Origin of the sequence: Shewanella sp. 10N.286.51.B8, from assembly GCF_041469325.1 — a bacterium.
Classification (GTDB): domain Bacteria; phylum Pseudomonadota; class Gammaproteobacteria; order Enterobacterales; family Shewanellaceae; genus Shewanella.
This window is the reverse complement of the sequence record NZ_JBFRKG010000036.1, coordinates 17,053-70,031: the sequence shown is the minus strand read 5'-3', so window position 1 is coordinate 70,031 and position 52,979 is coordinate 17,053. Positions and strand designations below refer to the sequence as shown.

The following is a 52,979-nucleotide window of genomic DNA, read 5'->3' as shown; positions in this document are numbered from 1 at the left end:
GAAGTATTTAGTCCTTTGGCCATCAGTAAATGAATTTTGGTGTTGGCAACTCACGAAGGCGTTATGTTATAAATTTAGAGTAATGGGTGGCTTTATATTTTTGGGAGACACAAAATTTAGAGAATGGCTAGTTGATAAAAGGTCAGAATAATGTTTATTCTGACCTTTTATCTGTTCAAATTAAATAGCTTTATATGTGTCTTGTTGATGAAAGAATTTAGTAAGCACCAAGGATTGAAATAAACTCGTCACGCTAGATGTAGCCCAATATAAACCGATAGCGGATGGAAAGCTTATTAAGGTAACAACACAAATAATAGCGGGGATTATAAGCAACAAAGTACTGGTCTGCTCCGCGCTACCTGGCATCATAGTCATAGAAAAGTATGTAATAACGCCAACAAGCAATGCCAGTGCAACATCAGGTTTTGCAATGTTAGCAATCCAAGCAAATTTACTATTAAACACTATCTGTTGAAGGGCTTGGAACATGCATAACCCAAAAGCACCCTGACTGACAATATTAACTGCACTGCTTTTATCCAGAATTTTAATATTGTGTTTTTTATATAGTGCCATTGTACATTTAGCTATTTCATTTGGTTTGTCTTTATATATTGTTTTTATTTCTTCTAACTCTGGTTTTATTGCAGATATCGCTTTTTTATTTCTATACATATTCGCCATAGCTAAAACGTTAATAGGCATTAAAGCTAAGCGGCCAATTAGAGTAAACAATATTATTGCTACGGCCTCAGTCACACCAACTTCGTTAGTAAAAAAACCAATAGTTTGTACAATAAAACTGGTGAAAAAATTCCAAATATCCATTTACACTTCCTTGTTTGACATATTATGTCTAAGTTAGCTTTTGAGACATATTATGTCAATTGTTTTTTATTTGACCATTTAGTGAATGAAATATGCAGGAACTAAGAAAGCCTTCAATTTTTACAGAGATGACTTAACAACTTATTGGGCTGGATTTAGACTAAGAAAAAGGTAAAAGGCTCTGATCTCGACGTGATTTACGTTAAGCGCATTGGTTAAGTTATGGGAAACACATAGCTTCAATTTAACTTATTGCCTGCCGCAGGCCTATGTGCATATACAACTGCGAGACGCTGCAAGTACATCCTTGTAAGCTCTGCCAAAACGTCCCTGTTTTGGAAGCTCGCTGCTGCATCTACACCGGAATTTTCATATCTTCGATTTAACTTTATATATTGCGTTTAGTAACAGCGAAAAAAGTTGAATATCTATTTGTCTCTGGCTCAACTTTAATTGAGGCATCGAGAAAAGGCCGTGAGCTTGGCATGGATGCCAAGCTAGCTTTCGTTGGGCCAGGGAAGGCCCATCGGAAGCGTTAGGTTTTTTCGACAATGACCGAAGCCATCTACAAACGAAGTCAAAAGCTGGATTAATCCCCATCGAAAATCATGCGTTTTTCAGCATTTTTCGTCTGGGGCGCTGAGGGATTGTTAAGGGGGACAAGCGCTTTTCCCCTTGGCTCTGGTGTGGGCGAAGCACCACGACTTTGATCTAATCATTAATCTAAACGAAGTTTAGAAATAAACAGACCCATCTTAACCTTCCTAAATTAGCGCTTAAGCAACCGTTGATGAAACACCATTTGTGTCACCGATAAATGTTGGTATTGAAGCGTAATAAAATGTTCACTAAAAGTCTGAAAGTTACCAGTCAACCCTCATTAGATTTACTTCATTATTTAATAAGCGTTATTCCACACTTTGGCACTAATGCCAAAATGCTACCGCTGTCACTTTAAACACAATTATGGAACCAAGATTTAACTTACTGATTACAGTTTTGGTGTTTTTTGTAAACCCTATAGCAACCCTCGTTTTGGAATTGGTTCCAGTTTTATGATCACATCATTGATTACACATAGTTTCTCGGCGAGGTGTCTTCTTTAAAACCCCAATTATTAGAGAAGGTTTTTTTAACAATAAAAATAATGGTGATGTGATGAAAAAACGTTTATTCGGAATCAATAACAACTCAGTAAAGAGTCAATTTAATAATACTAAAATAGGATTGAGTTTAATTGGAGTATTGGTCGCTAGTGCGCTTTCAGTGACAGGTGCAAACGCGTCAGTTATTGAAAATACCGATGTACACTTTGGTGGTTACATTAAAGTCGACACTATGTTTAGTGATTATAGTAATGGTGCTCCTGGTTCTGGGTCGATTTCTAGACAGTTTTATGTACCTGGGACAATATATGGCGTAGAGGGTAACGGTAATCAGGTGGTTGATTTTCAGGCGAGAGAAACGCGATTTAACTTTAAAACGATTACCGATATTGATGACCATAAGTTAACCGGCTTTATCGAACTGGATTTTATGACTCATGCTGACGGTAACGAACGTGTGTCAAACAGCTATTCGCCACGTATTCGTCATGCATTTGTGAGTTTTGATAATTGGACTGTTGGTCAATCATGGACCACTTTTCAAAATCCAGCCGCTTTACCTGAGAACCTCGATTTTGTTGGCGCTGCAGAAGGCACCCCATTTGTACGTCAAACTCAAATACGCTATACCAATGGCGGCTTTCAATTATCTGTAGAAAACCCTGAAGCCACCTTAAATGGTTACCAAAGCCCTAGCCGAATTCTGAGCGGTAGTGGCATGGTACCTGATGTTGTTGCACGCTATAACTTCAAAACAGAGGCTGGTGCTAAATTGTCTGTTGCTGGTATTGCAAGGCAACTCAATATTGAAACTCGCATTAGCGATACTCAATTTGATGCAACGGCTTTGGGTTACGGCGTTAGTTTTAGCGGTATTTTACCCGTAGGTGCAGATGATATTAAATTTACTGCGACTTATGGTGAAGGTCTTGGCCGATATATGGCGCTCAATTATGTCAATGCGGGAGTTATCGATGCCGATGGCGATATTGAGGCGATTACCTCTTATGGTGGTTTTATTGCTTATCGCCATTGGTGGAATGACCAATGGCGTACCAGTGTGACAGCGTCAGCGTTTAGCGCGGATAATGATGTCAGCTTGATGGGCGAAAATGTTAATAAAGACTCATATTCTGGCTATGTGAATTTACTTTATTCACCAGTGAAACCATTAACTGTGGGTGTTGAATATATGTACGCTAAAAACAGTAAAGAAAACGGTATTGAAGGCGAACTTAATCGGGTGATGTTTTCTGCTAAATACGTGCTTTAGTTTACTTATAATTAGTGAGAATAGATATATAGCGAGAACAGAGACATAGCATGAGCCTGACAGCAGTCAGGCTCGATTTTAAGTACGTTTACAGGCCGATAGTAAGTGCTAGCCTTGTTATATACTATGTTAAAAATAATCAAATGGCCTTTGATTACCACATTAATTCATTAAATTCCTTTTCAGCTTACTAAAATAGCGTTTAAACAACCTTTGGTGCAAAACAACTTGTTTAGCGCTCAAAGGTTGATATTGCAAGGCTATAAAGTGTTCAGTCATTTTGTCAAAATTAGCCACCAGTTGTGGTTGCTGCTCACTAAATGCTTGCTGAATAAACTGGGCATAAGCTTGTGGTGGCATCGCATCACGTTGAAATCCTTTATTCGCAAGCTTTGCGCAAATAAGGTTATAGCGTTTGATGCAAGGATCTTGTTTGGGCTGCAGTTTAAACACGCCAGCAAAATAGGCAATGATAAGGGCAATGATGATAAAGCAGATGATCATCATAATAGCCACTTTACTGCTGCTGACATTGCCAAGGAGTTTGGCTAATACTTGTTGCTGGCGTTGCTCATCAAAACCCAGTACCCACACACTCCAGTAAAAATCGATGCTCGCCAGTTGCAGGCGAATATTGTTTAACCACGGAATATTTTTGACCTGTAAACTGGTAAATAGGCTGTCTTGTAAGTAACTGTCTTGGCCTGTAAACGTGGCATCAAAGCCGTCTAATACTCGCTCTGGGGCAATCATGGCGGTGGGGTCAAACCTTACCCAGCCTTGGCCTTCAAGCCAAACTTCAGTCCATGCATGGGCCATGTATTGATAGATGCTGTAATAACCGGCTTTGGGGTTATATTCGCCGCCTTGGTAACCGGTGACCATTCTGGCAGGTATGCCACTTGAACGGGCGAGAAATACTAGCGCTGAAGCGTAGTGGGAGCAAAAGCCTGCTTGGTTAGTAAATAAAAAGTCATCTACTTGCTGTTGGCCAAGCTTTGGCGGGCTTAAGGTGTAGTAAAAAGCCTGCTCAGCAAAGTAACCCATCATGGCATTGATGCGGGCTGCTGGCTGTGGGTAATCCTTAGCAAATTGGGCTGCCAACTGGCGAGTTTGTGGATTGCTATTATTAGGAATGGCCAAATTTATCTTGCTGATGTCTGGCGCGAGTTTGGCATCAAGAGCGCTACTTGGATAAGAGCTCACTTGGTAACTTAAGCGTTGATCAATGTTGCGCAGTGAGAATAGCCTAAAGTCGGATAACTCGACAATGTGCTCAGATTGACTAAAAGCCTGATCTAAACCAAACAACCATTTTTGATAGGTCGGCTCGGTGATCACTTGATAAATTAATGGCGCAGTAAGACCTGCTGAATTGGGCTTAGCGCGCTTAGGTTTATTGCCATAGGCGCTACGTTGTTCATTTTTACGATAAGGCGACTGACTCCAGCGTTGACCATCGTAGTTTTCCATGACCAGTGTGCGCCAGTACAGTTGCTCATTGCTAATGAGTTGCTGCTTATCGGTGTTATTGAGTTCATTTTCAAAACCGACTCTAAATGCCAAATTCGGCGAGCGGGTTAACTTACTAATATCCCCTAATGCAATTTCATCTGACAGGCCGGTAGTAGCATTTTTCATGCTGGGGGCTAACCACAATGGTGGCAGCCTTGGAAACACCACAAAAAGCAGTATGGCTAAGGGTAGGCTTTGGGCAAATAATTTCACCCCGAAGCGAAAGTTTACCTTGCGACTTGAATGCTGATAAATGCTGATCAGCACACAGTTATTAATGATGGCGACAAAGCTCAGTTGTAGAGTGTCGAGTATGGATTGGCGATCTAATAACGCAAAGCCTATTAAGAAAAAGCCCACCAAGACCACGACTTTAACATCGCGCACTTGGCGCATTTCGATGTATTTAAGGGCATAGCCTAGCAGGAGCAAATTGACTAATGCGTTAAGTAAACCAATTTCCTGTGACACTAAAGCCAAGGTGACAGCGGCGCCAATGGCTAGCCCTGTGACTAATACTTTAGGCGGCGCCGCTACCTTGCCAAGGTAAATTCCCACACGCCACACAAAGCAAATGGCGCAAATGCCGATGCTCCATAAGGTGGCATGCTGGTATAACGGTGATAGCACCAATACATTGGTAATTAATAACCAAAATAGGGTATTACGACCAATGTTCTCATTAAATGGATCATTTAACTGATGTTTTAACGCCTCTGAGCCTTGGGTCATTTTCTGTTCCCCACTGGGTGTTTATCAGTAAATGCTGACGTTGACTCAGGTGTAACTCTTGGTTCTGTTGTAATTGCTGGCTTAGCTACTGAACCATAAAGCGCAATCATTTGCTGACATTGTTTTCTGTGTGACTCGCCACTGTCTTGTTCGATAATTTGTTGGTTTAATGCCAAGCCAAAAACTTGCTGCGATTGAGATAAGGCGTTGACTTGCCACGCCAGCTTACTGAGTTTTTGTTCAAGACTATCACCGAGGGTGTCGTCTAAACTTAGCCACACCGGTTTGCCTTCAGGTTGGGCAAATTCTTTTGTTAGCATTCCGCGCCCTTGTGCCCATTGCTTCCACGCCACTTGTTTAAGTGACTCACCTTCAACGAAGGTTTTAAGGCCTTTATAGTCATCAACCCCTGGTTGTAATTTACCGTGTTCAAATTCGGTTTGATTGTCATTATCTAAACTGGTTAACGATACATGGGTGGCCAGCGGCGCGGCATAAATAATATGCTGGATATTTAAATCCACATAGGACCAAGTGTTAAATAACCCCAGTGGGAAACTGGATGAGACGCGAATTCTACCGGGGTTAACTAGGCCTCTGGATTGCGCGGTACAGCTGACGCTGGTATCGACGCCTTCAGCGACATCGGTAATGCGGCTATGGCGCTCATTAGGTAGATTCAAGCAAATTTGCTGGTGGCTGGTTTGGCTGTTGTCTTTGTTGATTTTACTGGATAATACAATCGGAAAGGCCAAGTTTTGGTTGGCATAAGTCTCAGGCGGGGTTAATGCTGTTAAGGTTAAACCTGCAAGATTTTTATAGCTGTAAATAATGCAACTATGGAACACACTGGCCAGCAATAAACTTAAGCCGATCACCAAATTGTTTTGATAGTTGGTGCCAAATAAATACAGCACCACTATCAGCACAAACCAAGCGACGCCAAAGCCACTGGGTAAAATAAAAATACTTTTATGGCTTAAGGTAATTTGTTTGTTCGCCGGTATTCGCTTATCTAGCCACTTTGACCAGCGCTGCTTAATCGCGGCGGGGATCAAGCGTGAATACCATTTTTTTGCTGCCTTGGAATTATTCATCTGCAATTAATTTCTGCTTAGCTTATTGGGTTAACGCGTGCGAGAATTTGATCTGACAGCGCTTGCCCCTGCAGTTGGCTATTGGTTCTTATGCGGTGCTCTGCTACGCAATGAAATACGGCCTGAATATCTTCTGGTACCACATAATTACGATGATTTAATAGCGCCCAGGCTTTAGCTGCGTCTAGCAGTGCAATACTGGCCCGAGGCGATAGCCCATTGCCATCGATTTGCTGACGAGAGTATTGGGCAAGATTGATCAAATACTTAAGCACAGCATCAGAGGCACTGACTTTTTGTACTTGTTGTTGCAAGCTCATTAGCTCGGTTGGGCTTAAGCATTGTGTGAGCGGCGGGGCATCGCTGCGCTGATGTAGTCCTTTTAGCATGGCTAACTCAGCATGTTCATCTGGGTAGCCAATAGAAATGCGCATCATAAAGCGGTCAAGTTGCGATTCAGGCAGCGGGAACGTCCCTGATTGCTCAATGGGGTTTTGGGTAGCGATAACAAAAAAAGGCTGTGGCAATGTGTGTGTTTCACCATCAATGGTGATTTGTCTTTCTGCCATGGCTTCAAGTAAGGCACTTTGGGTTTTAGGGCTGGCGCGGTTGATTTCATCGGCTAATAACATTTGATTAAAAATCGGCCCTGGGTGAAATTCAAACAGTTGATTTTGTTGCTGGTAAATGGATACCCCTAGAATATCAGCGGGTAACATGTCACTGGTAAATTGAATACGTTGATAGCTCATGCCCATTGAGGTGGCTAAGGCCTGAGAAAGACTGGTTTTACCCATGCCAGGTAAATCTTCAATCAGTAAATGACCTTTAGCGAGAATGCAGGCTAGCGCCAGTTTGATTTGCTCAGGCTTACCTAATAATACCGTTTCTAATTGGCTTAACAGCGATTGTAGTTTTGTTGCTGACACTAAACACTCCGTTAGTTAACAAAAAGGGCCTAATTAAGCTATTTTGCTAACAAGTACATCGAATGGCTTACGTTAACCTGCCAAAGATAATAAAGGAAGATATTCAGTGATAAAAAATGATAGCTAAACTCTGTGATGAGTTTAACTATCGTGGCAGTGAGTTATCGGTTTCGAACACTACTCACGACAGCCTTAGTAAGTCTTAAGCGGCGTTAAAGTGGCTAAGCTATTAAGCTAAGGCTAATGGCTATTGGTTAATGACAAAGTGACCAATAAACACATTGCCGCCGTCAAATCTATCAGTAAGCAAACTTGCGTTCGGCTTCGCTGAACATAGAGGCATCGCGACCCTCTTGTTGCTGATAGATCATTCTATAGCTCAGTACGGCTTGCACATATTCCCGGGTTTCCTTAAAGGGAATGGTTTCGATAAAGCTCATGACATCCAGTTTTCCGTCAGACTCTTTTAACCAACGGGTGACCCTGTGGGGGCCGGCATTATAGGCTGCTGTGGCGAGCACGCGATTTTGATCAAACTGTTTGAGCAATTGGCCGTAATAAGCGCTACCAAGTTGAACATTATAATTTACCTTATATAGGTCATTTTTATTGTTAAATTTGAGCTTATTTTTTCGGGCGGTTTCTTTTGCTGTTGCGGGCATGAGTTGCATTAATCCGCGCGCACCCACACCCGAGGTGGCATAAGGGTAAAACGCACTTTCGCGGCGGGCGATTGCGCGTATTTCATCTATCTCAACCTGATATTTTTTACTGGCTTGTTCAAATTCGTTTTGGGCGGCGTTAGGAAAGCGCAATTGCAAACTATTCCATTGTCTGGCTTGTATGCTGGCTTCGACGCTATAATCAAACCAGCCATTTTTAAGGGCGAGTAGGCCATATTCAGCCTTCATCGCGGTATCATGGCGGCGCAGCAAATGAACCCATTCACTGCGAGCATCGCGGGTTTTATCGATGGCAATCAATTCGATAATTCTGGCAAGCCCTGGGTCATCATGAAGTTTTTTGGCAAGCAGTGGCGATGACTGTAACTTGTCATTATTTAACGCCAGCGGGGCCTTTATGGATTGGGCGGCGTAAAAACCATAAAAATTACGTGCTTGGCTAAGTTGCTTCGTTATCTTGTCTGCTTGGGTTTTATCTGTGGTTTTATTTATGCGTGCGCTCCAATACTGCCAGCGAGAGTCATCAATGACATCATCACTGAGTAAGGTTAGATAGTGTTTGATTGCTTTTGTATCTTGCGCTGCGATTGCCCAGCGCAAACGAATTTGAAATAAGTCATCAGAGTCTAAAATCGGTAAGCTTGCATCAATGTGTTCCAGTAAATCAGCTTCTTTTCTGATTAATGCTCGGCGGACAATATAACGATTAAGTTGTTGGCCTTTGATGGCATTAAAACGGTTAGCTTTATCATATTTCTTATATAATTTTACCGCTTGTTTTAAGTCTTTTCTGGCAAGTCTTCTGAGCCCAACATTAACAATATCCGCCACAATGGGCGTTTTAGAAGAAAACTTTTTGGTATTACGTAGGCTGTTGGGATCGCGATAAACTGAAATTAGTAAATCGGCCTCAGCTTTATTTTTGGTGATTTTTCTGGATAGGTATTGGGTTAAGCCATATTGGTTTTCATTAAAACTAAGTAACATTCTTGACCAAATTAATGCTTGGGTTCTTTTACCGGCCTTGGTCCATTGACTAAATAACACATCACAAGCCTTGGGGCGTGAGCGACCATAAAGCCACAGTTTTTCAGCGCCGTCATAAGCGATGTTGTTATTGCCTTGAGATAATTGAGCGCGGTAATAGTAACACTGCAAGGTGACATCATTAGGGGCGTTAGGTGAGATGGCTAAAAAGTTTTGCCACTGCTTTTTCTCGCCAGCATTTTTCAAATAGCGATAACGTAAGCCGTTATAAAGCGGAGTGGTATTAAACTGCTCGATGGCTTTATGGACCTGAGTTCCACTCATTTTTATAATGTCGGCTACTTGCTCATGGTAATCAAGGTAGACAGTTAATGGGTAATCACCCAACTGCTTACGTAGCTTTTGGTATTGGTTGAGCTGTTGTTTATCTAGCGCTTTGCGGGCATCAAGATACAATTGTTGCTGGGGGCTTAAACTTGATTCTTCAGCATGGGCGAGATTAACGCTAGCTGACAGCCACAATAACCCTTGAAAAAATACAAAACTAACCAATATGTTGCGCATAATAATGAGAATCTCCGCCTCAGTATGACATCTTTTGCGAACCAAACTGTTTGAATCTAATTAATAAATAGTATCTATTAAGCTGCATTATCAATATTAGCCAAGTGTCTATTTTTGCTTAAGGTGTTGCCACCTCAAGCCAAAGAATAGTGCAATTAGCTATAATTGCTCATAAAAATTGCTCATAAAAACTGAATTAAAACCGCTTATGACTCTTTAGAGTCATCTAAGGCTTTATTTATTAATTGAGGATCAAGGTTTTTACTGGTTTCAACGCCCAACTTTTGCATAACATGGGCTTGCCTTATTAAATTACCTTTACCTTGGGACAGTTTATTCATTGCTTGCTGGTAGGCTTTATCGGCAGTGTCTAAAGCGCGGCCAAGTTTATCCATGTCGTCAACATAGCTGCATAATTTATCGTAAATTTTACCTGCTTGGGCTGCGATACTTTGGGCATTTTGGTTTTGGTACTCATAGCGCCAAATATTGTTAATGGTCCGCAGTGCTACTAATAAGTTGGTTGGACTGACTAACATAATATTATGATCGAGGGCGAAGTTCACTAAGCTAGGATCTGACTCCAGAGCCAGTAAAAATGCAGGTTCTATTGGAATAAACATTAATACATAGTCGAGACTTTTTAGGCCGTGTAGCTTGTGATAGTCCTTATGGCTTAGGCCTTTAATGTGTTGACGAATAGATAAAGCCAGCTCTTTTATCGCTTGTTGCTGTACTAGCTCGTCTTCACTATTAAAGAAGCGCTCGTAGGCAATTAATGACATTTTGGCATCAATCACCACATCTTTTTGTTCAGGAAGGTGAACGATGACATCAGGTTTAAAGCGCTTACCTTGATCGTCTTTTAAATCTTGCTGAGTATGGTATTCATGGCCTTCACGTAGACCACTTTCTTGTAGGACCCGCTCAAGGATGACTTCACCCCAATTACCTTGCTGCTTGTTATCGCCTTTGAGCGCCTTAGTAAGATTGACTGCATCTTGACTCATTTGCAAATTAAGTTCTTTGAGTGCATCAAGTTGATGTTTAAGGGCGCTGCGTTCAGTTTGCTCCTGGTTATAGGATTCTCTAACTTGTTGTCTAAAGCCTTCTAGCTGCTGTTTTAATGGCCCAAGCACGCCATCCATTTGGCTGACATTTTGCTTTTTAAAGTTTTCTGACTTCTCCTCGAAAATACGATTCGCCAGATTTTCAAATTGCAGTTTTAGTCTTTCTTCGGCTGATTCTAGTAAGGCGATTTTGTCATTTAAAGCGGTTTTTTCGATATTAGCCTGCGCTTGAATGCTTTGTTGAATCGCATTAGATTTAGACAGTGCTAGCTGGGTTTCCATGAATTTACGCTGGCCATCGTTTAACTGTTGTTCTAGTAATGGCACTCTTTCGGCAAAGGCTTCCATTTTAGCTAATTGACCAATCAATGACTCGAGCTTATTTTGAGTGAGCATTAACGCATCTTGTTTGTCATCAATTTGCTCTGTAAGTGATTGCTGTTTAATTTCAAATTCAGCAGTTAATTGGCTCATTTCTTCAGCAATGCGTTGTCTGTGTTGCTCCCAGCGCTGACGGGTTAATCGCTGATTAAGTAGTGCGCCAATTAGAAGAGATAAAAAAGCGACGGCGGCTAAAACGATAATTTCGGGGATAGTTAAACTTGTAGGAAATGTCATGCAAAAAACCTGCAAAAAATGATGCTTAAGATTCTCATGCAGGGCAGTACACTGCAAGGCTCAAAAGGACTAATTAATACTTAAGCGCTTAATTATTAAACTCAAAACATCAAAATAGTAAACTTTTTGAAATTTTAACGCGTATTAGACTGTCTACTATTTATATCAAATGATAATAATTGAATGAGGTGAGCTATGGTGTCAAAGAAAGGTTTTTTCAAAGGCATTGCCAACCCACCATCATGGGCATTAAAAGAAAATCAAGTCACTCCAGAAACGGTGTTTCGGGATCGACGCAATATCGTTAAAGCCTTGGGGCTAGGCTCGCTCGGGGCTAGCTTGCCGGGGCAAGTGCAGGCGGGTTTGTTCGATTTATTTGGCAGCGACGATAAACCTGCGTTTGCGGTGCAAGGTATTGATTATACAAAGCCTAGCCGCTTTCAAATCAATGATAAATTAACCCCAGAAGATAAAATTACCCGTCACAATAATTTCTATGAATTTGGCACTAATAAACAAGACCCGTTTGAAAATGCGCAATCATTTCAAGTTAATCCCTGGGAGCTTAAAATTGAAGGCTTAGTGGATAAACCGTTAACCTTAGATTTGAACGACTTAACCAGTAAATTCGCCCTTGAAGAACGTATTTACCGCTTAAGATGTGTAGAGGCGTGGTCAATGGTGGTGCCTTGGGTAGGGTTTTCACTGGCTGAGTTATTGAAAATGGCAGGGGTATCTAATAAGGCAACTCATGTGGCCTTTGAGACCTTGTTTGACCCTGACCAAATGCCAGGGCAGCGAAATCGTTTAATGGGCGGCGGGATACATTACCCTTATGTAGAAGGGGTAACCATTGCTGAAGCCATGAATGAATTGCCATTTCTTGCCGTAGGCTTATATGGTAAAACCTTGCCGCCGCAAAATGGTGCGCCAGTGAGGTTAGTTTTACCTTGGAAGTATGGCTTTAAGAGTATTAAGTCCATCGTTAAAATTCGCGTTACCGATAAACAGCCACCTACCAGTTGGAATCAATTAGCGCCAAGCGAATATGGTTTTTATGCCAATGTGAATCCGCAGGTTGATCATCCTCGTTGGTCGCAGGCCTCTGAGCGCAGTATTGGTGAAGGCGGTTTGTTTTCAGCCAAACGAATTCCAACACAAATGTTTAATGGTTATGGTGAGTCTGTGGCTGGTTTATATAACAATCTTGATTTGAGGAAGTATTATTAATGCGCTTAACCCCGGGTGGTTTATTGTGGTTAAAAGGGCTTTTACACCTGAGTTTTATCTTACCGGTTGTTTATTTAATTATGCTGGTATTGACCGATAATGCTGGTGGCGATCCGGTGCAATATATTATTCATTTTACCGGTATGGGCGCGATAAATGCTTTGGTGGTGACCTTAATGATATCACCACTGGCTAAGCTGACTAAACAAGGCTTGTTATTGCAAATAAGGCGGCTAGTGGGTTTATATGTATTTGCCTATGCTTGTCTACATATTAGCGCCTTTATCAGTTTAGATTTGCTGTTTGCGTGGGGATTTTTAGTTGAAGAAGTCATTAAACGGCCTTACATTTTAGTCGGATTTAGCGGTTTTATTATTGCACTATTGCTAGCGGTGACCTCTTTTAAAGCATTAAGGCGCAATATGGGCAGGCGCTGGCAATCATTACATAATTGGATTTATGTGTTAGCGATATTGGCGCCGATTCATTTTTACTGGTCGGTCAAATCTGAGATTATTGAACCGAGTATTTATATTGCTGTGATAGCGTGTTTGTTATGGCTAAGAAGACGCCAAATTAGTCACTGGTTAATGCCGAAATCAAAATTGAGACCGAAAATTAATACGAATGCTAAAAGCCAAACCTGAATATTTAAGGTTTTTGAGTAGTTGAATTTTGAACGCTTAAGCTTAAAGGCTATAAGCTTGAAGATTTAGCTGATGACATAAAAATACCGGCAAAGTGTCGGTATTTTTATGGCTAGCATTTATTGAAAATCATTTATCTAAATAAGCTTTGTTTGCTTCTAGCTTGTTTTACTAAGCCATTGACCGAGTAACTGGCAAATAGACTAAATAACATTACCCCAGTCATAATCGCAGCAAGGCGCAGCCAAGGTTGCTCCATGGCTATTCGTAGATCAATATATTGAACAGTGCTTACGCCCCATACCCCGATAGTGCCTAATACCAAGCCGATTTGGATTATTCGGTTTAAAAAGTTGTTTTTAAAAGCCAAAAGTAATGGCATCACTGCACAAATTATTGCTAATGGCATTTGAGCGTAACGCAAAAAGTGTGCGCCAAGTAACATGTACGCTAAGGTGATTAATAGTACGCGCCACCGCATAGGGATTCTCCGAAAAGCTGACAATTGCTTAATGAGCTTCTTAAGCAAGGGTGTTGAAAGATGACGCAATATAACCGATTTGCTAATGCAAATTTCTAATCTCTATCACATATTCAATAGAGAATAGTTCTTTAGGTGACAAAACTTGCTGAAAGCGCTGAAAGTGAGATTTAAGGATTAAATCTAGGCTTGGGATTATGTGGTGATATTGTCATTGTATGGCAAGCACAGATGAAGTTATTAAGGTAATTTAAGCCTCTGAGCTTAATAATGAGTATTGATTTTATGTGTTATTTAGGCAAACGAGAAACTTAAAGAAGGGGTAACGCTAAAGCAGAAGAATTGGTCGGGATAACAGGATTTGAACCTGTGATCTCTTGTCCCCCAGACAAGCGCCTTACCGGACTAGGCCATATCCCGAACGTCATTCTTTAGCTAGATTACCTAGAAGGTATTTGCGCCGCAACAATAAAATGCAAAATTGAATTTAAATGATTAATAAACAGGCATTTGCTTTGTGGCTTTTACATCTTTAGTTATCTTTTGCTTGGAAAATAGGCAATATTTTCTGACGATTAAACCGAGATTGAGTTAAATAGCATCAACCACGGTTCAATGGTTATTTATTGTAAAGCCTTCGACCTTCGCGCATGACCTGAATTAGCTCAGGAGCACTGAGTTTTCGCTTAAGACGTTTTTTGTAGTCGATATCATAAATTCGATATTTTCCATGTCTGCCTAGAACCGTAATCTCATCTTGTTGGTATATTGCAAAGGTGCTGCTATCACCGATATAGACCCAGCTCTTCTCACTGGGTTGTAATAGGTTGTATCCAGAGCTGTAATCGGTGATCGGGTTATTACAATGCAGTGCTTGCCCCATGATTGTCGGTACTACGCCATAGTGGCTAGTACGATAATTTACGGTATCAGAGGTTGTTTTAGGCCAATGCATGACAAAGGGCACTTTGACATTAGCAGGTGAAAGATCCTGATTAACTTCACGAGGATTACTACTGAAAATTTGCCCATGGGTACCGGTGACAATGACTAAGGTTTGATCATCAAGGTTAGTAAGCAGTTGTTGTATTTGCTGATCGATAAAGAATAGCGACTGCCTGTATTGGTTATATAGCACTTTTTCAGCAGGTTTTAAGCTTAGATGGGGCTTAACAGTTTCAATGCCTAAAAAGCCAATTGGGGTGTCATAGTGCTTAGTGGCAGATAAGTTTACCAATGAAAACCACGGTGAGGCTTGCTGAGCTTGCCATTGAATAAATAGCTCAGTATTTTTGATGTCGGTTTGCGCGCTGCCAATATCGCTATGGCTTAGGTGCATATCCATACCGTCAAAAATGGCATGGTTGGCTAATTCGTCGGCATTGTCTTGGGGCATAAATACCGCTTGATGATAGCCTTGTTCTGACAATACTTGGGTTAATACTGGCGCAGTATGCTCGAACGCTTTTTTATCACTATAGCTCCCTTGTAAGCCATAAAGTAAGGCAAACATACCGGTATTAAATTGGTTGCCACCACTAAAGTGTTCAGTGAATTGCTTATTTTGCAGCTGATACTGGCTGAAAAACGGCATTGTTGCCGAGTTCACCATATCAGCTCTTAAACCGTCAACCGAGACGATTAGGATATTTTGTTGTTTTTGCGCTTTGCATTGCAGCGCAGCTATTGGGTAATTCAGTTGTTTTGATTTTGTTTGATAGGTCTTATCTGGCGCAGTGGTGCCTTCAATACCATGACTTTCCATAAATGAACGTGCCGTTGCCGGATAAGACAATGGCATGGTGTCATCAAAACGGGTAATTTGAGTGACATCATTAGCATCTGCCCAAATATGGATAACATGACTACTGACAAAACAAATACCGATAAAGGCTATGACTTTATTACCTAACTGCTTTTTCTCTATTTTTTCAATTCGTTTCCACAGAAAATTCGCGGCTGTGAGCTCAATTAAAATAATGCCGATAGGAGTAGCAATATAAGAGGTGTTACCTAATAGGGCATTGAGATCTGACCAGGCTAAGTCAAAAGCGAATGGACTTAAGTGAATACCATAATCATCAAATATTACGGTGTCATAAAGTAAAATACATAAGCCGAGGGTTGCGATTAAGGCAGCATAACCCCGTAGGATTTTTGAATAAGGTAGTAATAATGTGGCAGGAAAAAGAAAAACGACGTAAACAATAAAAGCCAAAAAGCTAAAATGACCAATACTGCTAATGGCTAAGTAACCCCAACCTATGAGGGTTTCAGGGTAACCCACACTACTGAGGTATCGCGTTCCCACAATAATGGCTAACAAGCCATTAAAGAAGGCAAACCAGTGGCCCCAGTTAACAAGACGTGACACTTTGTCACGGGTCATTTGTTTTTTGCGCTCAACCATGCGGTATCGTTTTCCTAATTCGTATTAATCAAAAATAACAGGATAATTGATTAATTTAAATGCCTTTTAATGATACTTAACTGGTTTTTACAGATTGAGCCAAGGCTTTAGCGAATTGCTCTGCTACTGCTTGACGAGATTCACTGGGTACCTTGTTTTCCAATAAGTGAGAAACGCAGTTACCTAGCACCATCAAGCTTAAATCTGTAGGCGCTTGATGCTTATTCAGCACTGCTAATAGCTCAGAAATTAATGCTTCAACTTGGGTGTTGGTGTATTTAGATTGGATAGCCATATTCGAAATCGTTCAAAAAGTAATGAATTAGCACGTGATTATATCGGATTTAAAGCTGATACGCTGCAAGTTTCTGTTGCTGGGTGTTAGTGATTATGGGGTTTATAGCTGGTGTTTTCTAAAGCGGACAGAACATCAGTTTAACCCTTGGATCTCAGGAGATGCATTTGACGTAATTTGACGGTTTTATTTTTAGATTTTTGAACACGGTCTGTTATGATATCTACCGCTATTTCGCTTCCATCACAAAGATCAGTTAGGGCTTATGAGCATTAATATCGAACAAGCAATTATCCATGAAATTTCTCAAGATAGTCAGGGGCAACTAAGTTGTCGTTTAAGACCTCAGCCACTATTAAATAGCAGCGCCGTAGAAGCGATGTTAGAAGAATTACACCAAACCTATACCGGTAAAGCGGGTAAAGGTTTTGGCTTTTTTGGAACCCACGGCGAAGATGGCGAAGCAAACCCCGCTTTTTCTGATGCATTAAGTGAATACCGCAGTGGTGAATTAGGCTTTGTTGAGTTTAGCAGTGCTGCCAGTAAGCTTTTACAAGAAGAACTCGCTAAATATGATTTTAGCCAAGGCGGTTTTTTATTAATGTCTTGCTATACCAACATGACTAGCGATTATTTGTTTGTCGCCTTGCTTAATGCCAAGCCTTCAATGACGGTACTTGATGATATGGAGTTGTCGCAAAATAATCATCTTGATTTAACTAATGTCCAACTTGCCGCCAGAATTGATTTAACCGAATGGCAAGCAGACAAAGCTTCACGTAAATATATTTCATTTGTCAGAGGCCGCGCGGGCCGAAAAGTGGCAGACTTCTTCCTTGATTTTATGGGCTGTGTTGAAGGGGTAAATACGAAAGCGCAAAATAAAACCCTTATGCATGCAGTTGAAGATTTCGTAGCTAGCAGCGAATTAACCAAAGATGAACGTCAACAGTGCCGCGACAAGGTATTCGAGTATTGTTCAGAAAGAGCTGATGAAGGCGCTGATATTGAAGTCAAAGATTTAGCGGATGAACTTGCCGACTCTGGTATGGATTCGTTTTATGACTTTGCCTGCGGTGGATCTTATGAACTTGATGAAGAGTTTCCAGCAGATAAGGCCAGTTTACGTACCTTGAAGAAGTTTTCAGGTACCGGTGGCGGGGTAACATTAAGTTTTGATGGCGGCCATTTAGGTGAGCGAGTTATCTATGATCCTATTTCGGACACGATTTTGATTAAAGGCGTGCCTGCAAATTTAAAAGATCAATTAGACCGTCGCCTAAAAGGTGAATAAAGCAACGATTTACAATTAAAGTGTCCAAATGGGCACTTTTTTTTGCACTTAATTTAAAGATTTAACGATTTCAGCACATTATTTAGGGGATTTGGCTATTTTTACATTTTTATCATGGCAATGTGTGTTCTTTTTAGTACACTAGCCAGCAAACTTAACCTATTGTCAGTGGACGAGAAATCGACCACATTGGGGGATACATGATTACTGCCTATGTTTATGAAAATCGCAAGTTAACTGTTCACGAATTAAATGTTCTAGACAGTATTCCCGATCGAACATTGTGGTTAGATATGTTTAAACCCAATGATGATGAAAGGGAATGGCTAAGTCGGTTTTCGGTAGAAGAAGTACCCGAAGAAGAAGACATCAATGAGATTGAAGCATCAGCTCGTTTTTTCCAAAGTAAAGATGGCTTACACATCAATTCATTATTCCCCCAACGTGTAGGATCAGACGTTAGAGGCATTAACGTTTCTTTCAATTTACGTAAGGATTTTTTGCTGACGATACGTGAAGAGGATATCGGTTTAATTCGCTTGCTGCGTAACTACTTACGCTTAGGTCGCTTAGATGTCAGCTCTCCTCAGGGGTTAATGCTGGAGCTTTTCACCCTTAAAGTCGATTACCTGTCTGATTTAATTGAAGATGTATATTCAGTGCTTGAAAGTGTCGGCGAGCAAGTGTTCGAAGACCAAGAATTAGATGATGTGTTTAAACTCATTACCTTACAAGAAGATTCAAATGGTAAAATTCGCTTAAGTTTGCTCGATACTCAGCGGTCTTTACGTTATATCCAACGTTATTATCGCGAACATTTATCTGAAGAAAATATTAAAGATTTGCGTGAAATGCTATCTGATATTGAGTCATTGATGCCCCACAGCCAATTTATTTTTGATAAGTTAAACTTTTTGCTGGATGCGGCGATGGGCTTTAGTGGTATACAACAGACTAAAATTATTAAGATATTTTCGGTTGCAGCAGTAGTGTTTTTACCGCCAACGGTTATTGCCAGTAGTTATGGAATGAACTTTACCAATATGCCTGAACTAGATTGGCGTTTTGGTTATCCCATGGCCATAGGAATGATGCTCGCGAGCGCCGCAGGTACGTATTTCTTCTTTAAACGTAAAGGCTGGCTATAGCGCTTTTATAAAGCTGATGACTTTAAAGCCATTAACGCAACCGTTAATGGCTTTTTTTGTTGGGTCGATGCTGATGTTAAAACGCAAACTTAGCTATTCGATTATGCATTGCCAATGGCATAACTTATGTTTTCTCTTGGGCTTAGGTACTTGAAGATTTTTTCGGGTAATGCAGAAGCTGGCAAACAGCGCACAATGCTGATGTCTTCTTTTTCTAAATCAATAATTGGTGCTTGCTCTTTTGGTACGATAGGGTCGTAGAGCATAATTTGCGGAAATAATATCTTGTTTAAATTTACTGACATTACCATGCCAAATTGACCACTTGAAAGCTCGATGAGGCTGCCCGGTGGATAAACACCGATAGTTTTGATGAGCTTACCAACGTACTCAGGGTTAAGTTTACTTTTATAATTTTTGTAAAGTAGCCCCAAAGAAGCATAAGGGGTTTTAGGTTTTGATAACTTAGTACCGTTACACAAGTTATCGTACTCATTAATAACACTTATTAGTTGCGAGTATTTGTCTAACTGATCGCCTTTTAGGCCTTTGGGGTAGCCAGAGCCGTCAAGGTACTCATGATGATTAGTAATCATGGGTTTAGCCTGTTCAGGAAAGCTGTCAGCTAATTTTAAAAAGTTGAGGCTCATCAAAGAATGCTGTTTTAATAAGTTCTTTTCCGGCGTCGTTAGCGGCAATTGTTTGCTCAAAATATTACTGGGGATTTTTAGTTTCCCCAGATCATGAAATAACGCACCAAGGCCTATAAGTTCAATTTCATCACGAGGCCAGTTTAAGTTTTTAGCCAGCATCATACACATTGTCGACACATTGAGTGAATGATGGAAAATGACATCATTGGGCTTTGCATCAGTCATTAAATGCAGCACCAAATCATCAGAACTCAATAGCATATTGGTCATGTCTGTGATCATTTCTTTTGCATCACTGACCGAATTTAAAGGGCGACTGCCAAGCTTTGATACGCTTGAGCGCATCATGGCGATAGAACGCTCAAATTGCTGTTCGGTTTTTTTCAAATTGCGGCGTAACTTTTTTTGGGCATCGATTTGAATCTGTTTGTAAGATTCCATTTTAGCTTTAATCTGTTTTAGCTCCTCAGGATCAACCACTGTACTAGCGTTTTTATTCGCTGAGGGTTTTAAGTCAATTAACCCTAAATCACTGCGCTCGGCGTCATAATAAATATCGTTAATATTGAGGCTTTTAAGTAATTCAATTTGTGACTGGGATTTTAGTTTGAAATTACTAAATAAAAATGGGTGATCTTTCCATGAAATAGGTAGTCGAATGAAATGACCTACCTGAAGCTGATTAATTGAAATTTTTATGTTTTTGTTCATAGATTAAAAGAGTATCACCTGATTTATTGTTTTATTTATAGCGGTTATGTGGATGCACTTTGCAGTGCAAAACATTCCGTGGCAGCATGATATCATTACAATATTAAAAAGTGCCTATAGATTATGGATTTTATTGACGTTATACCCAATGCTATTAGTGATGATTTGTGCGACAGGTTACGAAATGCTTTTGATAATCACTCTGGAGTGACTGAAGGAAAGACAGGACAGGGTGTCGATAGGGATAAAAAACGCAGTTTAGATTTAACCTTAGACTTGCACAATAACTTAACCCAGCTTAAAAATGAGTTATTACAGTTAACATTAACCCATGCGGCAAACTACTTCAGCCAGTACCCTATGGCACTCATGGGCGCGGTATCTGTCACCATCGCCAATGATAAAGGTGAAGCTGTTACGCTAAATCCTGATAATTTTTCTGACCTAGGGGCGAATAAAGCCAAAGCGATAACGCAATATTTATACCGCAGTGGTACGGTTAATGTGCAAAAATATCAGCAAAGTTTAGGTGGTTACCCTCATTGGCATTCAGAACACTTTCCGCAGTCTGGTTCCCATGAAGCCTTGCATAGAGTATTACTTTATATGTATTACCTTAATGATGTTGAGCAAGGCGGTGAAACTGAGTTTTATTATCAAAATAAAGCCATTAAGCCTACAAAAGGTACTATGGTGATTGCCCCCGCAGGCTTTACCCACACCCATAGGGGCAATATCCCTATCAGTGATGATAAATATATTGCCACCTCATGGATAATGTTCAATCGCGCTGAGCAACTTTATACCGCGCAAGCGAAGTGATGCTCATTGATTGGGGATCTTAATAGTGAATTTTGCCCCTTGTAACTGACTTTCTGTAATTGATAAGGTGCCGTGATAACTGCTGACAATTTCATGACACACAGCAAGTCCAATGCCTTGACCGGGGGATTGGGTGTCAGCGCGCACACCACGCTGAATGATGCGCGTTTTGAGTGCATCTTCAACGCCAGGGCCATCATCTTCTACGATTAACACAGTGCAGCCATCGTCATCAATAAAGGCTGTAACCTTGACCTGACTGATACACAATCTAAAGGCATTTTCCATTAAATTACCGCACAGTTCCATCAAATCACCTTTATTGACTGGAAAGCTAATATCAGAATTAATATCACTACTAAACTGCACTGACTTTTCATGATAAATCTTGAATAACATTTGTGATAACTGCTCAACCATGGGTAACACGGGCGTTTGCTCCTGTATTAGTCCTTGTCGGCCCACTAAGGCTCTTTTGAGTTGATATTTTACGAGTTGATCCATTTGTCCTACTTGCTGCATGATTTTTTCGCTCGCATCAGCCTTACTTAACTGCTGGTCGTCAGTAATGGCGTGAACCGCAGCTAAGCGGGTTTTTAGACTGTGGGCTAAATCATTCATGGCATTTTGATAGCGAGTTTGCTGTTCGCTAGATTGGACTAATAATTGATTTAACGCTTGAGTAACGCCTTTTAATTCTTGTGGGTAATCACTTGATAGTGTTTGTTTTTTTCCCTTAGTGATTGCTTGTAGTTCTTGTTTAAGGGTTATCATTGGGTGCATGCCCCAATAGGCTGCACTGATCAGTAGTATGAAGGCTAAACCTAGTACAACGGCCAGTCGCAGATAAGTTAAACGTTTAAAGCGTTTGAAGTCTCTTTCAACGGTTTTTGCATCTTTGAGCACTATCATGTTGTATTGCTGTTGATTCAATTCAACCGGTAATTGATAGGCAAAATAAGACTTATTATTTGCCGTGGTCAGATAATAGGGCGGGGATGTATCGGCAATGGTTTTAAATCGGCTACAAATGTCATTGATGCCGTTTTCTTTTGCCAGTGTAGAGGTCCAAATTTGGCGATAATTATCCCCACAACTGGCCATAATATAGCGTTTCTGCCTATTATTTTCTTGCAGCCAATTGTTATTTTTCGGAATTAAGTCGTGCTCTCTTAATTCGGCTGCAATTTGAGGCATTTCAGCGATTAGTTGCGAAGTTTCGACATTGTAGCTATTTTGGGCGTGTAAAATGGTCAATGACCAAGCTAGGCCAAAGCCAACAAGTGCAATAATCGCTAAGGATGTGATTAACATCCTCGTGAGCAGACGCTTTTTGGGTTTAAATCTTAGCTGCATGGTAAGTTAAATTTATATCCTTGACCGCGTATTGTTGCGATGGGGTTTTCAATAGCGCCTTTAGTCAATTTTTTTCTGATACGGCTTACCATTACCTCGATAGTATTAGGGTCACCTTCTTTATCACCATAAATCACATCAAGTAAGCGTTGCTTGGCAACGACTTCATGGCAATGACGCATTAAATATTCCAAAATTAAATATTCAAAGGCGGTGACTTCCATTGGCTCATCATTTAATGAGACTTGTTTAGCGGCTAAATCAAGCTGCAGAGCACCTGAGCTGATGGTCGATTTAACAAAGCCTGCACTACGGCGCACAAGAGCGTCGAGGCGAGCGACTAACTCTTCTTTTTGAAATGGTTTTACCAGGTAGTCATCTGCACCGGCATTAAGGCCTTCTACTTTATCTTGCCAGTTAACTCTCGCGGTTAAGATGAGAATAGGAGCTTTGACGCCTGCATTTCGAATTTCAGAAATCAATGTCATGCCATCTTTATCGGGCAGGCCAAGGTCAACGATGGCAATATCAATAGGGTAGTTAGTTGCTTGATAAAAGCCTTCTTTAGCCGTCAAAGCCACTTGGACTTGATTGCCTAATTCAGATAACTGCACATTTAGATGGTGCGATAAAATCGGATCGTCTTCGATTACCAAAATTCTCATAGGAAATACTCTTACATTGTTAATCGTTAGATATTATCAGCCTAATACTTAACTGTAGCTGACACAGAGGCATTTTATTTTGAATTGTTAACCTCTAGTTCAACAGGTGCGTGGATATTAATGACATTGCAATGGTAATAGCGACGCCAAGGAAAATAATACCGGTAATGATATTAATTATATTATTGCCTTTAGCCATTTTGTGTTGAATGTTGGGGTTGGTTAATATGATGGCGAGAAAGCAAAACCAAATGATAGATAAGCCAAATAATAAGCTAGCTGACGCAAATTTCGTTTCTATAGTGACCTGTGGTGTCACCAGTACGGTAAAAATGGTGGTAAAGAATATTAACGCTTTAGGGTTAAGCAAATTAGTATAAAGGCCAATTTGAAAGCCTTTTAAAGCAGACATAGTGCCTTGGTGAGGGAGACGGCCATTGATTTCAGTTTCATCAGATGATGCTTGAGTTTGTGTATATGCCCGATATGAGGCCGCTAAAGCGCCATAACCCATCCATGCCAAGTAACTCACCCCAATAATTTGCACCACTATGTAAGCCATTGCAGATTGCTGGATCATGATGCTTATCCCTAAAAGTGATAGCAAACTGTGCACCAATATCGCGGCACTTATTCCTACCGCGCACATGATTGCAGTGCTGCGAGTTTGTTGTGTGGCTGTTTTTACAATAATAGCGAAATCAGGCCCTGGGCTAATTAATGCTAAAGAGTGAATAACGGCAAGGGTTGAAAGCAGGGTAAAATCCATTTTAATCTCATGAGTTAAGCATCTGATTAGTTAGGTTATAACACAAATAAAAAAGGCGCCATAACATGGCGCCTAAATATTTAATGCTAATGTATTTTACGCTTTGACGTTTTTAACTTGATCTTCAAAGCTCGCACTTACTTTACCCGCTTGTGAATCATTGAATACAGCTTCATTGAACTCACCTTCAGATTTGGCAATGACGATAGTTGCGACTGAGTCACCCGTTACGTTAACCGCGGTACGGATCATATCAAGTAGACGATCAACACCGATAATCAATGCAATACCTTCTACAGGAAGGCCGACTTGGTTGAGCACCATGGCGAGCATGATTAAGCCAACGCCAGGAACGCCAGCAGTACCAATGGATGCCAATGTCGCAGTAACAACCACTGTTACATAATCCATTAGGCTCAGTTCAATACCAAATACTTGGGCAATAAATACCGTTGCCACACCTTGCATAATAGCGGTGCCATCCATATTGATGGTAGCGCCTAGGGGTAAGGTGAATGAAGCGACTTTATTATCAGCACCTAAACGGTGTTCACACGTCTCGATGGTAACAGGTAAGGTTGCATTTGAACTTGCAGTACTGAAAGCAAATAATTGCACATCACGGATTTTACGTAAGAACATTAATGGGCTTAAACCTGAGAATGCCTTGAGTAACGTAGGGTAAACAACCAGTGCTTGCAGAAGTAATACAAAAATTACTAAGAAGAAGTATTGAACTACGCTACCGAATGTTTCTAAACCTAGGGTTAAGCTTAGTTTTGCCATCAGCGCAAATACACCATAAGGCGCAAGTTGCATGATTAAAGTAACCACGCGCATGATGACTTCATTTAAATCATTAAATAATGCCGATACACGTGCGCCGCGCTCGCCAATGTGTGAAATTGCAAAACCAAAGATGACTGCAAAAATAATGATTTGCAGCATGTTGCCTTGGCTCATGGCTTCAATTGGGTTTGTTGGTACGATATTAATCACGACTTCAGCAAGGCTAGGGGCATCTTTAGCGCTGAACTCCATCGCAGAGGTTGCCAGTGATGCGTTACCAGGGTGAACGAGAATGGCCATTGAAATTGCGACCGTTAAAGCAATCGCGGTGGTGAACATGTAAAACGCAATGGTTTTACCACCAAGTCGGCCTAATTTGGACGGGTCACTCAATGAACAGGTACCACAAACCAGTGATACGAACACTAGCGGAACCACTAACATTTTTAAACTTGAAATGAAGATGGTTCCAACAACGTGCAAGATACCTTCAGTAATATAATCTTTTACGAATAAACTATCGGGGAACACATTTCTTAGAATTAATCCAAGAATAATACCCGCTGCCATACCTATTAGTATTTTGCTTGTTAAACCAAGCTTACTTTTATTAATCAAAACTACATCCTTCCCATCATTTTTATAAGTATATTTTTTACATTTTTAAGCCTATCAGGAAACGAAATCTTATGAAACGGGGTAAAAGTTAAAGTTTTTGAGGATAAATGTGGAAAAAAACAGTAGAGTAAAGAGAAAGTTGCAATATTTTTGTTTGATATCGCTTACTAAGTAACTATTATAATTCATAAGTACGAGTTTAATGTAACAGGGAGACTGACAATGAGGTCAGCACAAAGACTATTTTTAGCGCTTTTAAGTTCAATATTTCTATTTGCTTGTAGTGGTGGTGGAAGCATTTCCGATGATGGTAGCGGAGGAACGGATCCTGATCCTTCTGTAATTTCTATTACCCTGGATATATCGACTACTGATATATCTTTCGACTCACCAGCTTTGATCACTGCAACAGTAACAGACTCTATTGCAGGAGCTTTAGCGAACCAAGTCGTGGCTTTTACACTTGACGATCCTGAAGCTGGTATCTTTGACCCAGTATCAGCAAGCGTTAAAACTAACTCGGAAGGTGTAGCTTCAATAACTTTAAGCACATCCAGTCAAGAAGTTGCGACATTATTGACTGCCAGTTTAGTGACTGGTGAGTCAGATAACGTAGGTGTGAGTTTTTCTGGCGATGGCGCGATACCTGGCGGAAATTCTATTGAAGTCTCACTAATTGATAATACTCAAACTGTAATAACTCATATTAGTCATGGCGTTCCAGGTTATTTAGAAGTTACTTATAAAAGCCCTGAAGGTAATGCTTTGGCTAATGAGTTAGTTGTTTTTAGTCTTAATGATTCAGCGTTAGCCATTTTTGACCCTTTAGACGGCACCGTATTAACTAATGCACAGGGTAAAGCGACGATTAAAGTTGCGACTCAATTTAAAGAAGGTGCAGGAACAGTAAACGTTGTCATCGGTGAGAATACATCAAGTGTAAACTTTAGCTCACAAGGTGATGCACCTAGAGCAGACCAAAAAGTGTTATCAGCAAGCCTCAAAGATTCATCAGGGAGTGCAATTACCAGTATTAGTGCATCGTCGCCAGGATATGTTCATGTTAACTATTCTGATACAGCAGGTGTAGCGCAAGCGAATCAAGTGATTAGCTTTAGCCTGAATGATACCGCGTTAGGTGCACTCGACCCTGTTGACGGAACCGTGTTAACTGATTCACAAGGTGATGCAACCATTAAGCTAGTGACGTTAAATAAAGAAGGGGCTGGCTCCATCTCTATTAGTGCTGGCACTGATGCAACGCTGGTTAACTTTAGCTCTGTTGGTGATGGGGTACTCCCTGGGAATAATATTATCAGTGTTGCGATGCAAGATGTTGCGGGTAATACGATTTCAAACATTAGTAATGCCGTTCCGGGTTATATCAACGTTTCTTATACTGATGCCTCTGGTACGCCAGTTGCCAATAAAGTGGTGAGTTTTACACTTAATGATTCAGAACTTGCGAGCTTTGTTCCTGGTAGTGGAACAGCGTTGACAGATGCATCGGGTGTAGCAAGTATTAAGGTTGTTGCGGCGAATAAAGAAGGTGCAGGTAATGTCACGATAACGATAGGAGATGAAGTCCCATCAAGTATCAGCTTTTATTCGAAAGGCGATGGTGGCGTTGCTGATATTGCAAGTCTTACTGCTGTAATACTGGATTCTTCGGGAAATTCAACTACTGAAATTTCTGACACTGAACCGGGGCTTGTTGAAGTTACTTATTTAGATGTAAATGGTAATCCAGTACCAAGTGCGGTAGTTAATTTTTCATTGAATGATACCTCAATTGGTATATTTGATCCTACCAGCGCTACAGCTTTAACTGACGCAAATGGTAAGGCTTCTATAATTCTTAGAACTGCTGACGTCGAAGCTGCTGGTACTGTTAATGTATCTGTTGCAGAAGGGTTAACTACATCTATAAGCTTTAAAGCTTTAGGTGACGGGCCCGCTGTTGGAACTAATCGATTATCTATCAAATTATTTGATGTAAATGGAACAGAAATTAACCAAATTAGTAATGCTGTTGCAGGTATTGTACAGGCAACTTATTTGGATCTTGAAGGCAACCCGCTCACTGATAAAGTCGCAACCTTTAAAACCAGCTTAGGTAATATAACGCCGAGTTTAGGCACTGCAATTACTGATACCAATGGTGTAGCTTCTATTAAGCTCACTGCTGGTGAAGAGGCTGGCGCTGGTGAAGTTCAAGTGGTTATAGGAAACGCTACTGCAAGCTTAGGATTTGAGTCATTAGGCGATGAAGTTGTCATAAAACCAATTGATGAGTACCAAATAGAGCTAACGGTCGTTGATTCTTCTGATAATATTATACGTAATATAAGCGAAAGTTCACCTGGTTCAGTTAAGGCAACTTTATTAAAACAAGGTGTTGCAGTTGCTTATGAAAGAGTAGACTTTTCGATTATCGGAGAAGGTAAAATAAACCCTTCTTCAGGTAGCGCTTTAACTGATGTTAATGGTATCGCAAGGGCCACCTTGTTAACAGATACCGTTGAAGGTGCGGGTACTCTGGAAGTTGTATTTATTCTTGAAGGAGAGCAAATTTTTGCAGATTTCAATTTCAGCGTAGCTGGTGACGCATTTGATGGCAACGGTGAGGTTAATAATCTTGATATTGCCTTAGTAGATGTTTCTGGTAACCAAACATCAACAGTAAGCCAAGCTGAACCTGCAAAAGTACAAGTATTTGTAACTGATAGAACTGGTAATCCTGTTGTCAATCAAGTGATAAGTTTCGCGAGTACTTTAGGCGATTTTTTACCTGTATCAGCAACAGCATTAAGCGATAATTCAGGTAAAGCCGAAATATTGCTAACCGCAGGTTCAATCGAAGGCGCTGCGAGTATAACGGCTTCTTTAGGTGCAAATGAAGTCTCAATTGGTTTTGAAACTGCTGGCGATGATATTGATATTGTAGCTGCAGATCCTAGTATCAGTTTTGAAATCTATGATTGTAATGATGTTGCAGCTTTTGATAAGGCTCTTAAGAATTTCGAGGTATGTAGTGTAACTGATAATATTACCAATGAACGCCCGGGTATTCTTGGTGCTATCGTTACTTTAGAAGGTTCTAGTCAACCGCTTAGACAAGTTCTAATATCTGCAGGTACGACTCTTGGTGCTGTAAGCCCTGCGTCTGCAACTGCAATAACTAATGAAGATGGTAAAGCTATTCTTGACCTATATTCAGATGGTGCAGTTGGTGCTGGTGAAGTTTCTTTAAAAGTGAAACAAGTAACTTCTACCAAAGCTTTTGAAATTGGCCGAGTCGATATTGATTTAGATGTGTCCACTTATATCGGTACAGGCACAATACCGGCTGGTGGGTCTACGGTTATTGAAGTTACGGTTCTAGACTCTGTAGGGGCTATAGAAACAAGTCAACCTTTCACATTAGAGTTTTCTTCTCAATGTATGTCAGCGGGAAATGCTGTTATTGATTCTCCTGTAGTAACAAATGCTGGTAAAGGTTTTGCTACCTATAGAAGTATCAATTGTCAGGGTACAGATACAATAACGGTTTCTGCTATTACTGGTGCTTCAACAGTCACCGCAACAACCGATGTGATGATAGATGCTATAACCGTTGGTGCAATCCAATTTATTAGTGCGTCACCAACTAAACTTGCTATTAAAGGTTCTGGTGGTTTATCTGATGCTGGTGAACGCTCTGAAACATCGCAAGTTTCATTCAAGTTGTTAAATGAAGTTGGTCAAGCCGCAGCAGCTAAACGGGTGTGTTTCGAGCTAAGCACTGAAGTTGGCGGGATGACATTGTCACCAGCGCCAATCGCTGATGATTTTGTTTATTGTCCAAATATGCCTAAAGTCGGCGATCCTGAGTACCCAACAGATTTAGTCGCAGCAAATAAATATGCCGTTGCTTATACTGATTCAGAAGGTAATGCGTCAGTTACTGTACGTTCAGGATATGTTGCTACACCTGTTAAGGTGTTCGCTGTTTGGCAAGATGAGAGTGACCCATCAAGTTTACCTGTTTCAAATGTATCTGATAGCCTAACGGTTACAACAGGTTTAGCTGATTACAATAGCTTCTCGTTATCAGCTTCAGTGTTAAATGTTGAAGGCTGGGATCGTGATGGTGAAACCAGTGCTGTGACTATCCGTTCAGCCGATCATTTCAATAACCCTGTACCTACTGGAACGGTAATCCATTTTAGAACTGAAGGTGGTAATGTCGGTCAAGGGGATTTAGATGGTAGCTGTACTACTGTATCTAACACAGGTACTTGTTCTGTCATTTGGACTAGTTCAAATCCCCGACCTTTTGACGATAGAGTAGTTGAGTGTCCGACTCCTTTCATTGATAGAGATGGCACAATACATGTATCTCCTCCATGTACTGGTAATGTTTTGGATAGTTATAAAGACGGCGATAATTCTATCATCCCTGAACCAAGACCTGGTCGCTCAACGGTCACAGCCTATGCTATAGGTGAAGAGAGTTTTGTTGATCTAAATGGTAATGGATTATTTGATGCTGTGGAGACATGGACTGATATAACGGAAGCTTTCTTTGATGAAAACGAAGATGGCAGTTATCGTGGCGACCCGGTTCCTGCCGGTGCAATTAAAGAAGAGTATATTGACTATAATAGTAATGGTGTTTTTGATGCGGCTGATGGTTTTTATACAGGCTTACTTTGCGCTTCAGGTTCAGAAGCAAGCTGTAGTCAAACAGGTATAAATAATACTCAATCACAATTAAACGTGTTTAGAAATATGACCATCGTTATGTCTGGTTCCACTCCATATGGTCGTTTAGTTGATATTAATGATGTTGGTGATATTACAGATGTTGCAACAATTGATATTAGTTCTGTATTTTTAGATGATGATAATGATCCTTCAACACCAGATGTTGATGTTGGTTTATCAAGTAAAACAGTTTACTTGTTCTTGTCCGATGTAAACAACAATACATTAGCGAGTGGGACAACTATTACAGCTTCTACTGAAAATGGTGAATTATCATCTGCGACTAGTTCATATACTATTGGCAACAATACATCTAATAAGCCATTGTTGTTCACTTTCACTATTGGGCGAGAAAGTTCTTCAAATGATAAAACGGATGGTAATTTAACTATTACAGTGAAAACTTTATATGGTGACCCTGTAACGTATACAGTGAACGTCCATGATAATGGTTAATTGATTAGTATAAGCATTAACAAAAACCGCTCATAGAGCGGTTTTTTTATCTTTGAAAGTGGATGTCACTTCAATAAAAAAGCGCCTAGTTAGGCGCTTTTGGTTATTTTAAGTTTATGATTTATTTCTGAAATTGATAAACACTGCCAAGCTTTAATATCTGAGTTAACTCATCCAATGCAGTGCGCGATTCTATAATTAACTGCGGATCGGCTAAATCAGCCACAACTAAGCTGTCACGGTAATGCTTGTCTACCCATAGATTTAAGCGGCTAAATAAAGCGTCATTCATCAAGGTGTTTTGATTGACTGCGGAGATTTCTAATTCACTCATGGCAACACGTAAACGCAAACAAGCAGGGCCGCCGCCATTTTGCATACTTTGTTTTACATCAAAATATTTAACGTGTTTTATCGGCGTTCCTAAAGTCACAAGCTCATTTAAATAAGCATGGACTGCCGGGTTTTCTTGGCAATTTGTTGGGGCGATTATCGCCATTTCACCGTTAGGTAATGTGATAATTTGCGTGTTAAATAAATAGCTTTTAACGGCGTCATTAATTGATACTTGTGATGTCGCGACTTTAATAAAGTGAACATCAGTGTTCATTTTACGGCGTATTTCATCAAACTTTTCTGCGGTATTTAAAAATGCTTGTTCATGATAGAACAACACATTTTGGTTACCGACAGAAATAACATCATTATGGAAAACCCCCTGGTCAATCACATCAGGGTTTTGCTGTATGAAAACGCAGCTTTCGTCATCGATTTGATGTAACCGCGCTACCGCTTGCGATGCCTCTAATGTTTGCCTTGCTGGATATTTAGTCGGTTTAACTGCATTTGGGTTAGTCGCTTCTTGACCGTAGACAAATAACTCAACCCCAGCATGACCATAATCACCACACAAACGGGTGTGATTAGCTGCGCCTTCATCGCCAAAGCTTGCATGTTCTGGTAAATGTTGATGATGTTTAAAAAAACGTTCGTCTTTAAATGTGGCCTTTAAAATATTCGCCGTAGTTATCGGTTCTATACTACGGTGTAACTTATCTACCAAATTTGCTGGCGTAAAATGAACCTTGCCATCTCGACTGTCAGCACTGGGTGACACAGTTGCAGCATTAGCGGTCCACATAGATGAAGCACTACAGCAGGCATTGAGTAATGCAGGAGCTTGCTTGGCGGCTTGTGTTAACACTTCAGCGTCAGAGCCAGCAAAACCCATACGGCGCAGTGAATAAAGGTCTGGACGCTCTTGAGGGGCTAATACACCTTGAATCATGCCAAGATCGGCGAGTGACTTTGCTTTTTGAAGTCCTTGCTTGGCAGCAGCCTTGGGGTTGGATGCTTGAGCTGCGTTACTGTATGAAGCAACGTTTCCAAAAGAGAGCCCTGCATAGTTGTGCGTTGGCCCGACTAGACCATCGAAGTTCGCTTCAAAGTGCTTCATTTATTTTCCTTAATAGTCATTCTTATTGTTATTTAAATAGGTTTTTTACGATTTAATTTTGTGAAATTACCGTCAGTATACTGATGATATAAGGGTTAACAAGCGGTGACTCGGGTCGCAAATATTGAAAAAGTGACTAAACATGCACAAGTTTTACTTGCTAGACCCTAAATAATGAAATATTACTTTTTATTAACGCAATATTATTTTTTCTCCTTTTTTATAATTGATTAAAAAATGGCTCGCTGGACACATATTAGAGGTATTTACTTGAAACATTCGTCTCAACACTCTATATATGGAACCAATTTATATCTGTTAGAGACTTTTTGGCGCAAATTAAACTATGGGTAAATCACTAGTTATTGTCGAATCGCCGGCCAAAGCCAAGACTATTAATAAGTACCTTGGTAAAGAATTCATCGTTAAATCGAGTGTAGGTCACATCCGTGATTTGCCTACATCATCATCGCCAGACAGCACGGTAGCGACTAAAACGCCGGCTGAAGTTAGAAAAATGGCGCCTGAAGAAAAAGCTAAATACAAACTCGCGCGGGATAAACGTGCTTTAGTTGCCCGTATGGGGATTAACCCAGAAAAAGGCTGGGCGGCTAAGTATCAAATCCTACCAGGTAAAGAAAAAGTCGTTAAAGAGCTGCAAGCATTAGCTGAAACTGCTGACCACATCTATCTCGCAACCGATTTGGATAGAGAGGGTGAGGCAATTGCATGGCATTTGCAGGAAATTATTGGTGGTGACGAATCTCGTTATCAGCGCGTTGTGTTCAACGAAATTACCAAAACAGCCATTCAAGATGCATTTAGCAAACCATCTGTACTTGATACCAACATGGTTAACGCACAACAAGCGCGTCGCTTTTTAGACCGAGTTGTGGGTTTCATGGTGTCGCCATTACTTTGGAAAAAAGTAGCTCGCGGTTTATCTGCAGGCCGTGTTCAATCGGTAGCCGTTAGACTGGTAGTTGAGCGTGAAGGTGAGATTAAGGCATTTGTCCCTGAAGAATTTTGGGATGTGCATGCTGATTTAGCAACTTCGCAAGCTCAAAAGCTAAAAATGCAAGTGGCAAAATATCAGTCGGCGGCCTTTAGTCCAATTAATGAAGCTCAAGCTCAAGTAGCGTTAGATGCGTTAAAAGATTCAAAGTTTGTGGTTACCGGTCGTGATGATAAAGCGACATCAAGTAAACCATCAGCGCCTTATATCACCTCAACATTACAACAAGCAGCGAGTACTCGTCTTGGTTTTGGTGTTAAAAAGACCATGATGATGGCGCAGCGTCTTTATGAAGCAGGGCATATTACCTATATGCGTACCGACTCGACTAATTTAAGTCAAGAAGCGGTAGATGGTGTACGGGAAATGATCGCTTCTGAGTACGGCAACGACTATTTACCAGAAAACCCAATTCGATATGGTAGTAAAGAGGGCGCTCAAGAGGCGCATGAGGCTATCAGACCGTCTAACGTTAAAATCCTATCAGCTACAATGACTGACATGGAAAGAGACGCTCAGCGCCTTTATGAGCTTATTTGGCGCCAATTCGTTGCATGTCAAATGAATCCAGCTAAATATGATGCGACTCGTTTGACTGTGACTGCAGGTGATTACGAACTTAAAGCTAGTGGTCGTACACTGCGCTTTGACGGTTGGACTAAAGTGCAACCGCCAATGGGTAAGAAGAACGAAGAAGACAAGACTTTGCCAGTGGTTAATAAAGGCGATGTGTTAGATCTAAATGAATTGTTACCTAAACAACATTTTTCTAAGCCGCCTGCACGTTTTAGTGAAGCGTCATTAGTTAAAGAGCTTGAAAAGCGCGGTATCGGTCGTCCATCAACCTATGCAACGATTATTTCAACTATTCAAGACCGCGGTTATGTAAAAGTAGAAAACCGTCGATTCTTCGCTGAAAAGATGGGTGAAATTGTTAGTGACCGTTTAGTTGAAAGCTTCAGTGACATTATGAACTTTGACTTTACAGCTAGCATGGAGCAAACCCTTGATGATGTCGCTCAAGGTAAACTTGAGTGGAAAAAAGTCCTTGATGGTTTCTATGGCGATTTAACTAAGCAACTTAAACATGCAGAGTTAGATCCGGAAGAAGGCGGCATGCGTCTTAATGAGATGGTGCTGGCTGAAGACATTAAGTGTCCAACCTGTGGTCGCCCAATGGGTATTCGTACCGGCACCACCGGTGTGTTCTTAGGCTGTTCTGGTTATGCTTTACCGCCAAAAGAGCGCTGTAAAACCACCATGAACTTAACACCAGGTGAAGAAGCTGTCAGCGACAATGAAGATGCTGAAACTGATGCACTGCGTGCTAAACATCGTTGTGGTAAATGTGGCACCGCAATGGACAGTTATCTCATCGATGAAGAACGTAAATTACATGTTTGTGGTAATAACCCAACCTGTGAAGGTTACGAAATCGAAGCTGGTCAATTTAAGATTAAAGGTTATGAAGGACCAATCATTGAATGCGATAAGTGCGGCAATGATATGGAACTTAAAAATGGCCGCTTTGGTAAATACTTTGGTTGTACCAACACCGAATGTAAAAATACCCGCAAGTTACTAAAAAGCGGCGAAGCGGCGCCACCTAAAGAAGATCCTATCTTCTTACCTGATTTGAAATGTACTAAGTCTGATGCACATTTTGTATTGCGTGACGGCGCGGCAGGTATTTTCCTTGCAGCAAGTACGTTCCCTAAATCTCGTGAAACACGAGCGCCTTTGGTTGAAGAACTGGTTCATTATCGTGAGCAACTTTGGCCAAAATATCAGTACCTTGCCGATGCGCCAGTTACCGATGATGATGGTAATAAAGCCGCAGTTAAATTTAGTCGTAAAACCAAAGAGCAATATGTTGCTACTGAAGTTGACGGAAAAGCCACTGGTTGGTCATCAAAATTCATTGGTGGCAAATGGGTGAGCGAATCAACTAAGAAAAAGCCAGCTAAGAAAGCGGCGGCCAAAAAGCCAGCAGCGAAAAAAACAGTAAAGAAAAAGGAAGATTAATCTTCTTTCTCTAACAAATTAGCGATTGAAAAAATGGGACCATAGGGTCCCATTTTTATTGCTCAATTTTCATGTTTTTTAATCATCTAAATAAATAGCTATAGGATAATTAGCATTGCTGTTTTGATTATTGGGGGGCGATTATATTTCACTCAATAAAAAAACCTCCGAAGAGGCTTTAAAATCTGTAAATTAAATAAGTTAACCCGTTACCACTTCTTTTTAGGTTGAAACAACATATCAATATCATCACCTTCATTTTTATTCGGTTTTACTGCATCTGGGATCACTTGTTTTTGCTGTGAGTTAATCTCACTGAGTAACTCCTTTGCTTCGTCAACTTTGCGGGAAATAAATGGGTCATCCGGGGTTTTCGCTTTAATCGCTTGCAGTGTGGCTAGCGCCTTCGACACCATTTGCTTAGAAGAGCCAAATTGTTTTAGCGAATTAGACGCTCTTGCTCTTGAAAGCATGGATTCAACATTGATGCGTAACTGGTAACTGTCGATACGACTTTCTGCTTCAGCAAACACCTGCGGCTCTATTTTACCTTTATTATTTTCTGCCCGAACAATGGCTTTTAATTTTTTAAGCATTTGTACTAATTCTAGAATTTGCTTGTCATTGTCAGGTAAACGAAAGTTTTCTATGGCTAAGGCTTGCATTGCATTGTTATTTAAATTGGTTATTTGCGCTTGAATATCAATTTGTCTGCGTTGGTAATCCGCCTGCTGAGGCTGATTTACTAAATAGGAAACCGACACCTGTAGGGCTTCATTGATGCGTTTATATAACACCAAAATAATACTGCTAGGAAAAGAAGCTAAGCCGGTGCTGGAAAGTACTGACTCAGTTTCATCTATGATGGCTCGCTGACGTTTTAATTCCATTCGGCGTTCGGCTTCAGCACGCTCTTTTTGTTGTTGTATCAGACTGATACCAATGATGAGGAGAAAAAGTGCACCTATAAGGATCAGTACCAAAGTAAAGGTCATGTGGTTTCCATTCAATAATAAAATTGGACAGTGGCTTAACTGCCACTTTTATAAATATCTAAGCTGGTATTCTAGCTTATGAAAAAGTGTGTGTCGTAAAAAAGTCTTACATTGTGACGAAAAATTGTGGAAATAGTGACACAGTGGTCAAGATTAGCATTACAGAGCAATAACATGCAAAACTCTCAATGTTGTTATTACTGTTTGCATTAATATTTTAGATGTTCTATAACATTTAGCTATAAGGTTAAAATAATATGTGATTGGCAAGGGTGAAGGTCGTAACATGAAATTACAGCAACTAAGATATATTGCCGAAGTGGTAAAACATAATTTAAATGTCTCGGCTACCGCTGAAGACCTTTATACTTCTCAGCCGGGGATCAGCAAACAAGTACGGATGCTAGAAGATGAGTTAGGGATCCAAATCTTTGGTCGCAGTGGTAAACATCTTACACATGTGACCCCAGCAGGCCAAATGGTCATTGATATTTCTAATGACATTTTGGGTAAAGTTGAAAGCATTAAAAAAGTATCAGAAGAATATACCCAGCCTAACCAAGGCGAGCTGAATATCGCAACGACAGATACTCAGGCCCGTTACGCTTTACCGCAAGTGATTAAGCCTTTTATTAAGCGCTATCCGAAAGTTAACTTACATATGCACCAAGGTACGCCATCGCAAATTAGTGAACAAGCTGCTCGCGGTGATGCCGACTTTGCCATTGCAACTGAAGCTATGCATCTGTATTCAGACTTAATTATGTTGCCTTGTTACCATTGGAACCGTTCTGTGGTGGTGACCAAAGATCATCCGTTGGCCAATCGTAAAACATTAACCATTGAAGATTTAGCTGAATTTCCGTTAGTGACTTATGTGTTTGGCTTTGATAAAGCCTCAGAAATAGAAAAATCATTTAATAAAGCCGAACTTGAGCCCAGAGTGGTATTTAGTGCCACGAGCGCTGACGTGCTAAAAACCTATGTCAGATTAGGCCTAGGTGTGGGTGTTATTGCTTCTATGGCCATTGACCCAATTATTGATAAAGACTTGGTTGCCATTGACGCAAGTCATTTATTTGCCCACAGCACCACTAAAATAGGCTTTAGACGTGGCAGCTTTTTAAGAAGTTACATGTATGACTTTATGTATAACTTCGCCCCGCATCTCACCCGTGATGTGGTAGAAAAAGCGGTTGCGTTACGTGATCAGCAATTGATTGATGAAATGTTTGCAGGCATGACGTTACCTGTTCGCTAGTTTGAACTTGAAGGGGGCATAAGCTGTGTTCAAACAAAAAAATCTCGCGAATGCGAGATTTTTTATTTGAAGCTGATAGCAAGTTAACGTGATTTAGTCTGGTGCGTAACCATGCACGCCAATCGCTTTATCATCTAAATAGGCGATGTTATCCACCATTTTTAAACGCTGTAAGCTGAACCACTTAACGACCAGTGGGTAAATAGCATGCTCTTGTTCATGTACACGTGCTGCAAGCGTATCAACATCATCTTCTTCATAAACCGGTACTTTAGCCTGCAAAATCACAGGCCCAGCGTCAAGCTGCGGAATAACAAAGTGCACACTGGCGCCATGTTCAGCATCTTTGGCATCTATGGCTCTTTGATGGGTATTTAATCCAGTGTATTTAGGCAATAAAGAAGGATGGATGTTGATCATCTTTCCCAGATATTGGCTAACAAATTCATCAGATAAAATCCGCATAAAGCCAGCAAGTACAATTAAGTCAGGTTGATATTTCTCGATGGCTTGCTTCAGGCGTTGATCATATTGGACTCGAGTTTCATCTTTGCGTGCAATAACGCAGCTAGTATCAATTTCACTCTGATGCGCACGGATTAATCCATAGGCATCAGGCTTGTTACTAATTACGCCGACTACCTCAGCACTGACATTGTCATCGCAACCATCAATAATGGCTTGTAAATTACTACCATTACCAGAGATGAGTACTAGAACACGACAGCAATCAGTCATCTAGTTAATCTCCACTTGCTCTTCGTCACCTTGGCGAGTAGCAATTTCACCGATTAACCAAGCGTTTTCACCTTCAGCTTGTAGCAAGGTTAATGCGGCATCAACTTGCTCTGCTGGTAAGGCGATTATCATGCCTACACCGCAGTTAAAGGTGCGGTACATTTCAAATTGTTCAATGTTGCCGTTTTCCATTAACCAATCGAAAACCACAGGCCACTGCCAAGAATCACCTTTGACAACTGCTTTGCAATCGTTTGGCAGTACACGAGGAATATTTTCCCAGAAGCCACCGCCAGTGATATGAGCCATGGCATGCACTTCTGTTTGTTCAAGCAGCTTTAAAAGCGGCTTAACATAAATTCTTGTTGGTTCTAACAGATGATCGATTAGCGGCTTACCGGCTAAATCTTGCTTAGGATCCGCTTTGCTTACTTCAAGTACTTTACGAATTAAAGAATAACCATTTGAATGAGGACCAGTAGAACCTAGTGCAATTAACGCATCGCCAGATTTTACTTTAGTACCATCGATAAGGTTTTCTTTTTCAGCAACACCTACACAAAAGCCTGCTAAGTCGTAATCTTCACCTTCGTACATGCCTGGCATCTCAGCGGTTTCGCCGCCAATTAAGGCACAACCAGACTGAAAACAGCCTTCTGCAATGCCATTAACAACTGAAGTTGCTGTTTCGACATCAAGCTTGCCTGTTGCGTAGTAATCAAGGAAGAATAAAGGCTCTGCACCAGATACGATTAGGTCATTAACACACATAGCAACTAAATCAACACCGACAGTGTCATGCTTTTTGTAATCAATGGCTAAACGCAGTTTTGTACCAACACCGTCAGTACCAGAAACTAATACAGGGTGTTTATATTTAGTTGGTAGCTCGCATAGCGCGCCAAAACCACCTAAATTGCCCATAACTTCAGGACGATGAGTGCGTTTTACTGCAGTTTTAATGTTATCTACTAATGCATTACCAGCATCGATATCAACGCCAGCGTCTTTGTAACTAAGTGGTGTAGGAGTAGTCACGGAGGATCCTCTAGGGTACATCGTTTTATGGGATTTTATGCGGCGATATTCTAACAGCTTGTGATCGTCGTCGAAAGCCATCATTTGGATTTATGCGCCCATGAAAACAGTTTTCTGTAATAGTTTTATTGTTTTAGCGTGAGATTGTTTGCAAATATGAAACTTTATGTTTTCTAATGAGGATAAATAAACTAAGATTTGAAGAATTTGCGAAAAATATCTCATCAATAGGAGTGCAAAAATGAAAGTCGTTGAAGTTAAACACCCGCTAATCCGCCATAAAGTGGGTTTAATGCGTGAAGCTGATATTAGTACTAAAAGATTTCGTGAGCTTGCTACTGAAGTCGGTAGTTTATTAACTTATGAAGCCACTTCTGATTTTGAAACTGAAAAAGTAACCATCCCTGGCTGGAACGGCCCTGTTGAAATTGAGCAAATAAAAGGTAAAAAGGTGACAGTGGTACCTATTCTGCGTGCTGGTCTTGGCATGATGGATGGTGTCTTAGAGCATATGCCTAGCGCTAAAATTTCAGTTGTGGGTATTTACCGTGATGAAGAAACACTTGAGCCAGTGCCATATTTTGACAAGTTAGTCAGTAATGTTGATGAGCGTGTTGCCATTGTGGTTGATCCAATGCTTGCTACTGGTGGCTCAATGATTGCGACTATCGATTTACTAAAAAGCCGTGGCTGTGTGTCTATTAAAGCATTAGTGCTTGTGGCGGCCCCTGAAGGTATTAAAGCACTAGAAGCTGCCCATCCTGATATTGAATTATACACTGCCGCTATTGATGACTGCCTAAATGAGCAAGGTTATATTTTACCTGGTTTAGGTGATGCTGGTGATAAGATATTTGGTACTAAGTAACTAACCTCTGTTACTAACATTGTTAAGCAATAAAAAGGGAGCCAATTGGCTCCCTTTTTATTGCTTATTTTATTAACTACAAAACCATCGCAGCAACCCAACCAAATGCGATTAACGGAATGTTGTAATGAATAAAGGTTGGGATAACACTGTCACGAATATGATCGTGCTGGCCATCAGCATTCAAGCCTGCTGTTGGGCCTAAGGTTGAGTCCGATGCAGGAGAGCCCGCATCACCTAATGCAGCGGCTGTGCCCACCAAGGCGATTGTAGCCGCCACTGAAAAGCCAAATGTCATTGCTAATGGAACATAAATCGTAGCAATAATTGGGATGGTAGAGAAAGAAGAGCCAATCCCCATGGTAATTAATAAGCCGACAACAAGCATCAATAGTGCGGCAAGCGCTTTATTATCGCCAATGATGTCGCCTAATGAAGTCACTAGGGTGCTGACTTCACCTGTTGATTTTACCACAGCAGCAAAACCTGCAGCTGCAATCATGATGAAGCCGATATTGGCCATCATTAGCACGCCTTGGTTAAACATATCTTGCCTCACATCCGCTTTGATAATGCCTGAGAAGCGGAAAATGAGAAAGCCCGTCAAGGCGCCAAAAATCATTGAATCAGTTTGTAGCTGCACCACTAAGGTTGCAAAAATGGCGAATAAAGAAATCACGATAGTTTTCTTGTTGATACTCACTGTTTTTTCTGTGGACTCGACATCTTTAATTTCATACTGGCGTGGTTTACGGTAAGTGATAAATACCGCTATTAATAAGCCAGTGATCATTCCAAGAGCGGGTAGCATCATTGCCATTGGAATTTGCTCTTTAACAGCGCCAAGGCCGTTATTGTTTAAATTAGCTAACAAGATGTCATTTAAGAAAATACCACCAAAACCAATGGGTAAAATCATGTAGGTGGTTACTAAGCCAAAAGTGATGATACAAGCCACTAAGCGGCGATCAATGTTGAGCTTACTTAATACATGTAATAGTGGCGGAATTAAAATGGGAATAAAGGCGATATGAATAGGTAAAATATTTTGCGAGCTAATGGCCATGATTAATATTGACGCTAAGATCAACCAACGAACCACTAAGGTATTGGTGCTGTTTGGTTCTTTTCCCACTTTTTTAATGATGTTGTGGGAAATGAGCGTGGTTAAACCTGAGTGTGATAGCGCAGCAGCAAAGGCACCTAAAAGTGCATAACTTAACGCAATTTGCGCTCCGCCACCGAGACCATTATTAAAAGCGGTGATGGTTTGATGTATATCTAATCCACCAAATAGGCCAGCCGCGAGGGCACTAATGGTGAGCGCGATGACAACATTCACACGCATAAGACTTAATGCGAGCATTAAGGTGACAGCAATTACGACGGCATTCATATTAATTAATTCTTATTGAGTTGTGTTTTAGATAATTATTCTGAGCTTATTCTTATCTGTATAGGTATACATGTCCAGTTTATCTCTAACGAGTTTAAATGTTTTGCCTGCTTGTGATTGGGGTTTATGATTCTTGTAACAAGGCTTGTGAGGATGTTATTTTTATTCTTCATGTCACAGAATCTTTTTAATATGGAGCATTTATCAGCAGCTGAAATACTTTTCAGCATAAAGGGCTTATCTCTTTTATCAATAACGGGTAAGGTATAGCTCAAATATGAGAACAATATATCTATTTAGGTATGCATTTATGCGAGCTATCTCGCATATTGCTGCAGTTCGGGTATAATGCCATCCAGATTAACAGGCATTGTTTTAAATTTTTTCAATCCATAGATGGAGATATAAAATGAGCGTATTAGTAGGCCGTCCGGCCCCAGATTTTACTGCCGCTGCGGTTCTTGGTACTGGTGAAATCGTTGATAGCTTCAACCTAGCGACTGCTATTAAAGGTAAGCAAGCTGTTGTTTTCTTTTACCCACTTGATTTCACTTTCGTGTGTCCTTCTGAGTTGATCGCATTTGATCACCGTATTGAAGAATTCACTAAACGCGGTGTTGAAGTTATTGGTGTTTCAATTGACTCTCAGTTCTCACACAACGCTTGGAGAAATACTTCAGTAGATAAAGGCGGTATTGGTGAAGTTAACTACACGTTAGTTGCTGACGTTAAACACGAAATCTGTAAAGCTTACGATGTTGAGCATCCAGAAGCTGGTGTTGCTTTCCGTGCGTCTTTCTTAATCGACAAAGAAGGTCAAGTCCGCCATCAAGTTGTTAACGATCTGCCACTAGGTCGTAACGTTGATGAAATGCTACGTATGATCGATGCATTACAATTCCACGAAGAGCACGGTGAAGTTTGTCCTGCTGGTTGGGAAAAAGGCGACAAGGGTATGACTGCAACCACTGAAGGTGTTGCTTCTTACTTAAAAGATAATTCTGACCAGCTTTAAGTTATTAGCTAGTTAGATCTAAAAAAGCTGCCAATGGCAGCTTTTTTGTTATTGGGACTTAATTAGTCCACAGTTTCTCTTTTTTAAAGCTGTTATATTTTTGCAAACAGCTAACATGCATGACTACTGAGCTGTAGGTGTTATCGCAGTCACAGCACTGGTATCAAGCTCTGCAGAAGAATCTTCAGTGTCTTCTGCAACTGGCATAGGCCAGCCACCTAACGCTTTCCATCGATTGACGATATAGCAAAAAAGTTCAGCAGTACGTTCAGTATCATATAAGGCGGAATGCGCTTCTTTATTATCAAAATCAATGCCGGCCATTTTACAGGCTTTGGCTAATACCGTATGACCAATAGCAAGACCTGCAAGAGTTGCGGTGTCAAAGGTCGCAAAAGGGTGGAATGGCGACCGTTTTAAATCATTTCGCTCAATGGCTTTATTTACAAAGCCAATATCAAATGCTGCATTATGGGCAACGATAATACAGCGATGACAGTCAGCAGCTTTTTGCGCTTTTTTAACCATCTTGAATATTTCTAGAAATGCTTGTTTTTCGTCAATAGCACCACGTAATGGATTGGTTGGATCAATCCCATTAAATGCTAAGGCTTCTGGTTCAAGATTGGCACCTTCAAAAGGCTCGATATGAAAGTGAATGGTTTTATCCAATTCGATTACGCCATCATCATTCATTTTAAGGGTGGTGACAGCTATTTCTAGCAACGCATCAGTTGCAGCATTAAATCCCGCAGTCTCGACATCGATAACTACAGGGAAGTAACCTCTAAAGCGGTGTTTGAATTTGTTTGCGTCGCAGATATCGCTCATTAAAAACCTCATTCTTCATTCTGGCGGCTATTATGCTAAAACTGCGCCTCGGTGTCATGTTTGATCGGCGAATAATTCTGCTAAAGGAAAATTAAATACTGCCGATAAAAAATATGTGAACAGCAATCGGGATGTTTTTATGTGGCGTAAATTACTTTTAGTAAGCAGTTTTTGTTTTGTATCTTCAGCACAAGCTGATTTACAACAATATGTTGCGTCTCTTGATGACTCTATGTGGCGCCTAAGCGAAAATAGCCCGATAGAGTGTCGGCTTGAACATGACATCCCTGCATACGGCAAAGCTATTTTCACTAGTCGTGCTGGTAAAGACTTAAATTTGAACTTTAGTCTTGATATGTGGAATAAACCCGATCAAATCACCGAGGCGCAACTGATAAGTAAAGCGCCCCAATGGCGCCCAGGCGTTAATGCAAAAGAGATCACCACCTTAACTTACCATAAGCAGTTTAACGGTGAAGTGCCACGTAAAGCAGCTTGGTCGATGCTGACTGAATTAAGTAAAGGCATGCAGCCGACTTTTTATTATGCTGATTGGTATAACCGCACTGATAAAGTCGCGGTAGGGTTATCAGCAGCTAATTTTGGTGGTGAATATCGTCAATTCCGTTCTTGTTTGGCTACGCTATTACCTTATAGTTTTGACGATATCGCATTTACTGTACTTAACTATGAAGCAGGCGGCACCGCATTAACCCGTTTCTCTAAGCTTCAATTAAACCGAGTGCAGGAATACTTATCTTATGACTCTGATGTTGAGCTAGTGTTTGTTGACGCTTATACCGATAGTTATGGTGGGCGTTCGGTTAACCAAAGGGTATCGGATAGACGGGCCGATTCTGTGGCTGATTTATTAGTTGCCAGTGGCATTGAGCAAAGCAGAATCCATAAAACCGGTCACGGTGAAAGACGCCATGTTGCATCGAATCAACTCTCTGAAGAAAGAGATCGTAACCGTCGAGTAGTGATTAAAATTTCTAAAACGATTTAACCTACAGATGATAAATTTTCTAATTGGCTTAGTCGGGTGATTAGGCCTTTTTTGTCTCTACTATTTCTGTATTATTCTCGAAAAATAGGCAAAAAAATACCCGCTTAAAGTAAGCGGGCAAACAATTTGTATTCACAAATTCAAGGAAGGAAGTCAAGCATAAGAACCAGGGATAAGTTGAGGTATTGGGATACATCAACTAGAAGTTCTTGGTTTTCTATAACTCAGTAAGCTATGTCAACTTAATAAGCTATGTCCTGAAAACAAGGCGTATATTAGAGACTTTGCTCTAAGCTGACAAACTAGAAAAATTTCGACTTCGCATTAAAAAAACTAATGTGACTTTAGGTTGAGCTTTAGCGTTTAAGCACCCATTTATGAAGTAATAGCGCTATAAGTAAATGAATAATCATCTGGCGTGCATATTTAGTCGAAAGTGTGCGGTATTGGATGATAATCAATTGTTAAGTTATTCAATTAAAGTACCTGGCTAATTATTTTTATTCGAAATTATCTTGTGATAAGCCTATGAAATAGTCTTGTAATCCCTAAATAAATACAGATTTTCGCAATAATTATATTTTGAGGTATATTACTTTCAGGCATGAAGCCACAATGCAAAAGAAGGTTGCTTAAAATGATAATAAAAATGCCCTTATTACAGGGTTCACTACTCTCCATTGTCCTTGGAACTGCACTTACTGCTTGTCAACACGCACCAGACTCTACGGTAGAACAAGTCACAAGTACCACTAAATATTCTTATCCAAATACAGTCGAACAAGATTTGGTTGAAACACTACACGGTGTGAGTGTTGCCGATCCTTTCAGACATTTAGAGCAAAATACACCAGAAACTGAACAGTGGGTTAAACAACAACAAGATTTTGGTAGCCAGTATTTAAATAACATTAACAACAAGCAAGCTGTGGTTGATCGCATTACAGCATTATGGAATTTTGAGAAAGTGTCAGCGCCATTTGAAAATGGCTCAAATACTTTTTTCTATCAAAATGACGGGTTGCAGTCACAGTCTGTGTTGTATGTAACTGATAAAGCTGGCAATACCAAAGAATTACTTAACCCCAATACACTTTCTGAAAACGGTACCGTTGCGCTATCTGGTGTTTCGGTCAGTAATGACGGTAAAACACTGGCCTACGGCGTTTCAAAATCTGGATCTGACTGGCAGCAGTGGCAGTTCATTGATATTGCCTCAGGCGCAGCGCTGGCCGATAAACTGCAGTGGATTAAGTTTTCAACCGCCACGTGGGACGCCAATAACCAAGGTGTTTATTATTCTCGCTATGATGCACCAGCCGGTGGCGATGCACTTGCTGATGTCAATTTTAATCAAAAAGTGTATTACCACAAAATTGGTACCCAGCAAGCTGAAGATATACTTATTTATGAGCGCCCACAAAACAAAGATTGGGGCTTTGGGGCTGAAATAACCGAAAAGGGCGACTACTTATTAATAACTGTCTCTCAAGGCACTGATAGCCGCAATCGGTTCTTCTATAAGTCACTGCAAACTGCTGATGCTGAAGTGGTTGAGTTAATCACCGATTTAGAAGCTCAATATGTTTTCCTTGGTAATGATGAAGAGCATTTCTATTTTAAGACAGATTTAGATGCGCCAAATGGAAAAGTCATTGAGATAAATATTAATCGTCCAGAAAAAGCCCATTGGCAAACAATTATCCCTGAGTCTAGCGATCCCATTAACGATATTGCGATTGTCCATGATCATTTTGTAGTGAGTTACCTACATGATGTATTAGGTAAAGTATCGATATACGGTTTAAATGGCACCAAAAGGCAAGATGTTGCGCTTCCAGGTAAAGGCCGTGTTTTAGGACCATACGGAAAACGCAGTAAAGATTATTTCTATTTTGCCTTCAATAGCTATGTGCAACCGCAAACGATTTATAAATTTGATTTTAGAAGCGGTGAAACCAGTTTATATAATCAGCCTAAAGTTTCGTTTAATCCCGATGACTACGTTTCTGAGCAAGTGTTTTATACCAGTAAAGATGGCACCCGTATTCCAATGATGGTGTCTTATAAAAAAGGGGTAACCCTTAATGGCAACAACCCAACACTGCTCTATGCCTATGGTGGCTTTTCGATTTCGATGACACCACGTTTTAGCCCTGCAAATATTGCTTGGCTCGATATGGGCGGAATATATGCCGTTCCCAATATCCGCGGCGGGGCAGAATATGGCGAAAGTTGGCATCAAGCAGGCATGTTCGATAAAAAGCAGAATGTGTTTGATGACTATTATGCTGCTGCGGAATACCTGATTGATAATGGTTACACCAACAAATCAAAGTTAGGCGCTTATGGTCGCAGTAATGGTGGTTTATTGATGGGCGCGGTATTAACACAGCGACCTGATTTATTTGCCGCAGTACTGCCAGCGGTCGGTGTGCTAGATATGCTACGGTTTCAGAAGTTCACCATAGGTTGGGCCTGGGTCAGTGAATATGGCAGCGCGGATGTGGCTGAGCAATTGCCTGCATTATTAGCTTACTCTCCGTATCATAATGTCAAACCTGGGAATTATCCTGCCACTATGGTGATGACAGCAGATCATGATGACCGCGTTGTGCCACTGCATAGCTTTAAATTTGCAGCTATGATGCAAAAACATCAACAAGCAAACAAGCCGGTGATTATGCGTATTGAGTCCAATGCTGGTCATGGCTCTGGTAAACCTACTGCCATGAAAATTGATGAAGCTGCAGATATATACAGTTTCTTGTGGCACAGTTTTGGTTTAGCCATTCCCGCTAAAATTCATTAGTGATAATTTATGTTGAGATTACTATCTTGAAAGGCCTAGATTTACAGCCTATTCGTGATGTTAATCTCAATTTTTATGTTACCTAAATGTAACTACAAAAGGCGCTAACATTAAACTTTATTCATTTGCCGCTAATATCTCTGCAAAAGCCATATTTTAATGCCAAATTAAGTCTTAAACCCTAAAATAATCCCCGTTTTGCTAGGTTGCTTTGTTCACAAGCGTGGTGGTACTCGGTATAGTAAGCCATCTTTTATTACGCAAAATTCACAATCGCTAATTATGTTTACATGGCCTATTTCTATTTATTATGAAGACACCGATGCTGGTGGTGTTGTTTATCATTCGAATTATTTAAACTTTTTCGAACGTGCTCGCACAGAGTGGTTAAAAGCTATGGGAATAAAGCAAACTGAATTGTTAGCTAATGACATTGCTTTTGTGGTGAAACATGCTGAGCTAGACTTTAAAGTTGCAGCAAGATTCGAGCAGAACTTAATTGTTGAATCTGAGCTGACAGAATTAAAAAAAGCTTCGCTGATATTTAAACAGCGATTGCTAGATGATAATGGTGTTAGCTATTGTGAAGCCACTATTGTTGTCGCTTGTATTGCTTTATCTCGAATGAGACCTAGGGCTATTCCATCCAATATTGTGCAGGAGTTTAATCGTGCAAGCTGAAATTTCTTTTATCGGTCTTTTTTTAGAGGCAAGTCTTCTCGTTAAGTTAGTGATGCTAACCTTATTATGTTTATCTATTGCCTCATGGGCGGTAATCATTCAGCGCCGTAAATTGCTCAATTCAGCCCGCGCTAAATCAATAAAATTTGAAGATACTTTTTGGTCTGGTGTGGATTTGAATAAACTTTACAAAGAGTTGTCAATTCGTGGTGAATCATTGACAGGCCTTGAAGCATTATTTGTCGCAGGCTTTAAAGAGTACTCTCGCTTGAGTTCAGCAAACAGTAAGTCTCCTGAAGCTGTTATGGACGGCACATCAAGGGCTATGCGAGTCAGTTTATCCCGTGAAGTTGAAAAACTTGATACTCATTTACCTTTATTAGCCACAATCGGTTCAACCAGCCCTTATATCGGCCTGTTCGGTACAGTATGGGGCATTATGAATTCATTTATTGCATTGGGCACAGTAGAAAATGCCACTTTAACTATGGTAGCGCCGGGTATTGCTGAAGCTTTGATCGCGACAGCTATGGGGTTATTTGCTGCTATTCCAGCTGTTATTGCCTATAACCGTTTCTCGACACAAGTAGAAAAACTTGAAATGGCCCACGTTAACTTTATGGAAGAATTTTCTAACATATTACAACGCCAAGCCTACAGCGAGAAGGAATCGGTGTAATGTATCAACGCAAGCGCCGCCGTCCAGTTGCCGAAATTAATGTTGTACCCTATATCGACGTAATGTTGGTGCTGCTTATTATTTTTATGGTGACAGCGCCAATTGTTTCACAAGGCGTAAAGGTGGAACTACCTCAAGGTAAAGCTGAACCATTATCGGCAGAAAGCAAACCGCCTATCGTTGCCTCAATTGATGAGTTTGGTGAATACTTTCTGAATGTGGGCAGCGGATCAAATAACGATCCACTCTCATTGGATGAAATTTCAGTGCAAGTGGGTGCAATGATCCAGCTTGAGCCAGAAAGACCTGTAGTTGTAAAAGCCGATCGTCGCATAGCATATGAAAACGTGATTCAACTCATGGTCAGCTTACAAGGTGCGGGTGTGCCTGCGGTGGGCTTAATGACTGATTCGCCTGAGGAGTAGTTTGGTGGCTGTTAAATCTGAATTAACTTTACCCGTTGTTATTTCTGCCGGCATTCATATTGGGGTAATCGTGGTGCTTGCTTTAGGCATTAGTTTTGAAGATAAACCTAAACATTTACCACAAACTCAATCTGAACCCATCGTTCAGGCCGTTGTGGTTGATCAGCAGCGTATTAATGACCATGCTGAAAAACTTAAACAACAACGAAGCGATGCCGAGCGAAAAGAAAAACAACGTCAAGCTGAAATCGATAGGCAAGCGCGCAAAGCTAGAGAAGAAGTGCGAAAAGAACAAGAACGTATTAAGCAGCTTGAAATTCAACGTAAGCAAAAAGAGCAAGAAACCATAAAAGCCAATAATGCCGCTAAGGCTGCGCAGCAAAAAGAAGCTGCAGAAAAAGCCAAAGCAGAAAAGGCCGCTGAACTTCGTAAACAGCAAGAAGCGCAGCGTATAGCTGCAGAGAAAAAAGCTGAAGAAAAGCGCCAGCGTGAAGAAGCTGCAGCTGCTAAAAAGCGTGAAGAAGACAGAAAACGTAAAGAAGAAGCTGAACGTAAACGTAAAGCCGAAGAGGCTGAGCGTGCTCGCCAGGAAAAAGAAATGGCAGATGCAATGGCTGCTGAGCAAGTTGCCTTATCTGCAACCCGTAATAAACAGGTTGTATCTGAGGTAAACAAGTATACCGCGATGATTAAATCAACTATCCAACGTAATTTGGTTGTTGATGAGTCAATGCGTGGTAAAAGTTGCCGCGTGTTAATTCGATTAGCGCCAGATGGCTTTGTTACCGCGAGTCAAACATTAAGTGGCGATCAAGTTGTTTGTCGTGCAGCGAAAGCTGCGATAAATAAAGCAGGGCGGTTACCGGTTTCTTCTGAAGCTGATGTGTATAACAAAATGAAAGAAATTAATTTAACCGTATCACCGGAATTTAATTAAAGGGGTCACATGAAGATTTTGGCAAAATGGTTAACACTATTTGTAGTTCTTGTAAGTAGCAGTGCGAATGCCGCATTAGATATCGTTATTACTGAAGGTGTTGATGCTGCAAGACCTATCGCGGTTATGCCGTTTGTATGGCAAGGTACAGGGCCAGCACCTGAGCGTATCAGTGATGTGGTGACCAGTGACTTAGCTCGCAGTGGCACATTTAGTCCGCTTGATGCGCGCAGTTTACCGCAAGCAAATATCAGCACTGTGAAAGAATTTACCTCTCAAGTGTGGAATTCAACGGCATCTGAAGCGTTATTAGTGGGCTCAATTAAGCCTTATGGCAATAATCAATATTTGGTGAGTTTTGATCTGATTGATTTAGTCAAAGCCCAGCTACAAACTGATAAAGGCCCAATGAAAAATAGTGAACTACTGCTTGAGAGCCGTGAAACTGTTATCAGTGAAGCACAGTTTAGACAATATGGTCACCGCATTAGTGACATTGTTTATGAAAAACTAACCGGTATTCGTGGGGCGTTTTTAAGTCGAGTCGCTTATGTTGTCGTTAAACAAGGTGAAAAATCTCCTTACCATTTGATGATTGCCGACTATGATGGTTATAACGAGCAAATGTTACTTCGCTCGCCAGAGCCGTTAATGTCACCAAGTTGGTCACCAGATGGCAGACGTTTAGCTTATGTGAGCTTTGAAAACCGTAAAGCGGAAATCTTTGTGCAAGATATTTATACCCAAGAGCGTACTAAAGTCAGTTCTCATCAGGGTATTAATGGCGCACCGAGTTTCTCACCAGATGGTAAAAAGCTTGCTGTGACACTATCTAAGGATGGTCAGCCTGAAATTTACGTAATCGATATTGCCAGTAAAGCGATAAAGCGCATTACTAATCATTATGCTATCGATACTGAAGCATCGTGGATGCCAGATGGAGAATCACTTATTTTTACCTCTGAGCGCGGCGGAAAACCGCAAATTTACCAAGTGAAACTCAGCACAGGCAAAATTTCACGTATGACCTTTGAAGGCGAGTGGAACTTAGGTGGCACGATCACTCCAGATGGTCGCAGTATGATTTTTGTAAACCGTACTAACGGAAAATACAATATTGCACGAATGGACTTGCAAACCCGTTTTATGCAAGTGCTGACATCAACGACCCTTGACGAGTCGCCAAGTATTGCACCAAATGGCACCATGGTTATTTATGGTACTACACACCAAGGCAAGCAAGTGCTCGCTGCGGTGTCTATGGATGGACGATTTAAAGCAAGATTACCCGCAGGTCAAGGTGAAGTTAAATCACCAGCCTGGTCACCATTTTTATAATATTAATAAGGATTTCCAATGAATCTGAATAAGTTGTTTAAAGCTATGTTAGTTGTTGTACCTGTTATGGCATTAGGTGCATGTAGCACAACTTCAGAATCTGAAACCGATGCAAGTGGTTCTACAAGTGGCTCAACCACAACTACTGGCGGTGAATACGGTTCTGGTGGTGTTGAAACAGGAGGCGTTGCACCAATCTTAACGCCTGAAGAGCAACAACGCGTAGAGCAAGAAGAATTACGCGCTCAAAATATCATTTATTTTGATTTTGACCGCAGTGAAGTACAAAGCGAAAACGCTGCCATTATTCAAGCTCATGGCAATTACTTAGTTGAGCATCCAAATGTTCGTGTATTAATTGAAGGTCATGCTGATGAGCGTGGTACACCTGAATACAATATTGCTTTAGGTGAAAGACGCGCTAAAGCTATTGCGAAATACCTTCAAAGTATGGGTGTACAACCAAGTCAAATGAGTGTTGTTAGTTATGGTGAAGAAAAGCCATTAGATTTCTCTCGAAGCGAGAGTGGTTTTGCTAAAAACCGTCGTGGTGTTTTAGTTTACTAATCATCGCGGTTGAACTTTCGTAATAGGAAGGCCAGCACTTGTTGGCCAGTTTAGGAGTTTATTGATGAAACATGCTGTTTTATTTGCTGCAATGTTTTTTGCTGCTGGTGCCACTGCTGCGCCAGCGCCGGTGCAAGATCTTGCTGGTGGTTCAAATGACGATCGTATATCTCGTCTCGAGCGTATCATTAAAGCAAAACAACAAACGGAATTTGAAGCGCAGCAGCGTTTAGATACTTTGCAACGTGAAGTGTTAGATTTGCGAGGCATTACTGAGCAGCAAGACTATCAAATTAGTCAAATGTTACAGCGTCAACGTCAGTTGTATGAAGAAATTGCTAATTTATCAGCTAGTGCCGCGGCGACTACGGTTACCGTTGCTGAAAATAATGCCGCTTCAGCAGGCCCATCTAGCTTAGGTGAAACTGCTAGTTACGAGCAAGCGGTGAATTTAGTGCTTAAAGAGCGTAAGTACGATGAGGCTATTCCTGCTTTTAGTGATTTTATTAAGCAATACCCTGATTCCACTTATGCAGCAAATGCAAATTATTGGTTAGGGCAACTGTTGTTTAATAAAGGTACCTTTACTGAAGCGAAGCAAGCTTTTGATGCAGTGGTCACTAAATATCCTAATTCTAATAAGCGTGGTGATAGTTTAGTTAAGTTAGGCATGATTGCTGAAAAAGAAGGTGATAAAGCTACCGCAACTGCTTTTTACAATCGAGTGCTTAAAGAATACACAAATAGTGCATCGGCACGTTTAGCACAGCAACAATTGTCTGCGTTGTAACCCTAATTTAACCTAAAAACAGCCTCTTAGTTTGTTTTTAGTGCAAACGGCAAAAAAAGGATAAATTGCGCTTGCATGAGCAAATGAAAAAGGTATTATAGGCGCCCTCAGAACGGAGCAACGTTCTAGGGCCATTTGAACAAGTTAGATTAACTTATTTTGATGGTAGATTGATTGAATACTATTTATAGGCTTCAATTATTCTGAAAGCTTTAAGATGGGCCGTTAGCTCAGTTGTTTGTGCTCTTGTTAACAAGAACAGGCAGTTGGCTTTTGTTCCAATTAGTACAATTAGTATTAATAAAACCCAGATGGGCCGTTAGCTCAGTTGGTAGAGCAGTTGGCTTTTAACCAATTGGTCGAAGGTTCGAATCCTTCACGGCCCACCACTTTTCTGAAAGTGAGATTGCCTGTTAGGCTTTAATTCAGACGTAACCCATCGTTACGTAAAACCCAGATGGGCCGTTAGCTCAGTTGGTAGAGCAGTTGGCTTTTAACCAATTGGTCGAAGGTTCGAATCCTTCACGGCCCACCACTTTTCTGAAAGTGAGATTGCCTGTTAGGCTTTAATTCAGACGTAATGCCTCGTTACGTAAAACCCAGAT

40 protein-coding genes and 3 tRNA genes are annotated in these 52,979 nt (G+C 40.7%); 22 read left to right on the top strand and 21 right to left on the bottom strand.

Going from position 1 to position 52,979, the window contains the following annotated elements; genetic code table 11:
* Positions 1 to 180 precede the first annotated feature (180 nt).
* Positions 181 to 831 (bottom strand): YidC/Oxa1 family membrane protein insertase, encoded by a 651-nt coding sequence (locus AB4160_RS14685; protein ID WP_303414319.1) that lies wholly within the window; start codon positions 829 to 831, stop codon positions 181 to 183.
* 1,158 nt (positions 832 to 1,989) lie between these two features.
* On the opposite strand from AB4160_RS14685, the gene AB4160_RS14680 reads away from it, so the two are divergent.
* Positions 1,990 to 3,210 carry a DcaP family trimeric outer membrane transporter gene (locus AB4160_RS14680; protein ID WP_372005257.1) on the top strand — a complete coding sequence of 407 codons (1,221 nt, stop codon included), beginning with the start codon at positions 1,990 to 1,992 and terminating at the stop codon, positions 3,208 to 3,210.
* 162 nt (positions 3,211 to 3,372) lie between these two features.
* Here AB4160_RS14680 and AB4160_RS14675 read toward each other — a convergent pair whose 3' ends face one another.
* The 5 genes from AB4160_RS14675 to rmuC form a co-directional block, all read right to left on the bottom strand.
* Entirely contained in the window at positions 3,373 to 5,457 is a 2,085-nt protein-coding gene (locus AB4160_RS14675) for a transglutaminaseTgpA domain-containing protein (protein WP_372005254.1), read from the bottom strand.
* Positions 5,454 to 6,554, bottom strand: coding sequence for a DUF58 domain-containing protein (locus AB4160_RS14670; RefSeq protein ID WP_303461932.1), 1,101 nt, complete (start codon positions 6,552 to 6,554; stop codon positions 5,454 to 5,456). The genes AB4160_RS14675 and AB4160_RS14670 overlap by 4 nt, the downstream gene beginning before the upstream one ends.
* Positions 6,555 to 6,571: 17 nt before the next feature.
* Positions 6,572 to 7,483, bottom strand: coding sequence for an AAA family ATPase (locus tag AB4160_RS14665; protein WP_372005251.1), 912 nt, complete (start codon positions 7,481 to 7,483; stop codon positions 6,572 to 6,574).
* A 299-nt stretch (positions 7,484 to 7,782) separates the two neighbouring features.
* Positions 7,783 to 9,717 (bottom strand): transglycosylase SLT domain-containing protein, encoded by a 1,935-nt coding sequence (locus AB4160_RS14660; protein WP_372005249.1) that lies wholly within the window; start codon positions 9,715 to 9,717, stop codon positions 7,783 to 7,785.
* A 206-nt stretch (positions 9,718 to 9,923) separates the two neighbouring features.
* Positions 9,924 to 11,405 (bottom strand): DNA recombination protein RmuC, encoded by a 1,482-nt coding sequence (rmuC, locus tag AB4160_RS14655; protein WP_372005247.1) that lies wholly within the window; start codon positions 11,403 to 11,405, stop codon positions 9,924 to 9,926.
* Between the two features lie 195 nt (positions 11,406 to 11,600).
* On the opposite strand from rmuC, the gene msrP reads away from it, so the two are divergent.
* A complete protein-coding gene (msrP, locus tag AB4160_RS14650; protein ID WP_102476121.1) occupies positions 11,601 to 12,635 on the top strand; it encodes a protein-methionine-sulfoxide reductase catalytic subunit MsrP in 1,035 nt (344 codons plus the stop codon).
* Positions 12,635 to 13,282, top strand: coding sequence for a protein-methionine-sulfoxide reductase heme-binding subunit MsrQ (gene msrQ / locus AB4160_RS14645; protein ID WP_372005245.1), 648 nt, complete (start codon positions 12,635 to 12,637; stop codon positions 13,280 to 13,282). The genes msrP and msrQ overlap by 1 nt, the downstream gene beginning before the upstream one ends.
* Before the next feature lie 133 nt (positions 13,283 to 13,415).
* On the opposite strand, the gene AB4160_RS14640 is transcribed toward msrQ, so the two are convergent.
* The 4 genes from AB4160_RS14640 to AB4160_RS14625 all read right to left on the bottom strand — a co-directional run bounded on the left by AB4160_RS14640 (position 13,416) and on the right by AB4160_RS14625 (position 16,468).
* Entirely contained in the window at positions 13,416 to 13,763 is a 348-nt protein-coding gene (locus AB4160_RS14640) for a hypothetical protein (protein WP_102439761.1), read from the bottom strand.
* 343 nt (positions 13,764 to 14,106) lie between these two features.
* A tRNA-Pro gene (locus AB4160_RS14635) sits at positions 14,107 to 14,183 on the bottom strand.
* A 199-nt stretch (positions 14,184 to 14,382) separates the two neighbouring features.
* Entirely contained in the window at positions 14,383 to 16,173 is a 1,791-nt protein-coding gene (locus AB4160_RS14630; RefSeq protein WP_303461940.1) for a DUF3413 domain-containing protein, read from the bottom strand.
* Positions 16,174 to 16,249: 76 nt separating this feature from the next.
* On the bottom strand, positions 16,250 to 16,468 hold the full coding sequence (locus AB4160_RS14625; protein WP_076536859.1) for a YejL family protein: 219 nt from the start codon (positions 16,466 to 16,468) through the stop codon (positions 16,250 to 16,252).
* Positions 16,469 to 16,733: 265 nt separating this feature from the next.
* On the opposite strand from AB4160_RS14625, the gene yejK reads away from it, so the two are divergent.
* Positions 16,734 to 17,762 (top strand): nucleoid-associated protein YejK, encoded by a 1,029-nt coding sequence (yejK, locus tag AB4160_RS14620; protein WP_102439763.1) that lies wholly within the window; start codon positions 16,734 to 16,736, stop codon positions 17,760 to 17,762.
* A 200-nt stretch (positions 17,763 to 17,962) separates the two neighbouring features.
* Positions 17,963 to 18,910 carry a magnesium/cobalt transporter CorA gene (gene corA, locus AB4160_RS14615; RefSeq protein ID WP_102519952.1) on the top strand — a complete coding sequence of 316 codons (948 nt, stop codon included), beginning with the start codon at positions 17,963 to 17,965 and terminating at the stop codon, positions 18,908 to 18,910.
* A 101-nt stretch (positions 18,911 to 19,011) separates the two neighbouring features.
* Here corA and AB4160_RS14610 read toward each other — a convergent pair whose 3' ends face one another.
* Positions 19,012 to 20,274: a DUF3391 domain-containing protein gene (locus AB4160_RS14610; RefSeq protein ID WP_102439765.1), complete on the bottom strand. Its 1,263-nt coding sequence runs from the start codon at positions 20,272 to 20,274 to the stop codon at positions 19,012 to 19,014.
* A 123-nt stretch (positions 20,275 to 20,397) separates the two neighbouring features.
* Here AB4160_RS14610 and AB4160_RS14605 point away from each other — a divergent pair, with 123 nt between their 5' ends.
* A complete protein-coding gene (locus tag AB4160_RS14605) occupies positions 20,398 to 21,096 on the top strand; it encodes a 2OG-Fe(II) oxygenase (RefSeq protein ID WP_102519954.1) in 699 nt (232 codons plus the stop codon).
* 3 nt (positions 21,097 to 21,099) lie between these two features.
* Here AB4160_RS14605 and AB4160_RS14600 read toward each other — a convergent pair whose 3' ends face one another.
* The 4 genes from AB4160_RS14600 to AB4160_RS14585 form a co-directional block, all read right to left on the bottom strand.
* Positions 21,100 to 22,452, bottom strand: a complete 1,353-nt coding sequence (locus AB4160_RS14600; RefSeq protein ID WP_303503775.1) for an ATP-binding protein — start codon at positions 22,450 to 22,452, stop codon at positions 21,100 to 21,102.
* On the bottom strand, positions 22,443 to 23,117 hold the full coding sequence (locus tag AB4160_RS14595; RefSeq protein ID WP_102439768.1) for a response regulator: 675 nt from the start codon (positions 23,115 to 23,117) through the stop codon (positions 22,443 to 22,445). Before AB4160_RS14595 ends, AB4160_RS14600 begins: the two co-directional genes overlap by 10 nt.
* A gap of 94 nt (positions 23,118 to 23,211) precedes the next feature.
* A complete protein-coding gene (locus tag AB4160_RS14590; RefSeq protein WP_372005241.1) occupies positions 23,212 to 23,886 on the bottom strand; it encodes a LysE family transporter in 675 nt (224 codons plus the stop codon).
* Positions 23,887 to 23,982: 96 nt separating this feature from the next.
* Entirely contained in the window at positions 23,983 to 25,293 is a 1,311-nt protein-coding gene (locus AB4160_RS14585; RefSeq protein ID WP_102439770.1) for a dicarboxylate/amino acid:cation symporter, read from the bottom strand.
* A gap of 222 nt (positions 25,294 to 25,515) precedes the next feature.
* Here AB4160_RS14585 and AB4160_RS14580 point away from each other — a divergent pair, with 222 nt between their 5' ends.
* Positions 25,516 to 30,498: a beta strand repeat-containing protein gene (locus AB4160_RS14580; protein WP_372005239.1), complete on the top strand. Its 4,983-nt coding sequence runs from the start codon at positions 25,516 to 25,518 to the stop codon at positions 30,496 to 30,498.
* A 121-nt stretch (positions 30,499 to 30,619) separates the two neighbouring features.
* Here AB4160_RS14580 and astB read toward each other — a convergent pair whose 3' ends face one another.
* Positions 30,620 to 31,954, bottom strand: coding sequence for an N-succinylarginine dihydrolase (astB, locus tag AB4160_RS14575; protein WP_372005236.1), 1,335 nt, complete (start codon positions 31,952 to 31,954; stop codon positions 30,620 to 30,622).
* 346 nt (positions 31,955 to 32,300) lie between these two features.
* Here astB and topA point away from each other — a divergent pair, with 346 nt between their 5' ends.
* On the top strand, positions 32,301 to 34,994 hold the full coding sequence (topA, locus tag AB4160_RS14570) for a type I DNA topoisomerase (RefSeq protein ID WP_372005234.1): 2,694 nt from the start codon (positions 32,301 to 32,303) through the stop codon (positions 34,992 to 34,994).
* 209 nt (positions 34,995 to 35,203) lie between these two features.
* Here the strand turns inward: topA and AB4160_RS14565 are convergent, their stop codons facing one another.
* Positions 35,204 to 35,989: a hypothetical protein gene (locus tag AB4160_RS14565; RefSeq protein WP_102476128.1), complete on the bottom strand. Its 786-nt coding sequence runs from the start codon at positions 35,987 to 35,989 to the stop codon at positions 35,204 to 35,206.
* Between the two features lie 286 nt (positions 35,990 to 36,275).
* Between AB4160_RS14565 and cysB the strand changes: the two genes are divergently transcribed.
* Complete coding sequence (cysB, locus tag AB4160_RS14560) at positions 36,276 to 37,250, top strand: HTH-type transcriptional regulator CysB (RefSeq protein WP_102440502.1); 975 nt, start codon at positions 36,276 to 36,278, stop codon at positions 37,248 to 37,250.
* A gap of 93 nt (positions 37,251 to 37,343) precedes the next feature.
* Here the strand turns inward: cysB and purN are convergent, their stop codons facing one another.
* Both purN and purM read right to left on the bottom strand, forming a co-directional pair.
* Positions 37,344 to 37,988, bottom strand: coding sequence for a phosphoribosylglycinamide formyltransferase (gene purN / locus AB4160_RS14555; RefSeq protein WP_102440496.1), 645 nt, complete (start codon positions 37,986 to 37,988; stop codon positions 37,344 to 37,346).
* Positions 37,989 to 39,026, bottom strand: a complete 1,038-nt coding sequence (gene purM, locus AB4160_RS14550; RefSeq protein ID WP_102440497.1) for a phosphoribosylformylglycinamidine cyclo-ligase — start codon at positions 39,024 to 39,026, stop codon at positions 37,989 to 37,991. It lies immediately after the preceding gene.
* 241 nt (positions 39,027 to 39,267) lie between these two features.
* Here purM and upp point away from each other — a divergent pair, with 241 nt between their 5' ends.
* A complete protein-coding gene (gene upp / locus AB4160_RS14545; protein WP_076536836.1) occupies positions 39,268 to 39,894 on the top strand; it encodes a uracil phosphoribosyltransferase in 627 nt (208 codons plus the stop codon).
* A gap of 76 nt (positions 39,895 to 39,970) precedes the next feature.
* Here the strand turns inward: upp and AB4160_RS14540 are convergent, their stop codons facing one another.
* Positions 39,971 to 41,290: a Na+/H+ antiporter family protein gene (locus AB4160_RS14540; protein WP_372005232.1), complete on the bottom strand. Its 1,320-nt coding sequence runs from the start codon at positions 41,288 to 41,290 to the stop codon at positions 39,971 to 39,973.
* A gap of 409 nt (positions 41,291 to 41,699) precedes the next feature.
* On the opposite strand from AB4160_RS14540, the gene AB4160_RS14535 reads away from it, so the two are divergent.
* On the top strand, positions 41,700 to 42,305 hold the full coding sequence (locus tag AB4160_RS14535) for a peroxiredoxin (protein WP_102440499.1): 606 nt from the start codon (positions 41,700 to 41,702) through the stop codon (positions 42,303 to 42,305).
* A 123-nt stretch (positions 42,306 to 42,428) separates the two neighbouring features.
* Here AB4160_RS14535 and rnt read toward each other — a convergent pair whose 3' ends face one another.
* Positions 42,429 to 43,136, bottom strand: a complete 708-nt coding sequence (rnt, locus tag AB4160_RS14530; protein ID WP_102440500.1) for a ribonuclease T — start codon at positions 43,134 to 43,136, stop codon at positions 42,429 to 42,431.
* A gap of 139 nt (positions 43,137 to 43,275) precedes the next feature.
* On the opposite strand from rnt, the gene AB4160_RS14525 reads away from it, so the two are divergent.
* The 11 genes from AB4160_RS14525 to AB4160_RS14475 all read left to right on the top strand — a co-directional run bounded on the left by AB4160_RS14525 (position 43,276) and on the right by AB4160_RS14475 (position 52,909).
* Positions 43,276 to 44,145, top strand: coding sequence for an OmpA family protein (locus tag AB4160_RS14525; protein ID WP_102440501.1), 870 nt, complete (start codon positions 43,276 to 43,278; stop codon positions 44,143 to 44,145).
* Between the two features lie 637 nt (positions 44,146 to 44,782).
* Positions 44,783 to 46,957: a prolyl oligopeptidase family protein gene (locus AB4160_RS14520; protein ID WP_372005230.1), complete on the top strand. Its 2,175-nt coding sequence runs from the start codon at positions 44,783 to 44,785 to the stop codon at positions 46,955 to 46,957.
* Between the two features lie 279 nt (positions 46,958 to 47,236).
* On the top strand, positions 47,237 to 47,638 hold the full coding sequence (gene ybgC, locus AB4160_RS14515; protein WP_102440503.1) for a tol-pal system-associated acyl-CoA thioesterase: 402 nt from the start codon (positions 47,237 to 47,239) through the stop codon (positions 47,636 to 47,638).
* Positions 47,628 to 48,317: a protein TolQ gene (gene tolQ / locus AB4160_RS14510; RefSeq protein ID WP_076536823.1), complete on the top strand. Its 690-nt coding sequence runs from the start codon at positions 47,628 to 47,630 to the stop codon at positions 48,315 to 48,317. The genes ybgC and tolQ overlap by 11 nt, the downstream gene beginning before the upstream one ends.
* The gene (tolR, locus tag AB4160_RS14505; RefSeq protein WP_076536821.1) at positions 48,317 to 48,742 is read left to right on the top strand and encodes a protein TolR; all 426 of its coding nucleotides are present in this window, start codon (positions 48,317 to 48,319) and stop codon (positions 48,740 to 48,742) included. Before tolQ ends, tolR begins: the two co-directional genes overlap by 1 nt.
* Positions 48,743 to 48,746: 4 nt before the next feature.
* On the top strand, positions 48,747 to 49,679 hold the full coding sequence (gene tolA, locus AB4160_RS14500; RefSeq protein ID WP_102436501.1) for a cell envelope integrity protein TolA: 933 nt from the start codon (positions 48,747 to 48,749) through the stop codon (positions 49,677 to 49,679).
* A 9-nt stretch (positions 49,680 to 49,688) separates the two neighbouring features.
* The gene (tolB, locus tag AB4160_RS14495; protein ID WP_102476132.1) at positions 49,689 to 51,017 is read left to right on the top strand and encodes a Tol-Pal system beta propeller repeat protein TolB; all 1,329 of its coding nucleotides are present in this window, start codon (positions 49,689 to 49,691) and stop codon (positions 51,015 to 51,017) included.
* Positions 51,018 to 51,035: 18 nt separating this feature from the next.
* Positions 51,036 to 51,584: a peptidoglycan-associated lipoprotein Pal gene (gene pal, locus AB4160_RS14490; RefSeq protein ID WP_102436493.1), complete on the top strand. Its 549-nt coding sequence runs from the start codon at positions 51,036 to 51,038 to the stop codon at positions 51,582 to 51,584.
* 64 nt (positions 51,585 to 51,648) lie between these two features.
* A complete protein-coding gene (gene ybgF, locus AB4160_RS14485) occupies positions 51,649 to 52,374 on the top strand; it encodes a tol-pal system protein YbgF (RefSeq protein WP_102436491.1) in 726 nt (241 codons plus the stop codon).
* A gap of 313 nt (positions 52,375 to 52,687) precedes the next feature.
* Positions 52,688 to 52,763 (top strand) — tRNA-Lys (locus AB4160_RS14480).
* A 70-nt stretch (positions 52,764 to 52,833) separates the two neighbouring features.
* A tRNA-Lys gene (locus AB4160_RS14475) sits at positions 52,834 to 52,909 on the top strand.
* Positions 52,910 to 52,979 lie beyond the last annotated feature (70 nt).

Bases quoted from the DNA above. Each gene is read 5' to 3' on its own strand.
- AB4160_RS14685 (WP_303414319.1), bottom strand. From the start codon at position 831: ATGGATATTTGGAATTTTTTCACCAGTTTTATTGTACAAACTATTGGT.
- AB4160_RS14680 (WP_372005257.1), top strand. From the start codon at position 1,990: ATGAAAAAACGTTTATTCGGAATCAATAACAACTCAGTAAAGAGTCAA.
- AB4160_RS14675 (WP_372005254.1), bottom strand. From the start codon at position 5,457: ATGACCCAAGGCTCAGAGGCGTTAAAACATCAGTTAAATGATCCATTT.
- AB4160_RS14670 (WP_303461932.1), bottom strand. From the start codon at position 6,554: ATGAATAATTCCAAGGCAGCAAAAAAATGGTATTCACGCTTGATCCCC.
- AB4160_RS14660 (WP_372005249.1), bottom strand. From the start codon at position 9,717: ATGCGCAACATATTGGTTAGTTTTGTATTTTTTCAAGGGTTATTGTGG.
- rmuC (WP_372005247.1), bottom strand. From the start codon at position 11,405: ATGACATTTCCTACAAGTTTAACTATCCCCGAAATTATCGTTTTAGCC.
- msrP (WP_102476121.1), top strand. From the start codon at position 11,601: ATGGTGTCAAAGAAAGGTTTTTTCAAAGGCATTGCCAACCCACCATCA.
- msrQ (WP_372005245.1), top strand. From the start codon at position 12,635: ATGCGCTTAACCCCGGGTGGTTTATTGTGGTTAAAAGGGCTTTTACAC.
- AB4160_RS14640 (WP_102439761.1), bottom strand. From the start codon at position 13,763: ATGCGGTGGCGCGTACTATTAATCACCTTAGCGTACATGTTACTTGGC.
- AB4160_RS14630 (WP_303461940.1), bottom strand. From the start codon at position 16,173: ATGGTTGAGCGCAAAAAACAAATGACCCGTGACAAAGTGTCACGTCTT.
- AB4160_RS14625 (WP_076536859.1), bottom strand. From the start codon at position 16,468: ATGGCTATCCAATCTAAATACACCAACACCCAAGTTGAAGCATTAATT.
- yejK (WP_102439763.1), top strand. From the start codon at position 16,734: ATGAGCATTAATATCGAACAAGCAATTATCCATGAAATTTCTCAAGAT.
- corA (WP_102519952.1), top strand. From the start codon at position 17,963: ATGATTACTGCCTATGTTTATGAAAATCGCAAGTTAACTGTTCACGAA.
- AB4160_RS14610 (WP_102439765.1), bottom strand. From the start codon at position 20,274: ATGAACAAAAACATAAAAATTTCAATTAATCAGCTTCAGGTAGGTCAT.
- AB4160_RS14605 (WP_102519954.1), top strand. From the start codon at position 20,398: ATGGATTTTATTGACGTTATACCCAATGCTATTAGTGATGATTTGTGC.
- AB4160_RS14600 (WP_303503775.1), bottom strand. From the start codon at position 22,452: ATGCAGCTAAGATTTAAACCCAAAAAGCGTCTGCTCACGAGGATGTTA.
- AB4160_RS14595 (WP_102439768.1), bottom strand. From the start codon at position 23,117: ATGAGAATTTTGGTAATCGAAGACGATCCGATTTTATCGCACCATCTA.
- AB4160_RS14590 (WP_372005241.1), bottom strand. From the start codon at position 23,886: ATGGATTTTACCCTGCTTTCAACCCTTGCCGTTATTCACTCTTTAGCA.
- AB4160_RS14580 (WP_372005239.1), top strand. From the start codon at position 25,516: ATGAGGTCAGCACAAAGACTATTTTTAGCGCTTTTAAGTTCAATATTT.
- astB (WP_372005236.1), bottom strand. From the start codon at position 31,954: ATGAAGCACTTTGAAGCGAACTTCGATGGTCTAGTCGGGCCAACGCAC.
- topA (WP_372005234.1), top strand. From the start codon at position 32,301: ATGGGTAAATCACTAGTTATTGTCGAATCGCCGGCCAAAGCCAAGACT.
- AB4160_RS14565 (WP_102476128.1), bottom strand. From the start codon at position 35,989: ATGACCTTTACTTTGGTACTGATCCTTATAGGTGCACTTTTTCTCCTC.
- cysB (WP_102440502.1), top strand. From the start codon at position 36,276: ATGAAATTACAGCAACTAAGATATATTGCCGAAGTGGTAAAACATAAT.
- purN (WP_102440496.1), bottom strand. From the start codon at position 37,988: ATGACTGATTGCTGTCGTGTTCTAGTACTCATCTCTGGTAATGGTAGT.
- upp (WP_076536836.1), top strand. From the start codon at position 39,268: ATGAAAGTCGTTGAAGTTAAACACCCGCTAATCCGCCATAAAGTGGGT.
- AB4160_RS14540 (WP_372005232.1), bottom strand. From the start codon at position 41,290: ATGAATGCCGTCGTAATTGCTGTCACCTTAATGCTCGCATTAAGTCTT.
- AB4160_RS14535 (WP_102440499.1), top strand. From the start codon at position 41,700: ATGAGCGTATTAGTAGGCCGTCCGGCCCCAGATTTTACTGCCGCTGCG.
- rnt (WP_102440500.1), bottom strand. From the start codon at position 43,136: ATGAGCGATATCTGCGACGCAAACAAATTCAAACACCGCTTTAGAGGT.
- AB4160_RS14525 (WP_102440501.1), top strand. From the start codon at position 43,276: ATGTGGCGTAAATTACTTTTAGTAAGCAGTTTTTGTTTTGTATCTTCA.
- AB4160_RS14520 (WP_372005230.1), top strand. From the start codon at position 44,783: ATGATAATAAAAATGCCCTTATTACAGGGTTCACTACTCTCCATTGTC.
- tolR (WP_076536821.1), top strand. From the start codon at position 48,317: ATGTATCAACGCAAGCGCCGCCGTCCAGTTGCCGAAATTAATGTTGTA.
- tolB (WP_102476132.1), top strand. From the start codon at position 49,689: ATGAAGATTTTGGCAAAATGGTTAACACTATTTGTAGTTCTTGTAAGT.
- pal (WP_102436493.1), top strand. From the start codon at position 51,036: ATGAATCTGAATAAGTTGTTTAAAGCTATGTTAGTTGTTGTACCTGTT.
- ybgF (WP_102436491.1), top strand. From the start codon at position 51,649: ATGAAACATGCTGTTTTATTTGCTGCAATGTTTTTTGCTGCTGGTGCC.